This window comes from Spirosoma harenae, from assembly GCF_054776975.1.
Genome location: NZ_BAAHBD010000002.1, coordinates 1 through 57,671 on the forward strand (window position 1 = coordinate 1; position 57,671 = coordinate 57,671).

The window sequence follows — 57,671 nt, forward strand, 5'->3', positions numbered from 1 at the left end:
TTTGGCTAATATAACATCGGACTTACCCAGGCTGGTGGCTCAAATCACAGAGGAATAACTGTTTTTTTGAGTATTTTTCAAACCTGTTCAAACGTACTATATAAGAGATTATACAACAGCTTTCAATGAGAAAATTGGTCTTTTGTTGCTTGGTTTTCTTTGCTGCTTCTTGCGGAGCAGGCGTGTCGGATTATTCGCAGACCGTAGAAGAAGGTTATGTATGGGTCAATGAAGGCGATGGAGCCAACGCGCTACTCTCCGATATCAAAGGGGTAAATTCGCTCTTTAGTCTAAGGAAATATTACAGCAACGGTAAATTCATCTGTGCTTGGCAAGCCGATAGTGCTCGGCTGTCTGATCCTGATTTTAGATTAATCGATTTGAAAAAGAATACCTATCACTCAACTGATCGATTCTACATCATCGATGTTAGTCAGAAGGAGTTATACGGTCCATACCAGAAAGATGAGTTCTTTACCAAAGCAAAATCATTAAATATTCATGTGTCTTGGGGACCAGTAACTCTTTAATTAAACTGCTCAAAATCAAGTAGTCAATTGCTCTTGGCTAACATAAACGCACTTATACAGCAGAATTAGGCATCATTTTCTATGTAATCCATGAAGCGTTCAGCAATGCTCAAGGTGGTAGGAAACTGAGGTAACTTTTTAGCTTCTTCAACAAGTTCAAGGAACATATCAAATGGGCAGAGATTTACATAGTTGACCCCATCTAATTGAAAGTTTATCCTGTCAGAAATTAAATCTGAATCGAACAGTTTAACTTCTGAGTCTAGTGACATCGAATCTTTCATACAGAGATCGATCGACTCAAAAATATCAGTGCCTAATTCCCTTTGAATCAAGGCCGCTGCATCGTTACTTTCTTTAATTTCGTCAACTAGATTAATCAGCTTCATTGTACTTTAGAGTTATACTGACATTCGCAGGGTGTGGTTGTTTCTAGCTTTTATCGACTAACATATTCGTAGTTATAAAACAGGTCTAGGAGAAGTACAATATAAACCTTGTGGCGACAGATAATTATAATTGTGTTTCTTTAAGAAAGCATATGGAGTTTAAGAAACAATACGGTAGTACCAGTCGCGACGATATCCACAATCTTGAAGAGAAGATAAACTCTAAACTACCTGCTGACTATGAATCGTTTTTGCTTACATACAATGGGGGTATACCCATGAAAAACAGGTTCTTAATTAACAGTTCGCAAGGATTTGACTCCATCAGTGTTTTCTTCGGTCTGTCTTTCGAAAAGAGTCATCTTAATATCGACTATCTACTAGATTACTACGCTGAGCGGTTTCCTTTAGGTATCATCCCTGTTGGAGAAGATCCAGGTGGAAACTATATCTGCCTAGATGCGAACCAAGGAGAAAGCTACGGCAAAGTTTATTTTTATGATCATGAGATAGATAACGAGGATGCACAAGGAAATCCAACTCGTGATAATTTATTTTTAGTCGCAGATAGCTTCACTGAATATTTAAAAAGTCTTCATTAAATTGTTTATGAATTGTACTTCTCCTAGACCTGTTTTATAACTACGAATTATGTAAAGAGATTTAACTAAGTTCAATCATCTAATAGCTCTTAGCATAATCTAATTTATGCGTAGAAAGATATTTGTGCCACTGCTCAATTATTTTGGTTAATAATGTTCCGAAATTTATCCTTTAAATCAATTAGAAATCTTTCATTATTGCTATAGATTATACCTAAAGAGTAACTAACGTAACTAGTAAAGAGGTAAACACCTTTATAATTATCTTCTATTTCTTTCCAAATTTCAAGCCCTAAGTATTCAAATGAAAGCTCCTCGTATGCTGATTTAAAGCTTGATTTTGGAGGATATTCTTGGTTTAGCGTTTCATTAAACTTTCTAGCATAAGCATTAATCTTTTGTTTCAAAGAATTATTAAAAGGCAAACTCTCAACACTTGCATTATAGTATAACTCTCCGTCTTCACTTAACCATATAGGGCAGCAATCATATTCTGGGCTAATTTTCATATACTTCATGATAGGTACGTCTGTGAAGTTTCTAAGACTAAGAGGTTTACAATTTCATTCTTGTTGTATAAGTGGCATTATGTTAGTCTAAACTCTTTTCATAACAGGTGGGGTCTGCCTGCCAGCCATTCCAAAATACATATAATCGTCCGCAAACTGGACACTTTAAAACAACTTTCATTTTTGAATAGAGCTGTTCTGAGTCGATTGAGCCTGCGAATGAATCATACTCTATATCCGATATCATGTTCCATTGATCAGGAGTAGGGATCTCTCCAATAGGTATGATATGGCTGCATTTACATGAAAATTTCGGCATTAGAGAGCTGTTGTATAATCTCTTTTATGTTAGCTAGAGTCTAATTATCAGCAGTTACTATGAAGTTTATTTCTCGTTGGAACTCCTCCTCAGTATGCGCCCTCCATTCTTTGTAAAGGACAATTACGTTGCCCTCTGACAGATCCATTTCAAATCGGATAGGCGCTCTGTAAAATTCATTTAAAGGCACGTCCACTGATTCAACCGGCTTGTAAATAATAATCTCCGGGACATAGTGTATGTCTATCAAGCTTATCAATTCAGTAAGATCTTTTGGGGCCTTTTTTAACACCCTTCTATTGCTGATAAGGTCCAGATGTAAATAGACTCCGACTCCTGTGGTTTCGTAGTTCCTAATTGATTTCGCTACTAAATTTACGATTTGACAAACCGTTTGAAAGATCCCCTTCTGGTCAGCAGCAGGGTAGATAGTAAATTGATCGATGTGAGCGTCCCTTACCAAACCATCTGAACGGATATCCTCTATAGACTTGACAAGCCACCCTATGATTCCGGTCGATTCTGGTGTCAAGGCTTGTAAAACTGTTTTATAATCTGCTTTGTGTAAAGCTAGCCACTTTATGCATTCATTCGTAAGTGTTCGGTTTGTCCGCTTGTTACAATATAAACGGACGTATATAGTGTAACAAGAAGATAAGGTGGGATGAAATTTGTTCTAAAACAGAGGTAAGATGGCTTTAGAACTGTCAGTGACCTAGGGTTTCAAGACAAATGGATCTTCTTTCTGACTTTGGGGGCGTATTGGTGCCAACACGACCCAAGGAGACATTTAAGCACTCTTGCCAAATTCGGGATGGCTCCTGTTTACTTACTTGATCTTATTCTCGAATAGGAACACGCCGTTTTTATTGGCTATGACGATGTCGATTTTCTTATCGCCGTTCATGTCCTGTGCAACGATGTTAAGGCCGGAGCCGGAATCGTTGTCGATGATGTGCTCTTTGTAGTAAGGCTCCTTGCCGGGCGTAAACTCGAACCACATAAGAATACCTGGATCAGCGTCGCCGGGATCGCGGCCGTGGTGGGCCAGAAACCGCTTGCCAGTAATATAATCCTTGCGACCGTCGCCATTCAGATCCGCCATGATGGAGGAGTGCGTTTGAGCGGTGGTGTTGCTCATCAGGTGCGTTTTGAAATTGATTTTTCCCTGCTCATCCACAATCTGTTCATGCCACCAGATGCCCAGCGCGTGGGCTGACGCACTGACGACGTCGTTTTTGCCATCGCCATTTACGTCTATTATCTGCATGTGCGAACAGGGCTCGCCCAGATTGGCCGGGTGAAATACCCAATTGCCACTTTTTTTGTCGGCGGTTCCTTTGAACCAGCCTTCCCGAACGACTACATCATTCAGACCATCTTTGTCGATGTCGCCATAGCCAATACCGTGAGAGAAAATTTCGGTTCCAGGCACATTCTCCTGACTGAGCGGAAATCGTTTCCACTCCGTTTCTCCCGGTTTGGAAGGTGCTTTTAACCAGACAATCTGCTTCTTCGCTTTGTCTCCACACAGAATATCGAGCCGACCGTCGCCATCAATATCGATAAACCCCGGCGACTCATTGGCAATTCCCATCGAATCGGCAAGAATGTGTTTTTTCCAAACTCCAGATGCATTGTTTTTCGGATTCTCGAACCAGAAACCAGGTAAACCGGGAAAATCGACAATCACGACATCCTGCCAACCATCCTGATTAACATCCATTCCCATGTCCAGAAACGAATTGCTGTATTCCTTACGTGGGTCGAAGGTGCGGGAGGGAGCCATTTCGTGACGAGTCCAGTTGGGGGCTTCGAACCAGTAATAACCAGCAACAACGTCCAGCTTCCCATCTTTATTAAGATCGGCAACGGCGACACCTTCCGAGATGAAATCGCCCGTGATTTTAGTCTTTTTAAATTCTCCCGACGGAACAACCGGTTTAGCAGGTGCTTTAGTATCCGTAGCCTGCTGTTTACGCACCTCAAACAAGGATTTATCCTGTTGACTATACCCATTTGTTAGCCAGCAGGAGAGGAGTAAACCCGTCAGTATATAGCGACTCTTTCTATTTTTTCCTGTGTTCATAGCTAATATTCCCTTTTATTCTCCCAACACTTTCGCAATCAGTGTCTGGATCTCGTGATTTTCGTGAGAGTGCTCCAGCTTACCCACGCGGTCATTAAATTCTTTCAGCAACTTTTTAGCGTCGTCGGTTCCGATGGCACCGATTCGTTGAATCGTATAAGGCAATTGCTTCGGCATTTTCGACTTCTGCGCCATGGCCAGCGCCCGTTTCATATCGATAGCAGCCAACGGTTCGGAAGCATACCATAGCATAAGCGGTTGGTTGTGATCGTCTTTGTCCTCCGAACGTTGAACGAGCGCATCTAAAACGTCCCAGCGTTGGGTTGGATCGATGCGAGTCATGGCCGAAGCCAGGTACATCCGTACCAGGGCTGAATTATCTTTTTGGGCTAACTCAACCAATCGTTTCAGGGTTTCTGGTGTAACGGTTTTGTCTTCGGCCAATAACTGAATCGCCCAGCTTCGGACGTATTCACTTTCGTTGCTCAGCAAATCGGTCAATTCTTTTTCCGTAATTCCCTTCGTTACATGGAGTGCCCAAAGTGCGCGCAGTTTGCGGGTTTCATCCGGGTTTTTTGCCAGTATTTCTTTTAGCGCTTTGTGTACTTTCTTGTTTGGGCCACGCTCCTGTAAAAGCGTTCGGGCCTGCCGCACGTACCAGTCGTTGCCGTTGAGCTGATAATTCACCAGGTCCATATCCGACGCTTTGGAAAGGTCAGCCTGTACCCATTTATCATTCTCGTGGGTAATTTTAAAAATCCGGCCCATCGTTTTGTCGTGAACGTCTGGATTTGAGCTATGACACTGGTTTTTGTCGTACCAGTCGATGGCCCAAACTGAACCGCTCGGATCATATTTCATATTCAACCACTGCGACCACGAGTCGTTCATCGCCATAAAATCCGGGCGGTGCGAGACAATGTATCCTGAGCCCGCCCGAGCAGGGTGGTCATTGTTCAGCTTGGCGCCGTTGATATTGTTCATGAAAATATCATTGCGGTACTGAGCTGGCCAGCTATTACCGAGGTAAATCATTGCTCCGGAATGTGCATGACCACCACCTGCCGAACCCGATCGAAAATTACCTGCATGCGGCCCTCGTTCCCCCAGCCAGTGTACGTGATCCGCATGGGTCTTGATGTCGTCGTACGTATATGGATTGAAATGTTTACCGCCCTGACGCTGGTAGCGCCCGCCCTGAATCATGTGATACATGTGTGGAATCACGCAGGCGGTAATGAACGCGTGGCCGTAATCGTTGAAATCGAGTCCCCAGGGGTTACTGGTTCCTTCGGCAAATAGCTCAAACTGATGCGTGGTTGGATGATACCGCCAGACACCAGCATTCAATTTCGTCCGTTCTGAATCGGGCGCGCCCGGTTTCCCTACGTTTGAATGCGTAAATACGCCGTGCGTGCCATAGAGCCAACCGTCAGGCCCCCATCGTAAGCTATTGAGCGTTTCGTGCGTATCCTGCGTGCCCCAGCCATCGAGCAGTTTTTGCGGTGGACCCGTTGGCTTATCCGTTTTGAAATCGGCAGGAATGAATAGTAAGTAAGGAGCAGCCCCAACCCAAACACCACCCATACCCACTTCCATACCACTGACCAGATTGAGTCCTTCCGTAAATAACTTCTTGCTGTCTAACGTACCGTCGCCATTGGTATCTTCAAAAATGAAAATCTTGTCGCGTCCCTGACCTTCAGGCGCGGGAACTGGATACGTATGCGATTCAACGACCCAAAGTCGACCTTTCCAGTCGATAGTGAAGCAGATGGGTTTGACGATGTCTGGCTCGGCAGCCGCGAGCGTAATTTTAAATCCTTTCGGGGGCGTCATGGCCTGAGCGGCTTTGATACCTGACAGACCAGCATTAAGGACAGGATCGAGTGGAGGGAGAATGATGATGTCCTTCTGTTTCAGCTCGTTGGGGAATATGGGGCGAGTTGTATAAAACTGAAAATCATCAAAATTGATGTGCGCCCACTTGTCGTTCGGAATGTATGGAATCTGCGAAATGCCCGTTTCGTTATCAATAATTCGAATGAAAATGTCCTGATTCAGATAGGGTTGTAACTCTACAATAACCGGCTGAAGCGTAGCACGGCCCTGGCCAGTACTATGAAAAATGACTTTATTGGTACTAGCCTGTACAAGTTCGACACGCGTATCCTGCAAGGCACCACCCGATACCATGAACGACGCATAGGGTTGGGTAACTTTAAAAGGAACTGAGGTAAGCGTACCGATCTGTTTGTAGTTTGTCGTGCCGCCACTGCTCAGAAAATGCTTTCCGGTGAAGCCAATATGCATGTCTTTCTCATGAACCGGCGATGGATCATCCTGCGCAAAAATCGGAGACGTGAACGCATCTCCCGTGGCTGTCCAATCTTTCAAGGTTCCTGTTTCGAAGTTCAGGTTGAGCGGTTGACCATCTTTCATTGGAACTTGCCCGGCAACGGTCGCATCCGAAATAGCCCCTTCGATCACCTCAAAATTTCCAACCATACCAGCCGCTTTGTGACCGGGAACCGTGCAGTAATACGTATCGCTTTTATCGGCAGTAAACGTAATGCTCGCCTTTGATCCTTTTTCCTGAAGCGTTTTACTTTTCATTCCTAGTTTTTCCAGCGCAATGTCGTGCGTCATCACTTCGCCATTGGTAATGGTAATCCGAACACGATCGCCCTTATTGGCTTTCAGTGTAGGGTTTCGGGCACCATCTTTCGCAAAAAAACCGAGCATGGTTGCTTCCAGTGCGTAGTCACGATCCACTTTTTCCTGATCAGGAGCTGGTTGGGCTGGCTTGGTTTTGGGAGCTTGTGCCTGACAATCTACGTGCGAGAGCAGGCTGGCAAGGAAAATCGAAAGAACGATTAAACGAGCGTTAAGCATGGGAATAGGATGTCAGTTGGTTAACGTAATTATAATTCAGTGATGGTCAGATCGCGGAACTCGACCTGGGCCACTCCGCCACTGTGAATCTGAACGGCAATAACTCCTTTCTGGGGAATTTTACTGTCCTGCTCTATATAGTCGGCAGTTTTAACCCCATTGATGTACAATTCGTGGTGTTTGCCTTTGCAACGGATGATGTAGCTATTCCAGCCATCTTCTTTTAAAATGTGTTTTAGAACGCTCAAATCGCCACCGACTAGTTTTTCCCGACGGTGTTCGTCGTAAATATCACCCCAATACCCGTTGCCAATATCAGCCTGATAGCCAACGATTTTGCCACCTTCCAGCAGAGAACGGTATTGAATGCCACTATTAATCATGCCGGTTTTCGAATCGCCGGACAATCGAAAAAGACACCGAAATTCAAAATCCCCGTATTCCTTTATGGTATGCAGATACGTGTTTTCGGGTATCTTTTTTACGCCGTCGCCACTTCGGAGAACACTGTCTTTGACGAACCAGAGGGATGTGTGTTTGGGATCAACAGTTTTCCAGCCAGTCAAGGTTTTACCGTCGAATAAAGACACTGATTTAACCGTCGATTGGGCATAGAGTGATAGCCCAAACCCTACCCCAAACAAGGTGGCAAGAACGAGTTTAGATAGGTTTGGTAGGTGAAAAAAATAAGACCAGTTCGAGCGCATCGTTCAGAGTTTAGGTAAAACCCAATATATAATATATAAAGTCCTACCTATTGCTCCTATTACTCATTTCAGATATAGGTAAATAAAGAAACACGGCTTTTCAGAAACGGACGGATAATGTCGATTTATGAAAAGCCGTGTAGAAACAAGAGCGTTGACCGCCTACGAGATGTTAACTCCTATCGTCGGCGACCGAATAAACGCAGCAGGTAAAGAAACATATTGATGAAATCCAGATAAAGTCGTAAAGCACCCATAATAGCTTCTTTGCGATCTTCGTCCGTACCCGCATTGCCGATTATGTTCATTTCTTTGATCTTCTGGGTATCATAAGCCGTCAATCCAACAAAAATCAGAACGCCGGCATAGGTAGCGACCCAATAAAGCGTCTCGTTTTGCCAGAATATGTTTACGATTGAAGCAATGATCAATCCGACTACTGCCATCATCAGAAAACCACCTAGTGAAGTCAGGTCGCGTTTGGTGAAATAGCCATAAGCGCTCATTGCCCCGAAGGTTCCCGCTGTAACGAAAAACGTCGACGCGATTGAACCGCCCGTATAGAGGATAAAAATCGATGCCAGCGTGAGGCCATTCATAACCGCATAGCCCAGAAACATGGCCGTGGCCGTTTGCGCAGATACTCGCTGGACCGTTGCCGAGAGCGACATGACGAGTAGGATTTCGCCAAGTAATAGTGCGTAGAAAACGATACGATTGCCAAAAATTATTTCCAGTACGGCTGGTGTACTGGCCACCCAAACCGAAACGGAGGCAGTAATGAGCAGGGCGACGGTCATCCAGCCGTAGACTTGTGTCATGAAAGCAGCCTGTTCGCGTTTGACTTCATCGGCTGTTAGAAACGGATGTTGTTGTTCAGGGTAGGATTGAGATTCCATTGGAGTTTGTTAAGAGTTCACACCCGCAAGAAAACTAAATGCCTGATTAGATGCAACTAAGCTTGTGAACGAACGTGATTTCGAAATCAAACATGTTCCGAAATCACGTCAACTAATTTAGGAAATAGCACCAATTTGTTGTAGAACGCCCAGCCGATCACTTTGCAGCCAGGAATGGGTAATCTTACCGTTTCGGAATTGGTAAATAACATTGGCATCGTTCTGAATGACTTTGCCACTGGCAGGAAATCCTCTAAACATCCCAGTCTGAGTGCCTTTCCAAGTCCATCGTGCTGCCACCTTGTCGCCCTCCGCAAATACATCGTGAACGGTCCATACAAGATCGGAGAATGCCAGTTGAAGCTGCCTTATGGCGTCGGCGAAGGCAGAGGGGCCGTTCCCTATGCCGACGCCCGTATAATTTTCGTCGAAAATCTCGTCCAGCAGGTCGAGGTTCTCTAAATAGACGATCTGTTCGTACAGTCGTCGTACAGTTGCTTTGTTGTGTTCCGTAGTGTCCATTTATTGGCTTGTTTATAGGCCAAAAGTAGACGGGTTTGCACGCACAGAATTGTAAAAAATCAGTGATTTACCAGTACAGTGACGACTTGAAGAAATCGTGCGGAGCCTGGCCGGTGAATGAGCGGAAATCTTTGATAAAATGGGCCTGATCGAAGTAACCCGATTCGTAGGCGAGTTCCGTCAGTCGCTGTTCGGACGTCTGCGTACTGAGTAGATGTCGAAATCGGACCAAGGCGGCAAATTGTTTTGGAGTTGTGCCAATTATTCGTCGAAACCGTTTTTCAAAGGCATCCTGGCTGATATGCAGAGAATCGGCCAGGGATTTCATACCTGTGTGTCCATGAGCCGTTTTGATCTGACGAATAGCCTGAGTGATCAGCGGTTCGGTAGTGGGTTTAATCAATCTGGATAGTAGAAATTGTTCGACAAGATTAACCCGTTGGTAATTTGTCTGACTTTCAGCTAGTTGCTCTTCAATGGTGAGTGCGATTCGGTGCGGAATCAGATCGTCTAACGCCATACTTTGCCCAAACAATTCGTGAAGCGGTTCTGAAAAAAAAGCCGCTGCCCCGCCTTCCTGAAAGAGAATAAGTAAGGTAGCTGTGTTCGGCGCATAGACCAATATGCGCCCTGATTTTCGGAGCCCTGAAACGGCCGAGGAAGGCATACTCTGAAACTGATTTTCAGAAACGCTGGTCACCGTTCCTTTGTAGCGAAAGGCCATTACAATCGACGTATCCGGCACCACACGATTCCTCAGTTCTGTATCGCTTTCAATAATCAGGAACGCTTTAATGAACGGTTTTAGATAGTCCGTTGGTGTATACCGTTGCATAATCATAACAGGCCTGTGTTGAAAGCGATTTTATGTTCACTGCTGATAATCAAACTTTTCACTGGATTGGAAAAGTTCAGTGATGCTTCATAACAAGGTTGGCGGAGAAACGGTTAACCCTAACCAGGGAATGTAAATGGCTGAAAGTGATGAGTGAACCACCAAAATACTGGGTAGTTGTCGCTTCGAAAGATCATGTGATGCGGGGTGTTTCCGGCGGATTTATGCAGGTGAATCACGGAAAGGAAGCCCCTTTGAAACGTCTGAAACCCCACGATTGGGTTGTCTTTTATTCGCCTAAAAAGGTGTTGGAAGAAGATGAAAAACTTCAGGCATTTACGGCAATTGGTCAGGTCAGCGACGATAACATTTATCAGCAAGCCATGACCGAAACTTTCACCCCCTTTCGGCGAAACGTAACGTTTTACGATGCAAAAGATATACCCATTCAGCCACTGATTCCCAAGCTTGATTTTATTCAGAACAAGAAATCCTGGGGGTATACATTCCGTTTTGGCTTTTTTGAAATCGACAAAAAGGATTTTGATTTGATCCATAACCTGATGCTCAGCCATGACAAGTCCAGCTAATTCGAACACAACCGTTCAGTCCGATTTTCAGCATCAACAAATCTCTGTTGAAGATATTTCGTTACATGTTGTTACGACTGGTTCGGCCGATAAACCGGCTGTCCTGTTTCTGCACGGTTTTCCCGAAAACTGGCAGGCATTCGAGACAGTAATGGCTGGACTAAGCTCTGATTTCTATGCCGTTTCCATCGATTTGCCCGGTATTGGACAGTCTGAGAAAATTGCTGACAATGACAAAAAAACTATTGCCCGTTATGTAAACGGACTTATCAAGTCTATGGGACTACACGATGTAACGCTTGTGGGGCATGATGCAGGTGGGATGATCACCTATGCGTATCTTCACGCATATGCTGACTCGTTGGCTAAAGCGGTAATCATGAATGTAGTAGTGCCAGCCGTAGATCCCTGGGAGCAGGTAAAACAAAACCCAAGAATCTGGCATTTCGCGTTCAACGCCATTCCCGATTTGCCCGAAACACTGGTAATTGATCGACAACGTCCATTCTTCGATTACTTCTTCGATACCATTTCCGCCCAGCCGGAAAAAATTAGTGAACAGGCACGCACTATTTACGCCCAAGCTTATGCCAGTTACGATGCACTCCACACGGCTTTCGAATGGTATCGAACGTTTCCAAAGGATGAAAAAGATAATGAGCAGACCAAAGGAAAGCCAGTTCAGACGCCTGTACTTTATCTGAGAGGAGAAAAAGAATACGGTGATCTGGATGAATACCTGAACAGTTTCAAAGAAAGCGGCCTGGTTACTATTCAGGGGCAACTCATTTCCGGCAGTGGTCATTATGCACCGGAAGAATCGCCGGACGAAGTGATTAAGGCACTAAAAGCGTTTTTGTAATAGACTGAATCTACTTCACATAATAGCCGCTGTTGACAAATTTGGCTTCCAATTCATGCGGCTATTCCTCCTGTTGACTACAGGTTATTTCCATTTCAGACATTCCCTACTTTTTAAGAGAGGTTGATCGCCAGAGCTTTGTTGCGTCGACTTGACCTTAAGGCATCCTGCTGGTTACTATTTTAGATCAGTTTCAGATTGGCGCGTGGGGGGAAATCGACGTTGAATGGTCATAGCCATCAGTAAACAACATGAACGTGAAAAATTTACTTCCTCTTAAGCATGAATATCCACATCAAAGGCATCAACTGATTCCGAATTGGCCAAAATGGATGTGGTTCGTAGGGCAATGTGCCATTGTTACGCTGTTGAGTTTGTCAACAGTAATAGGGCAGGTCCCGGCCAATTCGGGTTTCATTTCGGGAGAAATCACTGATAAAGCGACGGGGCAGGGCGTGCCTTTTGCGTCGGTCGCTGTAAAAGGAAAAGCAATTGGTACACAGGCCGATGTCGATGGTCATTTTCAACTACCCGTACGACAGGCTGTTGATTCTCTCCTGGTATCGGCGTTGGGTTATCAAACGACTTCGATTGCTGCGACGACAACAGCTATGAAGATTGTCTTAGCCCCATCCGCTGCTCAGTTGCAGGAAATCGTTGTACGCGCGGGCGAAAATCCAGCATTCCGTATTTTACGAGGAATCCACTCGCATCGTAAACAAAACGATTTCAGTCAGTTAAGTGGCTATGAATACGAATCGTATAACCAGCTGGCTATTCGTATTAATCAACTGGATGAACGCTTTCGGCAACGGAAACCTGTTCGGGCTATTCTGCGGGCGCTTGAAGAAAAGCAAGGTGGTAAAAAGGCCTCTGAATTGCCTGTGTTTTTGTCAGAAACCGTATCGCGCATGTACGCCCGGCAGCATCCGCAGCACACGAAAGAGCAGATTCAGAAGACAAACATCAGCAGCGTTGGCATTACCGACGATAGCTACGTGGCTCAGTTTACGGGTGCGGGGTTCAATACACTGAATTTCTATAAAAATCAGGTCGCTTTATTTCAGAAAGAATTCATCTCGCCATTGGCTGATGGAGGTCGTGCTGCCTATACTTATTATCTGGCCGATACAACCCGAGTCGGAAATCATATATGTTACGGTATTGACTTTGATCCAAAAAATGAGCGGGATCTGGCGTTTCGTGGCAAAATGTGGATCGATACAGTTTCGTACGCCCTTGTGAGTATCGAAGCCCGTACGGGAACGGCAACGAACATCAACTTTATCAACCAGATCGATATCGATCAGACGTATGAACTCGCCGATGAATTAGGTAAAGCCTGGCTCCCTGAAAAAACTCATCTGACCATTCAGGTCAGTGAACTTGTTCCGCATACGTTTGGCGCGACGGTCGATTACCGCTCATCGGTTCACCAGCCATTAGTCGGACAGCCCAAACCTACGGATTTCTTTACCACAGAAGTTGAGTTGGCCGAGGATCGCGCGCAGGCTCCGGCAGATTACTGGCCAGCTAAACGGGAGCAATCGCAGCCGTCGCAAACGTTCGATCAGACCCGCGCTATGCTGGATACCGTTCGGAATTTGCCGATTGTGAAAACCTACACGAAAGTTGGCCAATTTTTGCTGAATGGGGGCTATTTGCCACTCGTGCGCGGCCTGGATTTGGGCTCGATTTATTCGATGTGGGCGTATAATCCTATTGAAGGTAATCGACTGCGTATGGGCGTACAAACAAATAATGCCTTTAGCCGCACCTGGCAATTGTCGGCGTACGGTGCTTATGGTACACGGGATAAGATATGGAAAACAGGTTGGGAGGTTAATTTCATTCCGGCTCGGCAACCCTTAACGCTGATTACCTTACGACATAGCTACGAACTGGAACGGCTGGGATTTCGGCAGGAAGATGTAGCCGACAACTCGTTTTTTAAAATCACCAGCCGGTTCGGTGCTTATCGGCAAGCCTATTACCAACGTGAAACAGCCCTGACCGCCCAACGTGATCTAGGCACCGATTTTACGCAGACGATTGGCGCGCGAGTTCGAACGATGAGCCTGCTGTTCCCATTTGCGATCAACCAAACAGGAGAACCACAATCGATTGGTTCCTCTGGCTCCGACCTGTTGAGTCGGGAAATTTTTCTGGAAACACGGTATGCGCCAGGACGGCTGCCAAATCGTCGGGTTACGGGCCGTCGTGTTCGTCGTCGCCCTACAGAATCCGCACCCATTGTCACACTTCGATATACGTTGGGAGCCTCATCGTATCAGGGAAGTCGTATTGGGACTTACCACAAGTGGCAACTTCAACTGGATCAGACACTTCGCTGGGGGCTGTTTGGGCGCACACAATATACCGTCCGGGCAGGCTATAGTCCATCGACGTTACCGTATCCACTATTGGAAATGCATTTAGGGAATCAGACTCCTTTTTATAACCGAAACGCCTTCAACCTGATGAACTACGCTGAATTTGTTAGCGACCGATATGTTTCGGTATCAGCAGAACACAAATTTGATGGGTTACTCACCAACCGAATTCCGCTGATTCGTCGCTGGGGGTGGCGATCGTTTGTAACGGGTAAGGTATTGTGGGGTCATTTGAGTGAGGAAAACCGTACCCTAATTGCTACGCATGATGCCAGCGGAAAACCAATTCCACCTGTGCGATCATTGAGCAGCACACCTTACGCTGAAGTGGGGTATGGCGTTGAAAATGTCTTTAAAGTATTGCGTATTGAAGCCATGCATCGACTAACCTACCGGCAAAATCCAGCCGTAACTCCGTTTGCGGTAAAGGTGTCGTTTCAGTTGAGTCTATAGACAATTACGGAAAAATGAATTAATCAAATTAATTGATTATCAACGGTAAATTTGATTAATAATGTCATGTGTTGACCTAGAATTTGGCTAGTAAATCCTTACAATGGCTGTCGACGGTGAGCGGACTGATAAAGAGTTTTTCGGCTGGGGCGGTAAGCAGCAGAGTCGCTTTTGTCGTTGATTCGATATTAATACCTATAATATTCTCATAATCAGGCGACTTCGATCCGAAAAATACTTCCTTGATCGCTTCGATAAGCTCATTGGGCGAAACGCTTAGAAGAGAATTGGCTAGAATTTAGATTAGTTTACAATAGATGACGACCTTTTAATAAGATAGTGATAAACGTAAGTCATTTTATATTTGATTTGCTGGTTATCGTGCTCTATTAATTAAACTCCTCTAATTTTTAACCAAGTTACTTATGAAAAAAGTTTTAAAATGGGTCGGCATTGTGCTGGGCGTTATCGCTGTTGTTGTCGTTGGAGCCATGGCGTATGTTAAAATCGCGCTTCCGAATGTGGGCGATGCACCAGACCTCAAGGTAGAACGAACCCCAGCCCGTGTTGCACGCGGTGAATACCTGGCCAATCATGTGACCGTCTGCATCGACTGCCACAGCACCCGCGACTATAGTTTATTTTCGGGACCTCTGGTGCCTGGCACGCATGGGAAAGGCGGTGAGTTATTCTCTCAGCAAATGGGATTTCCGGGTTCGTTTACTGCGAAAAACATCACCCCAACTGGCCTCGGAGACTGGACTGACGGCGAAATATACCGGGCTATAACCACCGGAGTAAGCCGCGATGGACACGCTTTTTTCCCGGTTATGCCTTACCCATATTATGGCAAAATGAACGAAGAAGACGTAAAGAGCATTGTCGCGTATTTACGTACGCTCAAACCAATCGAGAACAAACCAGCCGAGTCGAAAGCGGATTTTCCGTTCAATTTTATTCTGAACACTATTCCCAAAAAAGCTGAACCTGTACCTATGCCTGACTCTACCGACGAATTGGCTACAGGACAATATTTGGTGATGATCGCTGGTTGCGTAGAGTGCCACACGCAGGTTGATCAAGGTCAGATTATCAAAGAAAAGTCGTTTGCCGGCGGACGAGAGTTCAAAATGCCAAGCGGAACATTGTATACGCCCAATATTACACCCGATAAGGAAACAGGTATCGGGAATTGGACGAAAGAAGCATTTATTACTCGATTCAGGTCGTATGCTGACAGCACTTATAAAGCACACAAAGTAGGCCCGAATGATTTCCAGACCATCATGCCCTGGACAATGTATGGAGGTATGAAAGAAAAGGATTTAGGGGCTATCTACACCTATCTGAAGTCGCTGAAGCCCATTCAAAACAAAGTGGCTGAGAAATTCAAGCCGAATGTAGCCATGCGTTAATATACCGGGCATGCCGGTTTGATTCGAATGAAAGCCTTCTGGTATAAACTGGAAGGCTTTTGCTTGGATCAATGACTGGATTACAAAGTGAGTCGAATAGTTAAAAAAGCCAATAAATGGCGTATCACAATACGCGGTGAATCGTAACTTCGCGACCCGTTACTGCTCATCAAAATCATGGCGCTCAAAACACTCGTTAAAATCTCCAATGTGACTAACCTCAGCGATGCCCGATACTGCGCAGGTATGGGTGTCGACATGCTCGGCTTTTCGATGGATGTCGATTCGCTGGATTATATAGAGCCGAAAAAATTTGAGGAAATCAGAGGTTGGGTGGCAGGGATTCAGATTGTAGGCGAAACGACAGCCTCTGATCCTGAAGTGATTGAGCAACTATTAGAAACCTACCAGCCTGATGTTTTGCAGGTAGCCGAAGCCGCTTTATTGCCCTATCTGGGCACGTTTGGTAAACCGCTAATCCTCCAGGTCGATTTATCGCAAATAACGCTCGATCAACTCGATACGCTTTTTCATACCGGAGTTGCCGGAGCTGATTATGTCCTGATTGAAAGCAATGGCCCGCTTCATCTGGACGACGAATTAAAAGCTACTCTCCAACGGCTCGCATCCCGTTATCCGATTTTGTTAGGAACGGGCATCTCAGCCCAAAATGTTCACAACCTGTTAGCAGACCTACCCGTTCGCGGAATCGCCCTAAGCGGTGGCGACGAGGAGCAACCCGGCAACAAAGAGTTCGGCGAACTGATGGACATTCTCGAAGCAATTGAAGAGGAATAGCAGAGGGCAAATGAGTATTTTATTAATAATCCCAACGACCTAATCCCTCTGCTACATCACTACTATGTATTACCTACTATCATTGAAAACATACTTCCATCCATAACCGCGTCCATTCTTCCAATTCTGCTTTTACTGCGTTTGATTACCAGCTAGGTTTACATCGTTTTCAAACACATAAAAGCCATGAACAAGCGATTAGAACGTATTGCCGACCAGGCCCAGTTAGGGGGCGTATGCGCTGGTTTGGCTGATTATTTTGGTATTGACCGTGCTTTAGTACGTGTACTTTTTGTAATCGGAATTTTTTTACCGCATTTTCCGGCTATAATTATTTACATTATTTTGTGGATTGCGTTACCAGAACGTCGTTCGGCTAGTGCAACCACGCAATCAACAGCTTATTCTAATCCCTATTTCGCAATGAATCCCTACAATCCCAACAAACCTGCTAATCCCGACCGTAGCATTATTGGCGGTGCTGTCCTGATTATTCTGGGCGTATTGTTCCTGATTGATCGGTATTTCGATATTGACTTCGGCGACCTGTGGCCTTTTATGTTGATCGCTATTGGCTTGTGGCTGATTTTTAAGGATCGGATCAAACCTCCTTATGATAACACAACCAATTACGGTAGTTCAACTACCGACAATGACCCAAACGGAACGCTGTAAATAGATGTAGGATGTATGCTATATGACGTATGCGGACTATACCCTACTTCATATAGCATACATCCTATATCAGACATAAAAAGATCATGCAACGTAGAAACGGATTATTCTGGGGAATTTTCTTTCTAACATTAGGTGTGCTGTTTTTGGCTCGTCGGGCAGGTTGGCTCGACGTCGACTGGCATTCACTAGTGAATTTGTGGCCATTGTTATTGATTCTGGCCGGTGTACATCTGATTCTGGAACGTCGGGTACATTCAGCTTCGGCAACATTTATTACAACGGTAATGTTAGCCGTAGCCGTACCAACTACCTTGTTCGGGTTCCTGTCTCATCGCCGACATCACGACGAAAATTCTCATTGGCGCTGGGATCATGATGACGATGACGATAATCATGATAGTGATGATGACGACGACGATGATGATTATCGGGCAGAACGTAAACGACGATTTTCGGATAATGGCGAAGTCCATAACAGTACGTTTGCCGAGAATATGGATAGTGACACGCGTGAGGCTGTATTTAAACTTGCCGGTGGTGCTGGCCGATTTACGATCAGTGATCCGACTACGGAACTGATTAAAGCAGATGCCAAACAAACGGTTGGCACGTATACAATGTCAGTCGATCGGGATGAAACCACACACGTTCCGACCATCGAATTGAAGCCGACTGAAGAGCAGCAGAATTTTGATCTGAAAGATGGTAAATTCGAGAATCGTGTGGATGTCCATCTGAACGAAAAACCCATCTGGTCGATGGATATCGCTCTTGGCGCTGGTACCGGCGAACTGGATTTAAGTGCTTATGCCGTAAAGAATCTGAAACTAGCCGCTGGCGCTGCTGACCTTAATTTGAAGCTAGGCGCTAAGGCAGATCAGGCTGATGTAAAATTAGATGTCGGAGCCGCATCAGTTACGGTACGCGTTCCCAAAGAAGTCGGCTGCCGGATCAAGAAAGATGGCGCGCTGAATATCGAAGATCTGGATGACTTTACAAGCGTGGGCGGGGGAGAGTTTGTCAGCCTTGGCTATGATGCCAGCTCGAAAAAGATGATGATCCGTTTCGACGGCGGCATCTCTCACTTTAAAGTAGTCCGCTATTAAAACCGGGATTTATTGGATTTAACTGATTAAGCTGATTTTGTAGAAGAATGCTTATTCGAAGCAAAAAAACAAAATCAGCTTAATCAGTTAAATCCAATAAATCCCGGTTCAAAATCTGATTAATCCCCCAATCCGTTAAATCCCGGTTCAATTACCCTGATTTAATCGTTTGATGAGCGTCTGATTAAACATCTGCTCGGTTTTATATAACTCCCGCAACTGCCCTGGGCTGATTACTTTTAGAAACCGTTCCATATACTCGTCGTCTAGATCGGCGAGTTTTTGTTTAGTAGCATTGGTTTCCCGAAGCCCATTTCGTAGCTGGTCGTCGTTGAGGCTCATCCGCCCTGGCTCATTGTTCAACTGCCGAATCCGGCGGTTCAATTCTTGTTTTTTTGCGTTGTATTCGTTGTAGATCACCCAGAATTGCGGAGCCTGGTCGGTGGTTAGATTCAACCGATTGGTAATCATACCGATTTTGGCCGCTTCAATTTTCTGGCGCCCACTGAGGTCATCCTGTGCGTTGACTGCCTGTGTCGTCAGCAGCAGGCTAACCAGCCAACCAATCCATAAGTATCTCATTGTCGTAAAGTTGCCCATTCTTACAATCATGAACCCATCTTGGGGATGTCTAGAATGGTTTGGTCCTTAATATGCTGTTGAATGTCAGCAGGCTGTACATTTAGAAATTCAATCGCCGTCGTATCACTTCCTAAAGATGATTGAAGTTGCTGATTATCAATTAATTCATCCGCATTTACGCCTTGATCATTCAGATAGGCCATAATTACGTCGTTACTAACACCAGCCAATGCTTCGTTGCCCAGGGATTCCTGACGCTGAGGTAACGTTTGCCAAACTAGCACAGCTATCAGACTGGCTCCTGCTAGCGAAGCCGCCGTACGTTGCCACGACCAGCTGATCCGAAAAGCTGACTTCGGTTTATGGGCAACGCGAGCCTGAACTCGTGAGGGTAGATCGTCAAAGTAGCCATCGGGAGCAACAAAAGGATGCTGCCTGAGTGGATGCTCAGGGGGGAGTTCGTCGAGCCGGAAATTCTTAAAGTCGTTCATTGCACTGGTGTGTATCTCACACAATTCAGGTATCTTAAATTTTTTTAAGATTTGACAGCGTCAACCGCTTGAGGTTTAATCGAATGTCTCCGAGTTATGAAAAAAATCTTCTATTTTTTTCACGGCAAGGTGGTAAGACGCTTTCAACGCACCAACGGAAGTACCCGTAATTTCCGAAATATCTTCGTATTTCATATCATCGAAGTATTTCATGTTGAATACCAGCCGCTGTTTGTCAGGTAATTTCAGTAAAGCCTTCTGTAATTTCAACTGTACGTCTTCACCACTGGGATCGTTGCCTGACGTAACATAGTCCGCATTCGATTCGAGTTTTTCCATTAGCTCGCCCTCTACATCGCCAATCGGCAGGAAAAAACGGCGACGCTTTTTGTTCAGGAAATTCAGACACTCGTTGGTTGCAATGCGATAAATCCAGGTATATAACTGACTATCACCCCGAAAGTGTTCCAGGCTATTCCAGACTTTTATGAATGTTTCCTGCACCAGATCGTCGGCATCATCGTGGTCGATGACCATCTTTCGGATATGCCAATAAATTTTCTGCTGATACTTGCGCACCATCAGATTAAAGGCATAATTCCGGCTCGACGGGTCGCGATATTTAGCGAGAAGTTCTTCGTCAGTCATTCTATTGTTCCAGGTTTCGATTTTCAGGTGTCAAGTTCCAGGTTATAAACAACGTAGAACTTGACACCTGAAAATCGAAACAACTAAGCTTTACGGGCAATCGCCTTTTTCACCTGCTCAACGATTTTGTCGGCAGTGAGGCCATATTTTTGCATCAATTGATCGGGTGTACCGCTTTCGCCGAACGTGTCGTGAACGCCTACGTATTCGAGTGGAGCCGGGAAATTGCGAGCCAATACTTGAGCCACGCTGTCGCCCAGACCCCCATTGATCATGTGTTCTTCAGCCGAAACCGCACAACCCGTTTTCTTCACCGATTTCAAAATAGCCTCTTCATCTAACGGCTTAATTGTGTGAATATTGATAATATCGGCTTCAATTCCCTGTTCAGACAAAATTTCACCGGCTTTGATTGCTTCCCAAACGAGGTGACCTGTGCAGAAAATCGACACATCTTTCCCTTCGTTTACGGTCCACGCTTTACCGATTTCAAACTTCTGATCAGCAGCTGTAAATACTGGAATTACCGGGCGGCCAAAACGCAGATAAACCGGCCCTTCGTGATCGGCGATGGCAATGGTTGCCGCTTTGGTCTGGTTATAATCGCAGGGATTGATAACGGTCATATTGGGCAGCATTTTCATCATACCCAAATCTTCCAGAATCTGGTGCGTAGCGCCATCTTCCCCTAACGTCAAACCAGCGTGCGATGCGCATATTTTAACGTTTTTATTCGAATAAGCCACCGACTGCCGAATTTGGTCATAAACACGGCCCGTCGCGAAATTGGCAAACGTCGTTGCATACGGAATTTTACCGCCGATGGTCAGGCCAGCCGATACACCAATCATGTTGGCTTCGGCAATACCGCACTGAATGAAACGGTCAGGATTATCTTTAATAAACGCTTCCAGTTTGAGCGATCCCGCCAGATCGGCAGTCAACGCGATAACATCTGGGTGCGTTTTCCCCAGTTCAGCGATACCCGCGCCGAAACCCGAACGCGTATCTTTCTTTTCCGTGTATTCGAACTTTTTCATGGTCTATATTAATTCGCCGAAGCGAGGGTATGCAATTTAATTAGAATACAACTGGTACTTAGGGCAATTCGTACATTGAACAACCTATAAGCCAGAGTTGATTTTGTGCTAACACTTCTACTACTGAAGAGCGACTCATTTTAATAATCTGTTACGCCGATGGTTAGCGGTAACTCGTTGAGGGCTTGAGCCAATTGCTCGGCGTTCGGCGCAGTACCATGCCATTTGTAATTGCCCACCATATAATCGACGCCGAAGCCCATTTCGGTGTGCATCAGAATTAAGGTTGGTACGTCAGGATCTTCCTGAGCTTTCTTGAGCGTACGGATTACATCTTCAATATCGTTTCCTTCCATTTCCTCCACATACCAACCGAAAGCGCGGTATTTGGCCGCCAGATCGCGGTTGCTGTTGACGTTATCGGTAGTGCCGTCAATCTGGGCGTGGTTCAGATCGATGATGGCGGTTAGGTTACCGAGTTTTTTGTTGGGGGCAAATTGAGCGGCTTCCCAAATCTGGCCTTCCTGTTGCTCACCATCACCCATCAGAACATACACATGGTGTTTGTCGCCGTTGAGTTTTTTGGCGTAAGCAGCACCCGAAGCAACGGATAATCCTTGTCCTAATGAACCAGAGGCAATCCGAATGCCCGGTAAGTGTTCTGCCGTGGTTGGGTGGCCCTGCAATCGACTGTCTAATTTGCGGAAGGTGGCTAATTCACTAACTGGGAAATAACCAGCTCGCGCTAGAACCGAATAAAACACGGGCGAGATGTGGCCATTCGATAGAAAGAAAATATCCTCATCGCGACCATCCATATCAAAAATAGGTTTGCCTTGAGCGTCTTTTTTTCGGTCCATCACCTCGAAATAGAGAGCGACGAAAAAATCAGTGCAGCCTAATGAACCGCCTGGGTGACCAGAATTAACAGCCGCAACCATCCGCAGAATGTCGCGCCGAACGGCCGTAGCCGTGCTTTTGAGTTGTTCGATTTCCATAGTTTTTCAATTGCTTTCCATTAACGGAAAACTATTTTAAAATTTGATCAGCGTGGTGTTGGGTATCTACTTTACTGATAATGTCGGTAATGATGCCCGCTTCGTCAATCAGGAAAGTCGTTCGGACAATGCCCATAAATTGACGACCATACATCGATTTCTCTTTCCATACGCCATACGATTCGACAATCTTTTGATCTGTATCGGCGATAAGTGGAAAATTTAAACTGTATTTTTTTATGAATTTCTGATGTGACTTCTCATCGTCAACACTTACGCCAAGAACCTGATAGCCAGCGGCACGAAGTCGATCTTCATTGTCGCGAAGGCTACACGCCTGAGCTGTGCAACCGGGTGTGTCGTCTTTAGGATAAAAATAGAGGACCACTTTTTTGCCACGATAATCGGACAATTTAATAGGCTTTCCATTTTGATCGGTACTCGTAAAATCGGGAGCGGGATCACCAACTTTTAACTCCATACGCTGTCTAGTTTATGGTTTAAAATGTAGAGTTTAGGGTTTGATGTTGAATAGCGTAAGAATAAAGGCTGCATCAGCCAACGTCAAACTGTAAACTCTAAACTGGTATTATCGTCTTTTTCGATGGTTTTTTTGTGCTGCTTTTCGAGGAACAACCCGTCGGGGCTGTTCGATAATGGTACTGTCGGAACCAATATTCCCCGAACGATCTTTCACCTGAACCAATACTTCGGCTCCTGTTTCGAAAGGTTCGTCTGGAGTTAACTTATCAGACCAGACGAGCGCTCGTTTGTAATCGTACTGCAAGAGTACCCATTCTCCGTTGACCAGTGCCCGAAACTCGGAAATACCCGACAGATCGTCCGAAATTTTGGCTGTGATCCCGTTCGGCGTCGCACTTAGAATTTGAACTCTCGGAGGATTGATGTCAGTCATCAACTGAAAACGACCCAGCACACGAGTTTTAAACTCAATCCGGCCTTTAGTCCACGTACCGCCCAGGAAACTCTCACGTCCACCGCTTGTCCAATATGCTTTTGTTCGTGCCGTATCAATCGCAATTGGATAGTTTGGTGTATACTGAATAGTCAGAAAATCGTTCAGTGGAATAGTGGGTTGATTTATCTCCAATCCACCGCCGGGTAACGACCGCATCGCCAGATGCAACGTGTCAAAAAGCGTTCTCGGACCAAAATCCAGCCGGACGTTGCCGTCAACGAAAAACTCGGCCCGATTCGGTACAATCCGTTTTTTTAAGTTCGTCCGTATCACACTTCGGCCAAACTGAACCGAGTCCGGTAAAGACTGCTGCAAATCTATAAGATAAACCGCTTGATTGTTACGGACATAGCTTGCAGGTTGTTCATTCGTTGTTCGACCTGTAATTAGTTTCGCCCAGGGAGGATTAGTCGTGGGTACATTTTTTACCGTCAATTTCAGTATGTTTTCGTCGGTTGTGATGGTTGCAGAAGGTTCTCCACGATACGGTTCCGGTAAAATTCCGGACGATTGCGTAACCAAAGAATCCGCAAGCGCCGACCGGGTAGGGGTGAGGTCTGGCTGGATCGTAAAACTGAGTTGGGTCGAATGATCATGCGCATCGTAGAGCGTAAGCGTCACTTCGTGCGGCTGACCATCCAGCAAAGGCAAACGACCTCGGTAATTTGCGTTGCTTGGCAGTTTGTAGAGATTCAGGATGTTACCATCAGCAATGTAGCCCCGATGGTACCGTTGGCCGCTCATCTGCTCGACTTCGTAGTTTTCGTGAACGTTCATGAATCGCGTTTGTTCGTTCGGAAAACTATTCATGTTATAGGCAAACACTTCCTGCCCATCTAGCCTGATTTCCAGACAGCTAATACCATTACGATAAGGCGACCCACTAGTTTTGTCATAGGCCAGCACTTCCATACCAATCAATCCGGATGCTGTAATAGGTTGATTGATCGTAAATGTTCCGTCGGCACGGCGAGTTGGTACGTAGCTGACTCGCTGATATTCGCCATTAATACGCGATGTAGCCGTCATCGTTTTCAGGGCAACACGCTCAAAATAAGGCGGAACATTGTCCTGGATTTCGGAGAAACCGTAGAGCAGCGGGTTGATCAGATTATCTTTGGCATCTCGAATTTCGAAGTGGAGGTGCGGTCCGCCAGAACCACCTGTATTTCCCGAAGCCGCGATTACGTCACCTTTTTTGACCGGAAACTGACCCGGCTGCGGGCGCAAATCGATCTCGAACGTTTTCTTTTCGTACTGCTGCTCACGCAGATAGGTGCCGAGTGTATCTTTTAATGAACGCAAATGGCCATAAACCGTTGTCAGTCCATTGGGATGTTTGATGAAAATAACGTTACCATAGCCAGACGTGAAAACGGCAATTCGGGATACATACCCATCGGCGGCAGCATGCACATCTAGTCCCTCGCGTCCACCCGTACGAATGTCCAGACCGGCATGAAAATGATTAGCCCGTAAATCGCCCAGACCACCAGACAAGGAATTGGCGGAGCCAGGCTGAATGGGGAAGAGAAAGTAGTTCTCGACAAGTGTGCCCGGTTGAATATACCCCGTTTGTGTCTGGATTGCGGGTGTTGCCGAAACAGGTTTGGTTGATTGGCCGAAAACCAGTTTTGAGCAAGCCAGAACTGCTATGTATGTATAAAATAAAGTGCGTGTCAAAAGCAAAATGATGGACAGTTTTAGCGAATTAGATTCAGTATCGATTCGCCATTACTTCACGTCAAATGTTAGCATGGGTTTATCCTCGATATAGGCGGTCAGTCGATCTCCAATCTGGACAGGGCCAACACCGTGTGGCGTTCCAGTAAACAGAATATCGCCCTGCTGCAACAGGAAGTATCGGGAAACAAACGAAATCAGGTAGTCTATTTTATAGAGCATCAGACTTGTATTGCCCTGTTGACGAATCTCGCCGTTGATGTCTAATTTGAAATTTAGATTCTGTAAATCAGGATAATCCGTTTTCGGTACAAACGATGAGATTGGGGCCGAGCCGTTGAATCCTTTTGCCAGCTCCCAGGGCAATCCTTTAGCCTTCAATTTGCTTTGCACATCACGGGCGGTGAAATCAATGCCGACACCGATTTCATCGTAATATTTATGGGCAAATTTCTCATCGATATTTTTCCCGACCCGATTGATTTTTACCAGAATCTCAACCTCATGATGTACATCAGAAGAAAAATCTGGGTAGAAAAACGGCTCATTTTTCAGCGGAATAGCCGTTTCGGGTTTCATAAAAATAACGGGATCTTCAGGACGTTCGTTATTGAGTTCTTTGATATGTTCGGCGTAATTTCGGCCAACGCAGATAATTTTCATAAGAAAGGCAGACTGTAACTGTTGCGGCAGAAATTCACATCAACGAATAAATGAGGAAGAATTTCTGCTCATTCTGCAGTAAACTATTTAGACGGCTACAAATCTAACGACTAAAGAGGGGCTGACCACACGCAATTTGAAAAATTTGAACAAATCAAGTACTTTTTGGGTCATTATACGTCAGAACCATTCAATTAGATATAAACCAGTTAACTAATGAAAAATGCACTTATTGCGATGCTGATTGTCGGCTTTGCTGTTGGTTGCCAGAAAGTGCCTATTACCGGCCGAACCCAATTGAAATTAGTTCCTAACGATCAGCTCTTGCCGCTCAGTTTTACGAACTATAAAGGCGTATTGGATACGAGTACAGTAGTAAGGGGAACGAATGATGCTGAAATGATTCGGCGGGTTGGTAATCGATTACGCCAGGCTATGGAGCAGTACCTGAACGCTAATGGTCTGGGAAAACGGCTTGAAGGTTTTCAGTGGGAGTTTAATCTCATTCAAAGTCCGCAGGTGAATGCCTGGTGTATGCCAGGAGGAAAGGTTGCTTTCTATACGGGTATTTTGCCTTATACACAAAATGAAGCGGGCGCTGCCGCCGTTATGGGCCACGAAATTTCGCACGCCATTGCCGAGCACGGTAATGAGCGGATGAGCGAAGGTTTGCTGGCTAATGGACTGATTCAGGGCGGACAAATTGTGGCTGGTACAGCCGCTCGTAGTACGAATAATCAGGTAAACTCAATTTTGCTACAAGCTGTTGGGGCAGCACTTCCGATTGGCTATCAGGTAGGGCGGGCTTTGCCACACAGCCGTAAGCAGGAGTCGGAGGCCGATCATCTGGGCGTTATTTTCATGGCTATGGCGGGTTATAATCCGCAGGAAGCCGTTACGTTCTGGGGCCGGATGGCGAAAGCTGGAGGTGGGCAAAAGCCACCAGAATTCCTATCAACTCACCCATCCGATGAACGTCGAATTAAGGATTTACAGGCACTAATGCCTGAGGCAATGAAATACTACAAACGATAAAAAAGAAAAGCCGGAGTTTTTGCTCCGGCTTTTTTTATTGAGTTAGTTAGAAAGTGGGTACTTCTTACAGATTCTGAACGACTTGCTTTACTTTCTCAGCCGCTTCTTTCAGTTCGACAGCCGATTGGACTTTCAAGCCAGATTCGTCGATGATTTTGGCACCTTCTGCCGCGTTCGTTCCCTGAAGTCGAACAATAATTGGAACAGGAATATCGCCAATCGCTTTGTAAGCTTCTACAACGCCCGTAGCTACACGGTCGCAGCGGACGATACCACCGAAAATATTGATCAGAATCGCTTTTACGTTCGGATCTTTCAGGATGATTCGGAAACCAGCTTCAACCGTTTTTGCATTTGCACCACCCCCTACGTCAAGGAAGTTAGCTGGTTCACCGCCCGATAGCTTGATGATGTCCATCGTTGCCATTGCCAGCCCGGCTCCGTTTACCATGCAACCTACGTTTCCGTCAAGTTTAACATAGTTCAGGTCATTCGCCGATGCTTCAACTTCGAGAGGATCTTCTTCCGAAATATCGCGGAGATTCGCTAGATCGGGGTGACGATACAAAGCATTATCGTCCAGATTTACCTTCGCATCGACTGCCAAAATCTTGTTATCCGACGTTTTCAGAACCGGGTTGATTTCAAACATTGATGCGTCGGTGTCCACGTATGCTTTATACAACGAGGTCACGAACTTCACCATTTCTTTGAACGCTTCGCCCGACAGGCCAAGACCAAACGCTACTTTGCGAGCCTGGAAAGGTTGTAGACCAACGGCAGGATCGATCCACTCTTTCACGATTTTCTCCGGCGTTTTTTCGGCTACTTCTTCAATGTCCATACCCCCTTCGGTGCTGGCCATGATGACATTACAGGCTTTACTCCGGTCGAGCAGGATACTGATGTACATCTCTTTCGGCTCCGAAGCACCGGGATAGAATACATCCTGAGCGACTAATACCTTATTAACTTTTTTACCCTCAGGGCCAGTCTGATGCGTAACGAGCACATTGCCAATCAGGTTTTTAGCGATGTCACGTACATCATCAACTGATTTGGCTAAAGCTACACCCCGTTGTTCGCTGCCAACAATTTTACCCTTGCCGCGTCCACCCGCATGGATTTGTGATTTAACGACCACAAACTTGGAGTTTGTTTGCGCCATAATTTGTTTGGCGGCTTCTACTGCTTTCTCTGGCGACTCGGCCACGATGCCTTCCTGAATTCGGACACCGTATTTTTTGAGAATTTCTTTACCCTGATACTCGTGTATATTCATGACAACTGCAACAAGGAGGATTGGAAATCGTATTTTTGCGCGGCAAGTTAACACTAAGTGATGAGTGATGAGTGATAAGTGGTGAGTTTTTAAACAACTCGTTGAACTTATCACTTATCATTCATCACGCATCACTATAAAATGTCGCTTCTACAAACCACTGATATTCGCCGGAATTACGGCAACCTCCCCGTTTTAAAAGGAATTAATCTAAGCATCGGAGCCAGTGAGGTGGTTTCCATTGTTGGTGCATCTGGTGCGGGCAAAACAACGCTGCTGCAAATTTTAGGAACATTAGATCGACCCGATTCGGGGGAGCTGTTAATTGATGGCCAAAATGTATTCACGCTGAATGACCGTCAATTAGCTAAATTCCGTAATGAACGTATCGGCTTTGTTTTTCAGTTTAACAATTTGTTACCTGAGTTTACAGCGCTGGAAAATGTGTCTCTACCTGGTTTTATTGCGGGAACGGCTGAGAATCAGGTCCGAAAACGAGCTGCTGAGTTATTAGAAATTTTGGGCTTACGTGACCGTATTTCTCACTTACCGTCTCAATTATCAGGCGGTGAGCAACAACGAGTTGCCGTAGCACGGGCTTTGATTAATCAACCAGCGATTGTTTTCGCTGATGAACCTAGCGGTAATCTCGACTCACGGAATGCAGAGGAGCTTCACCAGCTGTTCTTCAAACTACGAGATGAATTTGGTCAAACGCTCGTTATTGTAACCCATAATGATCATCTGGCCGACCTTGCTGATCGAAAGCTAACGATCCGTGATGGGATGATGTTTAGTTAACTTTCTCATAATTTTCTGAGTTGAGTGGCTCCTTTCAAAAAGGACAGGAGTTGTATTGCCCTATATTTCTTATAACCCATATGAGCAAAATCTACATCGCAAGTAATTTGAAGGCCTTATTATGTAATGTATTCGCCTTATGGCTGCTGAGTAACGTTAGCGGTTTTGCCCAACTACCTACGGGTTTTAATAACAGTTTAGTTCAGAATGGCTATACAACGCCAATGGGCACGGTTTTCTCCGCAGATTCGCGGCAGCTTTTTGTGTGGGATAAGGCTGGTCGAATTTGGGTGTCTAACTGGAATGGAGCTCAGTACATTAAGCAAGCTACTCCTGTTTTGGACATTAGTGAAGAAGTAGGAAACTGGCGCGACTTTGGCCTGGCGAGTATGTGTCTTGATCCAAATTTTGCCTCTAATGGGCTAGTGTATTTATATTATGTCGTAGACCGGCATCATCTTCTTTATTTTGGTACGTCAACGTATAGTGCGACTAAGGACGAATATTACAATGCGACGATCAGCCGGGTAACTCGCTACAAAATCAACACGGCCAATAATGTATTATCAGCTGATCTAAGCAGCCGTAAAATTCTATTGGGCGAAACAAAATCAACAGGAGTGCCACTTACTCACGAATCACATGCCGGTGGAACCATTCTGTTCGGCACCGATGGTACGCTGTTGGTTTCAACGGGTGATAATGCCAGCTATAATACGACTGATAAAGGAAGTTCGAGCGATACCTATTGGCAAACAGCTATCAACGATGGGATCATGCGAACGAATGAGAACGTGGGCGCTTTTCGGTCGCAAATGATTACCTCGCTTTGTGGGAAAATCCTCCGCTTAGATCCGAATACGGGTGACGGCATTAGTAGTAATCCGTTTTATGCGTCGGCAAGCCCCCGTTCGGCGGCTTCTCGAGTGTGGGCGCTGGGTTTTCGGAATCCCTACCGAATGACGCTTCAGCCGGGTACAGGAACGACAAATCCCGCGAGTGGAAATCCGGGTACTCTTTTGGTTGGGGATGTGGGTATGAATACCTGGGAAGATATGCACAGCATCCGGCAATCGGGCGAAAACGCTGGATGGCCTATTTATGAAGGAATACTGGAAAATAGTGCCTATAATACAGCTGCCCAGACGTTGGAAAATAAGGACGAGCCCAATCCAACCAATACCTGTAATAAGCCCTATCTGACGTTTGCTAATTTGCTTAAGCAAGCTTCGAGTAGTACAACGACTGTCACGAACCCGTGTAGTGGACAAGCTTTACCGGGGCTGCAACGGCGATATATACACAGTGTACCAGCGCTGGATTGGCATCATACCCAGAATATAGCTCGGGTGCCAAGATTAACCTCTACAACCGCTACGACAGTCTTGATTGGTTCATCTGGAGCGCCTGCAACTGGAACGCCTTTTAAAGGCAACTGCTCAACAGCGGGAGCTTATTATCCAGGCACTATTTTTCCCGCTGCTTACCGAAATCTCTATTATTTCGCTGATTATGGTGCTAACTGGATCAAGGCCGCTACGTTAGGCTCGAATGGGAACATTACTGCTGTACAGGAATTTGTGCCAGCCGGTGGAACGAATGGCGTAGTTGATATTGAATACAATCCGCTTGATGGCGCTCTGTATTTTACGAACATCAATAATGGTGAAATCAGAAAGATTGGTTATGGCACAAGTCAGCCACCAGTGGCAGTTATCACGGCTGATAAAACGCAGGGAACGAGTCCGTTGACTGTCCAATTCAAGGGCGATGGGTCCAGCGATCCTGATGGCGATGCGCTTACGTATTTCTGGGATTTTGGCGATGGTACAACGGCCAATATCGCTAACCCGAGTCATGTGTTTTCGGGAACGGGTACGCAAGGATTTACGGTAACGCTTACTATAAAAGATACGAAGAATTTAACAGCTAGTAAACAGATTCTGATCTCGCTGAACAATGCCGCTCCAACGGTTAAAATAACAAATCCAGTAAATGGAGGATTGTATCCACTGGATCGTGAAAGTGTTTATCAGCTAAAAGCCAACGTTACTGACGAATCTGTCAGCACACTAACCTATAGTTGGCAGGTTACGCTTCGACATAATAATCACCAGCACGTTGAACCGGCCATCGTTGCGGAATCCCCTAATGTAAATATTTCGCCAGTAGGATGCGACGGGAATACGTACTATTATATGATTACGGTTCTGGTAACGGATAAGGGGGGCTTGACGGCCATGGATTCCGTGAAAATTTACCCAGATTGTGCGTCTGCAAACGTAGCCATACGAAATCTGAATGCAACTCTGTCTGGAACCTCGAATGCGAATTTAAGCTGGAATTATCCGACCGCAGCCTTTGATGAGGTACTTGTTGCGGCTAAGGCAGGGACTGGGTTTTTAGATCGACCGTCAGGAACGAATTATACGGCTAATGCTGATTTTCAGGGCAATGGAACGGCTATTGAAGGCGGAAAAGTAGTTTATCGGGGATTGGCGACATCGATGACTGTTACAAATTTGAGCCCGCAAACGACCTATTATTTCCGAGTATATACACGCGTAGGTAATGCTTGGTCGGGTGGGGTAGAGGTTAGTTTGTCAACAGGTACTACTCCTACACCCGGCCAGTTCGATCCGGCTTTATGCTACAAGATAACCAACCGATCGAGTGGTAAGTCGTTAGGTGTAGAAGGCGCTTTGACGACGGATGGGGCTTCGGTGAAGCAGCGAACTTTTACGGAACAGACCTGGCAAAAGTGGAAATTTCAATCGTTAGGCTCAAATACATACCAGCTAACCGCATCGCATAGCAATAAAGTTTTAGCCGTAGAAAATGCATCGACCCAAGGGTGGGCAAGCGTAATCCAAACGACGAATACAAATGCCAATAACCAGAAATGGATTGTGCAAACGGATGGTGATGGCTATTCAACGGTAAAAGCCGTTCATTCCAATTTGCTGTTGGATATTGCCGGGCAGGACGAAGGCAGTCAGGTGATTCAATGGTCGGCTAGTGGTGCATATGCACAGTACTGGAAGATTGAAACAACAGGTTGTACGAGCACAACCACGACGACTCCGCCCACATCGGCTACGACCTGCTACAAAGTCACAAATCGTTCAAGTGGTCGAGTTTTAGGGATAGATGGAGCCGTAACGACCGATGGCGCTTCTGTTAAACAACAGACTTATTCCAATCAGCCCTGGCAAAAATGGGAACTTCGCCCAACGGGTACGGCAAATACCTATCAATTAGCCGCCATTCACAGCGGAAAAGTACTGTCAGTACAAGGCGCTTCTACCCAAGGATGGGCTAGTGTTATTCAATCGACAAATACGAATGCCAACAACCAGAAGTGGGTTATTCAGACGGGTGCCGATGGGTTTTCGACATTGAAAGCTGTCCATTCCAATCTGATGCTGGACATCGCCAATCAGGATGAAGGAGGGCAGGTGATTCAATGGGCAGCCAGTGGCGCGTATGCTCAATACTGGAAACTCGAAACGGTAGGTTGTACCTCAGGTGGACGATTGGCCGCTGAAGTTGATCCAGCCCTAAAAGTCTATCCGAATCCAGCACAGGATTATGTAGATATAGACATTCTAATTAGTGAGCCTACTGATGTACAACTCAAACTGTTGAATATAACCGGGAAACAGGTGCATACTGAACTACTGAAGCTAAATAGCTCGACGATTCATCGCTTATCCTTGATAAATTTCCCAACTGGACTATACTTAATTCAGTTACAGGCGGGTGATCAGTGGAGTCGGCAGCAACGACTTTTAATCAGTCGTTAAAAAGTTAGGTAACGGGACTGTTTAATTAATTCTACTAATCATCTATTGTTTATAGATTAGTGTTCTTGTTGATGAAAATACTCCCTTATTTATACTCATATGCATTTTTAGGCCTCTGAATTTCAATGAGTTATCCATTTTGAAAGTTTTTTTTTGTGAAAGCGATATTTTTTTTGTTAATTTTGTTTTATAATTGTGTCGAAAAGAAAAGTTTTTCATAACGTTGAGTAAATCAGAAAGCCAAGAGAGTGTCTCGCTTGGCTTTTTTGTTTATATAAAGGTTTGATTTGTCAACAAGTTTTTAACCTCGATTGAGTACAGCGACATACTCACGTAAGGCCAAAGATCAGTCGATCGACACTCCATTTCCCTCCACCAGTAAAAACGAAAGTTAAGCCCAGTAAGGCGAATAAGAACGGATGCTGGTCTTCGTACCAAAACTTTCCATGCCCTACAAAAAAGGTAATGTAGAGCATTGTCCCTATTGTAAGTAGTGCGCCCAATCGTGTTAGTAAGCCAACTGCCAGCAAAATACCTGCTATCAATTCAGACCCCTTTCCTAGATAAACCAGAAATGAAGGAGAGGATGCTTCTTTAAACGTATCCCAGGTTGTATACGTCTGCATTTGAGCAGGATCAAATACTTCCCATCCATGATAGGCAAGTAACAAACCGACCGCAATTCGGATAAAGGCAAGACCGCCTTCCTGAAACATACCACCTGCTGAAAAGAATTTTCGCATAGAAATTAGTCTTATAGTTTGAATTGGCTGGGACGTAGGATTCATCTATAAAGTCACTCGAATGTACCACAGGTTTTACAGATTGAACCAATCTGATTCATATTCTTCGTCGGTAGTAGATATATGTCCCTGATACATAGGAATATTATGCAACAAAAAAGCCGCTTATAAAGCGACTTTCTAATAGGAGACTTTCATGATGCTATCAGCAACTAATTAATCTACCATGATTGCTTCCTGCTTGAGTGCCATAAGACTGTCAACGTAGTCAGTAACCAATTCATTCGGTCGATACTGGCTAAACTCTGCGCTTAATTGCGTTGCTAGTTGACGATATAGAGGATTGGTTAATACTTCATGTACAGCCCGACGAATTTGGTTTGATGTAGGCGTTTCTGTTCTGAGATCAATACCGACTTGATTGAATTGGACACGGGCTGCAATATCGTCTTTCCCTTCGTGAATACCGGCCGCTACTATAGGAAGCTTATATTGTAAAGCCAGCATCACTCCGCCATAACCACCATTAGTCACATAAACGCTCAGGTAAGGCATTACGGCATTGTAATCGATAAAATCCTCAATCAGAAAGTGAGTTTGTGGAAATCGCTGACGTAGCTCAGCTGTACCTGAACCACCTGTTGTAACAATCACCATTGTATCAGGTTCGTTTTTGTAGGCTTCGAGGGTAGGTACGAGAATCTTCTCCACATTGCGCTCAACGGTGCCTTGTGTTACTAATATAACTCGTTTGTAATCAAGCGTACGTTCAGCCTGGGCAAATGGAATCTTCTTACCCGATCGATGAGGCAACAGTGGACCAACAAATCGAACGTTGGGATGAAGTTGACGGTGCGGATAGTCGAAGCCGGGCACACCACTTTGTAAATAAAGATGGGCATTTCGAAATACAGATTCAAACATAAAGCCTGGCTCCGATGACAAACCGTATCGTTCACGCATCTCGTTGTGCAGATCTGTACAGGGCTTCATGATCACCTTGAACGAGAGATATAGCTTAGCGCGATTAGCCAAACGAACCAGTAACCGTTTGAGCAGAAACTGATCCGGATCGTCGGAAGGTAAATTAGACTCACTCTCAAATAGGGGCAATACGCCAACAGCTAATCCTTTAATGGAAAGTAACTGCTGAGTGAAGAGAGCGCCTAAACAAGCTAGATCATAAACGATCAGGTCGAAAGGCCAGTCGGTGTGAACAGCCATGAGATCCTCTACGTAACCCGGAACAGGATTCAGGAACGTCTCTTTAACGTCGAATCGAGCGCGTTTGATTGGGTTTTTAATCGTTTTCCGTTCAGGAAAGAGTTCATCCATATTTTCCTGATTGATTACCTGTGCTTTCAGGGCTGGATAATGAATCAGGCCTAATTTTTTGACGCGTTCTCCGTAATGACCACCGACATACCAGCGTACGTCGTGACCGAGATTATGGAGATGAACAGCAAGACCAGTTAAGGGGCTGAAATGCCCGTCGAAAGGAACAGTTGCAAAGAGGATACGCCGGGTTGTCATGAGTATTGTTGTTGTCTGTTTCTGAATAGTATTCAAAATTGATGGCATTCAGAGACCAACCCAAGCAGCGATTCTGTGAAGTGGAAGAATAAGGATGTGAAGTGACTTTTATGTATTTTCGTTTTGAACAAAATCGTTCAAATCCATGGCCATACGTTTACCTTCCTACGATCAATGGTTGCTACTTTACACCGGAGCTGCCGCTGTAATGCTAGTGGCTAATCTGATTCAGTGGGTTACTCGTCGGAAGCGAATCTATCCCCTCTACAGCTTGTATATCTTTTTATGGTTGATCTCGTTCAGCGTAGAATTACTACGTCCGGCTCCTGATGTACTGGCATTTTCGCGGACTGTTCCATTCAACCTGTTTTCGGTATTATACTTGGAATTAGCCCTTGCATTCATCAATCTGAATGATTATCCGAAGCTGCTGCGTTGGTATCGAACCATGCAATGCGCTTGGTTGATAATGATTCTGCCCGAAATATATTTCAACTTATTTTCGTCTCTATGGCAAACGGAATGGCATGAAATTCAATTAAATATCGGCCGGGCAATTATCATGCTGGCTACGAATCTGACCATTCTGTATACCTTTATAGCCCACTTAAAACGGACAGATATTTCCGCTCGCTTTTATTTTGTAGGGACGTTAGCGTTGTGGTCGGGCCAAATAGGAGCATCCATCGGACTGAGCACCTACATTGGCCTGGGCGTTGAGAAAATAAATCGTCTGCCGTTGCCTATCCATCCCAGTTTCATTATGCAGGTGGGGATATTGATCGATTTGGCCTGTGTATCGTTGGGGTTGTCGTATCGGCAACGGCAGCAGACCATGCGGCAGATTATGGCTGAACAGGAACTCCTTCGCGAACGTGAACAGCATCTGCGCCGTCAACTTCAGGCCGATCTGGCGTTGCAACAGCTTAAACAACAACACACTGAAGCGAAAATGAAAGCGCTGCAAAGCCAGGTAAATCCGCACTTTTTATTCAATGCGCTAAATACCCTTTCCTCGCTTATTGATGAGAACCCCCAGCAGGCAACGGAATATGTAGATGAACTATCTAGTGTATATAGATACCTTTTGCGGGCCGCTGATCAGGAACTCACCACACTGAGTCTTGAGCTGGCCTTTATCCGATCCTATTTTCATTTGCTGAAAACCCGTTTCGGTACTAGTATCCAGACGGACCTAGCTATATCTGATGTGTTAGCAGAAACGCTAATTCCGCCATTGACATTGCAACTGCTGGTTGAAAATGCGGTCAAGCACAACCGCGCCTTACCTGATGAACCATTAACTATCCGCATCTACACAACGGAAGAAGGAAAATTAGTTGTTGAAAATAATATGCAGCGACGCAATGTACGTGTCGAATCGAATGGGGTAGGACTGAGTAACATCGCCGATAAATATCGTTTACTGAATTACGCAGGACCAAGAATCGAAGAAACGGAAGGCTGTTTTCGAGTGACTTTATCTCTATTGGCAGCCGATGTGAATAAGCACATATCAAAAGTTTAACCCTTTACTACGTTAAATTCTATCGAATCTATTTAACCTTTTGTATAGAAACGAATTTTGTCATTCTGACGAAGGAAGAATCTTAACGCATCCCGACTTGCAAACAAGGACACATTGAGATTCTTCCTTCGTCAGAATGACAAAATTCGTTAAAAGGCTCACTATAAAAAACGCTCCTGACCTTTCGATCAGGAGCGTTTAACAAAATCAGGAAAATCTATAAATCAGATAAATCCCCCCGGGCCGCCGAAGCGGTCTTACATCATACCGCCCATGCCACCTGGGTGACCGTGACCACCGCCACCAGCTGGAGCTTCTTCTGGCTCATCAGCGATAACACATTCAGTGGTCAACAACAGACCAGCAATCGACGCAGCATTTTCAAGTGCCAGGCGTGATACTTTCTTAGGATCAATGATACCAGCTGCGAACAGATCTTCGAACGTATCGTTCTTCGCGTTGTAGCCGAAACCACCTTCGCCGTCTTTCACTTTGTTCACAACAACTGAACCTTCGCCACCAGCGTTAGCAACAATTGTACGGAGCGGAGATTCCAGTGCCTGACGGATGATATTGATACCCGTTTTTTCGTCTTCATTGATAGAATTTACACCATCAAGAGCAGGGATAGCACGGATCAGGGCAATGCCACCACCCGTTACGATACCTTCTTCAACGGCAGCACGAGTTGCGTGCAATGCATCGTCAACGCGGTCTTTCTTCTCTTTCATTTCAACTTCGGTAGCTGCACCGATGTAGAGAATAGCCACCCCACCTGACAACTTAGCCAGACGCTCCTGCAGTTTCTCCCGATCGTAATCCGACGTTGTATTTTCGATTTGCGCTTTGATTTGGTTAACGCGGCCTGTGATATCATCCTTATAACCAACACCATTCACAACAGTCGTGTTGTCTTTGTCGATCAGGATTTTTTCGGCTTGACCTAAGTATTCGATCGATGCGTTTTCCAGTTTGAAACCACGCTCTTCGCTGATAACCTGACCACCTGTCAGGATCGCGATATCTTCCAGCATGGCTTTCCGACGGTCACCAAAACCAGGAGCTTTAACAGCTGCTACTTTCAGAGCACCACGAATTTTGTTGACAACCAGCGTAGCAAGTGCCTCGCCGTCAACATCTTCAGCGATGATCAGCAAAGGCCGGCCGGTTTGCGCAACTTGCTCCAGAACTGGAAGCAATTCTTTCATCGACGAAACTTTCTTCTCCGAAATCAGGATGAACGGACGCTCCAGTTCAACTTCCATTTTCTCGGTGTTCGTCACGAAGTAAGGCGACAGGTAACCGCGGTCGAACTGCATACCTTCTACGGTTTTAACTTCCGTTTCGGTACCACGAGCTTCTTCAACCGTGATTACACCTTCTTTACCTACTTTCTTCATGGCTTCGGCAATCATCTTACCGATTTCTTCGTCGTGGTTAGCCGAGATGGTAGCTACCTGCTCGATTTTACCGAAGTCGTCGCCAATGGTTTGCGCTTGTTCAGCCAGATTAGCTGTAACAGCCTGAACCGCTTTGTCGATACCACGCTTCAGATCCATTGGGTTTGCTCCAGCTGCTACGTTTTTCGCACCGATCGAGTAGATGGCTTGAGCCAGAACGGTAGCAGTCGTCGTACCGTCACCAGCTGAATCAGCCGTTTTCGAAGCAACTTCTTTTACTAACTGAGCGCCCATGTTTTCCATGGCGTCTTTCAGTTCAATTTCTTTCGCTACCGTTACACCGTCTTTGGTGATAGCAGGTGAGCCGAATTTTTTATCCAGAATAACATTCCGGCCTTTAGGACCTAGAGTAACTTTTACCGCGTCGGCGAGGGTATCAACGCCCTTCTTAATGCGTTCGCGAGCTTCGGTATCAAAAAAGATTTTCTTAGCCATTTTTTTAAAGTGATGAGTTATGAGTGATAAGTGATGAGTGGCTTACTGGTGCACTTACTCATCGTTTATCGTTCAATTAAAGGATTGCGAAAATGTCGGATTCACGCATGATGAGGTACTCTTTGCCATCGACGGTGATTTCTGTACCAGCATATTTACCGTACAACACCGTATCGCCCACCTGAACCGTCAGCGGCTCATCTTTCTTACCTGCGCCAACGGCAACGACCGTACCACGCTGGGGTTTTTCCTTTGCCGTGTCGGGAATGATGATCCCGAACGAGGTTTTTTCTTCAGCCGGTGCTGCTTCGATTAGCACTCGGTCGGCCAGCGGTTTCACGTTCACTTTAACGCTTTCCGTTTCTGCTACCATGATAGTAATGAGTTGATTAAGGTTATTAACTATTGTGTACTACTTGTTTTACACGACGTTGTGGACTCGCCAATTACTGTGCCAACCCAGTCAAGTCTGTCAAATTTTCAGACTTTCGACTGACATACTGCCATTCATCAAATTCACTCAACTTCCTTCTTGAGAGAAGCATTTTAAGCAAACAGAATTTGGTTATTTGGTAATGATTAGTTAAATTAACCTAGTCGTTTCCCCGCCAAATGACGATTGCTGAGTTATGAAAAAATTACAACCTGACTGGTTTACACAAAATTGGCTCGACGCCGAATACCAGAAATATGTCGTAATGGCATACTTGCAAGCTGTCCAACAGAACTTTGCCGAACATAAACTCTGTCCAGATTTACCTGAACTGCGCAGCCATTATGACGCCGGTGTTCGATTTTCGAGGGGCAAAGGTACGTTAAATGCTGCGTTCCCCAAGCGGATTACTAGAATAAGTGGACCACCCCCACGGATTGAATACAAATCCGAGGTGACGCCCCCGGCTTTTATGGACGAAGTCGATGCCATTATGGAGTTCGCGCTACCCCGTTTTCAGACAATGATGAATGAAGGGCATCAACGCTGGGCAGACATCGCACAATCATTAAAACTGGTTCCTGTGGGCCTTTTACCGCTGCGTCCAGAGGAAGGTTATTTACTCTTACATGCTACGAATCGGGCTGAAACTCAGATCTATTATTTTGCCGTAACGCTCTATTCTGAGCAGGAGCCGGGTGGGCGATTGGTGCAACTGCGTTTTGTAGAAGCTGTGCAAAAGAGCTTCGTCAATACGTTCGAAAATATTAAACTTGATTTGATCCGAAGACACCGAGACTTACCCAATCCGGCAACGTATATGCTGGAGAGTAAGAAGACGTACCCTGTTCAGGAGACACTATTACCAATTGCTAGGCAACTATTGGCGCAGGCAGTCGCCTAGAAAATTAAAAAGCCATTCCCTGCAGGGAATGGCTTTTTAATTTTTGATTTCAAGCTGATTACTTCTGCGGAGTCAACGCTGAAGTTGACGCACCCGGCGACTGAGCGCCTGGAACGGCTTGACTTGGCGCGGCTCCATTAGCAGCACTTGGGGCAGCAGCACCTGGCAGCGTTTGGGTTTGTGCTCTGTCTACGTTGGCACTGTTAATCGTAGCGGCCTGATTACGGTCGACCATAATATAAGAAGCCAGTGTAAGGACCATAACGCCTATGCCAAGGCCCCAGGTGATTTGCTCGAGCAGATCAGTAGTTTTCTTTACGCCCATAAATTGATTCGACCCCAGACCACCGAATTCACCCGCTAATCCTCCACCTTTTGAGTTCTGAATCAGTACGATAAGAATTAACAATACCGTAAGGATACAAATAAGAACAATAAGTACGGTTACCATGAAAAAAGTTGCTTAATAGTTTCGTTAATGCGTTCTAGCGTTGGAGAGCAAAAATTATTCCTCTGCTGTATTGGACCGATTGGCTAGTTCGCTAATTTTTGCCGCAAAGTACGCCTTTTTTTCCGGATTTTTTGCCATCAACTTTTTATAGATGTCACGAGCCTTGTCAATTTTGCCTTGTTTCTCCAGAATTTTCGCAAAACTCTCGGTCACCAGTGTTCCTGAAGGAATTTTACTTCGCTTGGTTAAATCTTCCTGATCACCTGAATCGGCCGATTTGGCTTTGGTGGGGGGCGGTGTGATGCGAGAAATGCTGGGTTCATTTTTGATAAAACTCTCAATCAGGTCAAACTGACGTTTTCGTTCAAGGTCAGCTGCAGAAAGTTTGGAGGCATCCAATGCAGACTCTTCTATCTGCGCTAAATCCTGTTGGAGATTGGTTTCGGCCAGCGTTTGATCTTCTGGGAGAGGTCTCGTTTGGTCCCAATTGATCTCATTCGTAACCGGAAGTTGAAGGAGCGATAATTTCGGGAAGCCATCGGTTGCACCTGATCTAGCCTTAAAAAGCGCGTAGCTTTCCTGTTGGTAATCTTCAGGAATAGGAACGTGTTTGGCCGCTAATTCATTGAGCTTTGTCAATAAATTATCCGACCAATAGAACTCGTTTTCAATCAGTTTGCGCAGCGCGTTTCGGCTCAAAGCGTGAGCGGCTGCCTGACGGATATAAGAAATGGCATGGCCACGCTGATGGATAGAAGCCGCCTTGGCGGTAAGCGTATGGATTGTTTGGCAATAGGGATACTCAGACAGACTTTTCTGTAGCTGGACTAAATCTGTTGCGGATAAATCGTTGGGATGGGTGACCCAGTAAGAAAAAGTTTCTTTATCGAGCGTTGGCAAAGGAATGTATGATTTACAAGATATGATTCACGAAAGTACTTTTTTCAACGGTAAATCGTATCTCGTTAACCGTAATTTTTTTACCAGTCAGCGGCTGTTTTATTGAATATATCGAGAACGATCTGGTCCAGAATTTTCGGTACCAGACGGCTTTCATTCTGACTGAGTGTCTGCCCTTGTGGGAAATCCTGATAGAATGAAAATGACTGCTCGAAATTTTTGCTTTCGTCTTTATTGTTGTAAAAACGAGCCAAAACCGTGATTTGCAACCGGTTTACCCCAGCCTGATCTTGGGCAGTTGGGGCAACCGCTACCAACTCATAACCTGTAATATTTCCCTCCAGCACCATATCACCGTTGGCTGGCACAACTTTCAAATTTGTATATCGCTGATAATATTCTTTCAACTTCTCGTTAAACGTTAACGGTAAATTAGCAGGACCGCCTGCGGTTGCCAATACGAAATTGTTAACGGTTACAGTTTTGATATCCGGCGACAGAGTCGTGCCAGTAAATGAGTAGACGCCACAGGACTGAGTGATGAGTGATGAACTTAGAACGGTGAAAGCTAAAATGATGCGAAACATATTGATACTCATCGCTCTTAACTCATCACTCATCACTCTCAACTTATTCTTCATCAATTTCATACTGCTTAATTTTCCGGTACAACGTCCGTTCGGAGATGCCGAGTGCCTGGGCCGCGTATTTTCGTTTGTTATTGTTCCGTCGGAGCGCTTTTAGAATCATCTCTTTCTCCTGACGTTCAAGCGAAAGCGAATCATCTTCTTCCGTTTCGTGCGTGACATCTTCTACTTCCGTCAAATCATTGATATCACCATCCACATCGTCGAAAATCTGTACGGGTGGATGACTGCCGTAAGTTTCAGAAGGTGGAGTTTCTGGTCGGGTGGCTCCGTTCGTTGCTGGTAAGAAGCGAGTTACGCCTACATCATTTGATGGACGGAGGTCGCTATCCGGTGTGATCGAATCGAAGAGGTCTTTGTGATTATGCAAAATTTGTCGGCCATCCTGCTCATTCCCAAGCACATCACGAACAAGCTTTTTGAGGTCATTCACATCCCGACGCATGTCGAACAACACTTTATAGAGCAATTCGCGTTCTGAAAAATTTTCAGGATTACTGCCGTTAGCCTGGGGAAATAAGGCTAAAGTGCGACTTGGCTGTTGAGTAGTTGGCAGGTATTTGGCAAGGGTTTCAGCTTCTATCGGCTTGTTTTCTTCCGATTCAAGAATCGATATCTGCTCAGCAATATTTTTCAGTTGACGAATATTTCCCGGAAACGGAAAACCCATCAGGGTTTGTTTAGCTCCTTCTGTTAATTGAAGCGGTCTAATGCGATAACGCTCAGCGAAGTCAGTGGTGAATTTGCGAAACAGCAGTTCAATATCTGTACCTCGTTCGCGCAATGGCGGCACAAAAATGGGAACTGTATTGAGTCGGTAATATAAATCCTCGCGAAACTTTCCCTTTTCGACGGCGTCCATCAGATTAACGTTTGTAGCCGCCACAACGCGTACATCGGTTTTTTGGGTTTTCGAAGAACCGACGCGGATGAACTCGCCATTTTCCAGTACGCGCAACAAGCGGGCCTGTGTTCCGAGCGGCATTTCGCCAATTTCATCCAGGAAAATAGTCCCGCCATTTGTCGTCTCGAAATAGCCTTTGCGGGAATCGACTGCACCGGTGAATGAGCCTTTTTCGTGGCCAAATAATTCTGAGTCAATGGTGCCTTCGGGGATGGCGCCACAGTTGATGGCAATAAACTGACCGTGTTTACGAGCACTTAAGCTGTGGATAATTTTTGAAAATGACTCCTTACCACTACCGCTCTCGCCCGTAATCAATACGGTCAGATCAGTAGCGGCCACCTGCATCGCTACATTGATGGCGTAGTTCAGCGCGGGCGCATTTCCGATTATACCGAAGCGTTGTTTAACGCTCTGAATTTCCTGATTATTCATTCCTACAGTGGTGTCGGTTTTAAGAAACCGGCACAGTTGAAGTAAGTGTGTCGGTTTCTTAAAACCGACACTACGTTCAGACTACTTCTCCCAATAGAGTAGCCGACGTACATTCATTTACTAATACGTTGACGTACTGGCCTTTCTGGAAATTTCCTTTTGGGAAAACGACCATTTTGTTTTGGTCATTTCGACCGCATAAGAAATCATCGGATCGTTTGGATGGACCTTCGATCAATACACGTTGTACTTGCCCGATGTGGCGTTGATTACGTTCCGCTGAATGGGTCAGTTGCTTGGCGATGATTTCGTTTAAACGGCGTTTCTTAACGTCTTCAGGAATATCATCTGCATATTTTTTAGCTGCCAGTGTTCCAGGCCGTTCTGAATAAGCGAACATGTAGGCGTAATCGTAATGGACGTAATCCATTAACGATAGCGATTCCTGGTGCTCTTCTTCGGTTTCTGTGCAAAACCCTGAAATCATGTCAGTTGAAATACCACAATCCTCGCCCAGAATCTCACGAATACGATCAATTTTACCGATGTACCAAGGCCGGTCATACGTCCGATTCATCAGCTTCAACACTCGGCTATTACCACTTTGGGCAGGTAGATGAATGTAGTTGCAAATGTTATCGTACTTCGCCATGGTATACAGAACATCATCCGTAATATCCTTCGGATGCGAAGTCGAGAAGCGAACCCGAAGATCAGGATGAATCAGAGCTACCATTTCGAGGAGGTGCGCAAACGTGGTGGGAGCAGAGGGCAGAGAGCTTTGGGCATTAGGTAAAAGGTTCTCCGCAGATACTTCCTTCTGCCATTTATAACTATCCACATTCTGCCCGAGCAGCGTTACTTCGCGGTAGCCCTGGTCGAATAGGTCCTGCGCTTCGCGGACAATACTGTGCGGATCGCGGCTACGTTCCCGGCCACGGGTGAAAGGCACTACGCAGAAACTGCACATGTTATCGCAGCCACGCATGATCGAAACGAAGGCTGTTACACCGTTGGAATTCAGGCGAATTGGCGAAATATCCGCGTACGTCTCTTCGCGCGACAGAAATACGTTAACAGCCTTTTGTCCTGATTCGGCCTCTTCAACAAGCTTGGGAATATCGCGATAGGCATCGGGGCCTGCCACAATATCAACGACTTTTTCTTCTTCCAGTAACTTGGTTTTCAATCGTTCGGCCATGCAACCCAACATCCCGACCAGCAACTCGGGTTTTTGCCGTTTCAGACCTGTCAGGTGTTTGAGCCGATTGCGGACTTTTTGCTCAGCGTTATCACGAATAGCGCAGGTATTCAGAAAAATCAAATCCGCTTCTTCGGCCGACGAAGTTGTGGCAAACCCGGCATTACGCATCACGGCGGCCACGATTTCACTGTCGGCGAAGTTCATCTGACAACCATAGCTTTCAATATACAGCCGTTTTTTACCCACCGCCAATTCATCTTCCGACGTACGTGGCAGATCAATTGGTTCTTTATCGGTTGGCTGGAGTATAGTTAGTTCTGAAATAAGAGTCATAGCAATCGATAGGCAATGGTCAATAGACGTTTGTTACGAATGGGATAGGTCATTCATAACTGTCAACTGACGGCTTTTTTTACAAAAATACAAAGAATGCCCCGATTATGCTGTCATTTTGGCAGAAAACGCCGTTAAAATATCCTAAGAAACAAGTTGCTGAGCGAGGAGTACAACAGAACAAGCTAGTTGAATTGAGCGGGAAGTACAATGGTTTTATCTGCGTAGGCCCAGCAGGCTGTACGGTTTCCAACGTAGTCATTTAGCTGAAGATCAGCCGTAATAACTAACCCGAAGCTGCCATCCCATCGACCGATTGGACTGTTTGGCGGTAAGATAGGCAGACCTGATTCGGTTGAACCATAATAGACAAGTCGACCATCGTCAGGGTCATTGTCTTTAAAAAAAGTAGCGTTCATGGGTTAGATTACAAAGAGCGGAACCGCTAAAATAGCGGATTCAACCCATTCGAAATAACCTGTCGGCCTGGTCAGAACGGATAGCCTACGCCGAAGTTGATAATCAGTGGATTAGGGCCACTTGATAACTTGCTAAGCGAGAATTTCGGTAGGATAAAACGTTCATCGACCATCTCACCTTTTGTTGGGCTGAAGTATCGCCGGGAAGGGTCCCATACTTTGATACCCCCGTCGAAGCGAATTACGAAGAAAGAAAAATCAAAGCGTATGCCCACACCTGTGCCAACTGCAATTTGTGGAATGAATGTATCGAATGAGAAGGTAGTGCCGGGCCGATTGACATTGTTACTTAAGGTCCACACGTTGCCTGCATCAACAAATATAGCGCCATTGACGTCAGCTCCCAGGTGGAACAAGCGCCCGCGTAGTTCCGCAGATCCTTCGATAATCATATCCCCTGGTTTTTCGATGTTATACAGAAACTGCTCTTGTCCGGGATAGTCTGGATTAAATATAGGCTGTTTGTTTAGTGTTTGTGGCCATTCGGAACCGGGACCTAATCGGCGGGGCAACCAGGCTCGAATGCTATTGCTTCCTCCTGCAAAAAATAGTTTTTCGTAGGGAGCCGTTTTGTTCGATCCGTACCCATATACCAGCCCCGTGTTGAATCGAAATGCTAATGTTGTGCGTGGTCGTAATGGGATATAATGGCGATAATCGACACTCAAACGTAGGAATTTATAGTATTGCAAACCCGTTGAATCGGTGGTTTTAAAAAACTGACGTAACTGGGGTTCTGAAAAGAAGTTCAAGGTCGTTCCGCCCGATTCAATAACCGTCCGTAGAAAATTCGCGCGACGATTTTCTCCCTGTACATTTGTGTTGTAAGTATAAGCAAAGCTGAAACTGGAACTGAGTGATCGACGAAAGCTTAGATAAACAGTGCTTCCTTGTTTCTGCAGTGTATCTAGCTGACGTTTAAATGCATCACTAATTACGGGTTCATTGCCATCACCAGCATTGATCAGATTAATATCCGCAATCAGGAAGCTAAACTGTTTAGCCGGAGTCGTCTGCCAATTATAGGCCATAGTCGCCCGCAATAGGGATCGACGAAAATCAGGCCTGAAGGTGTTATTAAAGCTAAGGCTAACTTGCGTTCGGGGGGCATAGGGAGTAAAGCGGAACCGAAACCGACTCGGAAACAGAATCTGTGGGAAAATTAACGAACTACTTATGCCCAGTTCCTGAGATGAATAAACGACTTTACTAGGATTGTTAGGATCACTCACAAAACCTGTTTGGGCTTCTAACCCAAAGCGGACAGAAGTTTCGAAAGTCTCTAACCCGCCAAGCATATTTCGGACTCGAAAAATCAGACTCCCAAATCCACCCGGATAGCCCTGACCTTGATATAATAAACCTGTAGCCCCACCTTCGGCAGTTGCCTCGTATTTGTCTAGAGGAGGGGCCGTAATAAGCGTTCGAAGCTGTCGGTTAGTGCTGTCAATAAAATTGAGATTGATGTACTTAAATTGGTTCAGCAGAAAAAGTTGACGCTGAGTTTCGCGGTAATTGGTCTGACTATAGAGTTGATTGGGGCGAAGCAGAATTTTGGATTCCAGTAGGCGTAATGAGATATCACGGCCATTTAGCAGATACGTAATTCCATTTCGCTTGACCGTATCCAGATTTGTTTGGGCAAAGGCTGGCTGACCATTGGTAGCTAAATCTGCATCAGGACTGATTTGCACTGTGACATCTCCGATGTGGTAAATCGGATGGGCAGATCTACCCGGTGGATTGGCGATCTGAATAGCGATATCAACCGTTCGTCGACTTGAATCGCCGGGTTCAAGTCCATCAAGAAACCGACGATCGTTGCCGCGCCGAATTGTATCAACATCGGTGGCTCGAACGTATTGACGAGAAAAGGTATAGTAGCCCTGATCGCGCAGGAGCGATTCGACTCGAAGCCGTTCGCCCGACATATTCTCGAAATCAAAACGCTCACCCACTTTAAGTTTTGCCTGATCGAACGATTGCCGAACAATCGAATCGACTCGCGGATCGGCAATTTGATAGGTAATATTTCGCAGGTAAAAGGCTTCATTTTCGCGAATTCTGTAATTGACCCGAATTTGCGCCCGACGAAGTGTATCGAGTTTATAACTCGTTTTTGCATTGAAAAAACCCTTGTCCGACAGATACTTCTGCATCTTGGTAGTATTGGCTTTGGCATCGCTTTCGGAAAAATAAGAAGGCGGTTCCCCCAGGCTCCTCATCAGCCAGTTGCCTTCTTCCGCTTTCAACCGTAAATGCTTCAGCTTGCGCCCATAACGCCGATTCAGTTTTTTTAATGCCTTCGGCTGATCGGCCAATTGCTGGCTTTGCTGCTCAAATTCATTAGTTTTGGCCTGCAGCTCTTCTACCGCTTTCTCCCGATTATATCGACGTTGGCCCAGTTGATAAAACCAAAGAGGAGGGGTAATCGGCAAAGCAAGTACCCGGCGATTCGGTTTTTGGGGAATTAAACTTTCCAGTTCCTCAGTAGAAATAGTACGATTTCCTTTTACCGTTTGTGCCGTCAGAATATACCCATTGTCGCGGAGTTGCTTTGTACTCAGACAACCGGATAGAGAGATTAGTACCAGAAATAAGCTTAGCCGCGATGTATGATGTATGCTGTAGGATATATAGCTGGTTAGCTTCTCATACATCATACATCCTATATCATACATCTTTTCCATGCTGTCAAAAAATAGCCTTAAATACATTCAGTCGTTACACCAGAAAAAATACCGGCAGCAGCACGGCGCTTTTCTGGTCGAAGGTGCCAAGAGCGTTCAGGAGGTGCTTCAATCAAACTTCCAGACGGAGTTTGTTGTTGCCACAGAAGCCTTTTACAAAGAAAACGATCACCTGACAGACCACCAACGAATACCAGTCGAAATCGCATCGGTTGCCGATCTGACTCGTGCCGGAACGCTCGAAAGCAATAATGCGGCTCTTGCTGTGGTCAGAACGAAAGAAAACCGTCCTCTATTGGCTGAGCCGGATGAGATTGCTCTGATTTTAGATGATATCCGCGATCCGGGTAATCTGGGCACCATTCTTCGAATTGCCGACTGGTATGGTGTTCGGAAAATACTTTGTTCCGAAACCACGGCCGATGTCTACAATCCTAAAGTTATTTCGGCCAGCAAAGGATCATTTACTCGAGTAAACTGGTGGTATGGCGATGTGGTTCAGGTACTTAAACAATCAGGTCGTTCGATTAATGTTTACGGTGCCTTTTTAGATGGATCTGATGTGCATACATTGTCGTTTACGAAATCGGGCTACTTAGTAATGGGTAATGAATCGAATGGGATTCGTCCGGAAGTAGCTCAATACGTGACGCAGCGGGTAACAATTCCGCGCTATGGTGACGCTGAATCGCTGAATGTTGGAATTGCTACGGCTGTATTATTAGATAATATCCGACGGACAACTACCCAAAGTTGATTGGTTCGTCAAGAGTCAATTTCGTAAAGTTTGTTTCATGTATCAGCCACTCCGTCTGCTTTTCCTGGTTATAGCCTTACTAGCTTTTTTACCAAAAGAGCAGTCAATTGATCATGATGTAAAGACCATTTATAACCAATTCCTAACCGACAAGGCTCAATTTCATCAACAGGTAAAACAATTGACGGAGTATGTTCAGACAGGTGCGTCTGTCGATACAATGCGGGCGGCATTTAAGCGAAGTCGGCTGGCTTACAAGCGGATTGAGTGGCTCCTGGAATATTACCAACCCGCATTAGCCACTCGTGTCAATGGACCACCAATCGTCGAGGTTGAAGATGACGATCCGACGCAAACGCCTATTTTACCAAGAGGACTCCAAGTGGTAGAGCCGTATCTGTTTCCGGAATATGACAGTACACAAAAAGATAGCCTGGTCCATGAATTAACGGTGTTGATCTCGTATGCATCGCGTTTGGAGCAGGGAATTCCTGCTAATCGGATAACTGATTCGGAAATATTCGATGCTGTCCGCCAGCAACTGTTTAGGATTCAGACATTAGGCATAACGGGCTATGATGCGCCCGAGGCCCGAACGGGATTAGCTGAAGCCGCTACCTCGTTTCGAGCGCTTCAGCGGGCATTGCAGACTTATGAAAATCGACTTCCAGAATCAGTATCGGTTAAACTGGAATCGTGTTGGTTGGCTGCCATTCGAGCCTTGGAGCAATCGCCGGATTTCGAGAATTTTGACCGCGTTCTTTTTATTCGGAATCAATTGTATCCGCTTTGCCGAACCTTGCAGAAAGCCCGTCAGGCATTAGATATTGTTCCTGCGACTGGCGGCCGATTTTTGTCGCCCCAAGCTGCTACGTTATCTGATTCAGGCGTTTTCCGAACGAATTACCTGATCAATTTTGGCGATTTTACCAGTACTCCTCAAAAAGTAGCGTTAGGTCGTACACTCTTTTTCGACCCGTTATTGTCGGGTAACAACGCTCGAAGTTGTGCATCCTGTCACCAACCCGAGCGAGCCTTTACCGACGGACGAACTAAAAGTCGGGCGTTTGGTAGCATGAGAAAACGTGTGAAACGGAATGCGCCAACGTTATTGAACGCGGGTTTACAAAACGCCCAGTTTTACGATTCACGCGTAATCTATCTGGAAGATCAGGCGCATGATGTACTGAAAAATGCAGAGGAAATGCACGCTTCGTCGGACGAAGTTGCTCAAAAACTGACGGCCAGCAATATGTATCGAAAGCTATTTTCGGATGCGTTTCCAAATGGACTGACTCCGCATAATGTTCGTAATGCTCTGGCGAGTTATGTGCGTAGTTTAACCAGCCTAAATGCTCGGCCAGATCGCTATCTGCGTGGTGAATTGGTGGCTTTATCGGCTGATGAACTGGCCGGATTTAATTTATTCCTCGGGAAAGCCCGTTGCGCAACCTGCCACTTCTTTCCAATCTATAATGGGTTTACCCCACCTCATTACGAAAAGACTGAGAGTGAAATCATTGGTGTACCGGGTAAGGCAAAAATCCGCAAGGCTCGGCTGGATACTGACTTGGGAAAATTTACAACCTTTCAGAAAAATATTCACCGATTTGCGTTTAAAACACCAACTGTTCGGAATGTAGCGTTGACGGCTCCTTATATGCATAATGGCGTTTATCGAACATTGGATCAGGTAGTTGACTTCTATAATCGGGGAGGAGGTAAAGGAATCGGGATTGACCTCGATAGTCAAACGCTGGCAGAAGATAATCTTAAATTGAGTATTCCCGAGCAGAAAGCATTGGTTGCCTTTATGAACGCTTTAACCGATACGACGGGGCTTACGAAGCGTCCTGCTCAACTGCCATTAGTAGATGGTAATCCGGAACTAAATAAGCGGAAGATTGGCGGAAGATATTAATGGCTCAGATTCTATTTTGTCATTCAAACGCCAGCAGGAATCTCAAAAATGAGGTCATTACTGATTTACCCAAAGCTTGGATTGATTCCCTAACTCGACTTTGATACCTGGATCGTAGGTTAATTTTTTTGCGTGTACTTCCGTGTTGTCCGAAACGGTCACGAAATGTTTCAGCAACAATTCATCGGAAGCAGTTGGTATCCGATTGCCTGACCAAACGCTTGGATCGTTCCAGTTACCTGCCTTAACTGTGAGCATTGGGCCTGAGCCAACGACTGTAAATACATCCTGTATACACTGCTTACTGTCGCGTACATAATATGTATTGATGGAGCCGGGCGCTGGCGTTACAGTTACCGAACGATTATTCGAGGAGAAAGCACCATTGGCGGGGTTACTCCATTGATAATCACTTATAAAGGATGCCGTAAGCGTCGCCGATTGTCCAGTGGCAACGGTTAACGATTTTGCCTGATCAACGTCTTTCATTACCGTGAATTGATCGCTGATCGTATACGGTGAACCCGGTTGGATAAACTTGGCATCCAGTCGATTATCTTCTACTTCAAAATAAAATGATCCTCCATTTTGTCGTTGGGTAGAAACCATTACAGGATGAGGGTTGAGCGCTGGATTATAGCCTAAAGCGCCTGCCGAACCTGCAACAACATAAACGGTTCCCTGCTTCTTTTTTGCGGATGTGCTTTTATACGCACACGAATTGGTGGAGCCATCGTAGCGCCCGGTTCCATTATCTTCAGGATAGCGGTAAGCCGATGGGTTAGCTACGAAATCGCTCATGGGTCCATATTGATCGTGAAGTGGGTACGATCGTTCATAATTATGGCAATGACCCAATACGACCATATCGACGCCAGAGCGTTCGAGAATGGGATTGATACGTTCGCGGATAGCAATAAGAGCTGGATCGGTTTCCGAATTATGAGCACCCTGGCTATAAGGTGGGAAATGCAGATAAACGACTTTCCATTTTTTCGTCGTAGCGGCTAAATCCTGTTTTAACCAAATTGACTGCGGGTGATTAAGCGTATCAGCGTAAAATCGCCAATCGGCGCCATTTACATTTCGGGTTCCAAAGCCGTCGAGCATCACAAAATGAATCGGGCCATAATCAAATGAATACCATTCTTTGGTTCCTGAAGCAACACCACCCGCTTCGGCATTGGTTGGCAAGCTGAAGATTGAGAAGTAGGGAATGTTATGCGATGCAGCCAGGGCGTTGTTATTGCTATAATCGTGATTGCCCGGTACCGCAAATAGCATGGAATTCTTCATCAGAGTGGTCTGATAAGGTGCAAAGAAATTCACCTGAAAAGCCGGGTCATCACCATCGTATGAGTTGTCACCGATGAGCATCCAGAGATCAGTCGGAGTTGATCCGCGAAAATTCAGAAAAGCATTCCGAACATTGGTTTGATTATTACCTGGATTCATACCACAGTCGCCGAAGGAAATAACCCGAATTTTTCGTTTGGAGTCGGCGGGCGGAGCGGTTAGGAAATAATTATCGGGTCCTTGTTGCAAAACCTGGCTGTTTGTGCCAACGCTATAAAAATACTGCGTATCTGGCGTTAAGCCTGTTAGGCGAATCTCATGCTCCATAGTCACATCAGTTTCACTAACACTGCTGGTAAGGTTACCGGCCGAGAGCCCATACGTAACTTTTCCGAACGTTGGGAAGTCGGTTCGCCATCGAATCGTAACAGCCGTTTGGGTGCCCAACTGTAAATAAGGACCTCTGGTTATGGTTTGCGCGCTAACTGATAAACTGATAAGTCCAAGCCATATCCATGCTAAACGTTTTCTCATAAACCAGTATAAATCAGAAATGTAATTACATAAACGAACTCATCGCTGATTCATTCGCCAGTTCCTCAGCGTGTTCTTTTCCCAGGTATTTATCAATAAAATAATGCGCGATATAGAGGAGAGGAGTGAAGGCAACCGCCGAAGCCGCTTTATACATGTAGTTCATAATCCCTACCGCCAGCACCTGCGTCAGCGACCAATTTCCGAACACATAAAAGGCAATTCCCAATACGACGAACGAATCGACCAACTGCGAAACCAGGGTTGATCCCGTTGCCCGTAGCCATATTTTCCGGCTTCCGGTAATTTTTCGAAGGGAGTGAAATACCGATACATCCAGAATTTGACCGATCAGAAAAGCCGTCAGCGAACCGATAATAATTCCCAATCCCTGCCGAAAAATCATTTGAAACGCATTGTTAATATTAATCGGATTTCCGGCTCCGTCTTTGGCATTGACATCCAGCCAGAACTGGGCCGGTGGAAGTGCTGTGACGGCGTAAATAATCAGGAAACTGAATCCGACGAACCCGGCCGTTAGAAACGAAATCCGACGGACACCCGCTTTGCCAAAATATTCGTTGATGACATCGGAGGTAATAAAAACGAACGGCCAGATTACGACGCCCGCTGTCAGATTAAAATCGAGGACAAAATCGCTGAAAAGATGAATTTGGGCTGGTTTCGTACCCAGCAGGGTTTCGACGGAAAAGATTTTAACACCAATGATTTCGGCTACCAGCGCATTGGTCAGGAAGACAGCGCTTAGAAAGATGTATAGATTGGTTCGTTTATTGGTAAAAGAGTAGGCAGGCATATCGATTTAAGAATTACGGATTACGATTTACAATTTTTTTCTACGTCAGCAACCCTACGTCAGCCATGAACCGAGTACGGCAAATGGGTTTTTATTTTCGTTTATACACATTGTTGACAGTCGTAGGCTCGTACTGTGTGGCCAGTGCAGGGGCTCGCTGGAATAATTTCTCAACTACATTCTCGCGGTCAATAATGTAGTCGGGAGGATCTTTTCGAAAGTGGTCAAATACGTTGATAACCGATTCGTAATTATCAAGATTTTTTAAGTCATATTTCGCTAGATCCCAGTTGAGATAAGGCGTTGCCAGTCGATTCTGCCGGTAAGCACTCAAGTCTTCTCCAATAATTAAAATGCGCTGGTTCTCAATGCCATTTGGCAATGGCGAAGGCTGTACCTGCAGGCTACTCAGACGCCCTAATTCCACACCCGGAATGATGCCTAACGCGCCTTGATAGAATACGAATAAAACCAGCAAAAAGGCGACCAGAAACGTGATCTCTGCCAGCCAGCGTCGCCGAATGCCATCGAAATAAAAATGCGCAAAATAGGCCATCGGCGGAACGAAACTCAGAAACGACATAGGGGCCAGAAAAGGCATTAAGCCAATGGTTAACACGGCAATGACAAACCATATCGCTACAATCTGTTGAATTCGCTGTTGAAAATTGATATATCGGCTTCCTCGATTGAGTAAGGTTAAAAACCCCAGTACGCCCAATCCTAGCGGAATCAATAACGATACCAAAAGCGACTGAAAATCAGACAGGGAATACTGGCGAACGCGGAATACGGAAGCCAACAGATTTCGATTGAAATCGTCCAGGCTATCGCAGAGGTAATAGAACAAAACTGTAGCGGCAAAAGGAAACAAAAAGCCGAAAAATGATAAAGAGTATTGCCGGAATGTAGCCCCCGTGTAGAACAGTAGCGACAGCATGGCCCAGAGGATAAATAAAGCCGATGGTAAATAGAACAGAGCCGCAATTCCGATATAAAAGCCAACTTCAAATACTTCATCCGTTGCCCCCCGCCGATCCATTTGCCGGGTCAGTGTCCCGAAAGCCAGCAATAAAAAACTGGTAGACATCAGCACGGGTGACAGCGTCAGGCAATCGAACGAAATATGCATGAACAGCATATAAATCAACCCCGGCCAGAACGTTCTATCTGGGTAGAAATCGCGACTATTGGTAAGGTAATTGAAATAGACAATTTGAAAAACCGAAACCAGCAGAGCCGCTCCGTGTAAGGCCAAGGTTGAGCGACCAAACAAACTATTGATGCCCCAATAAACTAACGCAGACAATGGACTAATACTATCCCAGATATCGCGGTATAGAAGGTCGCCCTGATTGATCTGCTCCCCAACAATCATCCAGTTCAGTTCGGGAATCAGGAGCGGGAACGGATGAAGCAGCAAGGGCAATCGGATTAGCACCAGCAACCCAAGTAAACTGACGTATTGGTATGAAAAATACGGTTGGAAAAAACGAAGCAAGACAGATGATAGTTTATAGTCTGTAGTTTGAGATTTGAGGTTGTCTAATGCACGATAAACGAACAGGCCAGCCAACTTCAAACCTCAAACTACAGACCCTAAATTGACTACTACCTGTAAAATTACGGGCAATTTCGGCAGAATGGAAAAATGGATGGATATTTGCAAAATAGATTAAGCCCCAATTTGTATGGAATCGAAACGACAGCAGAAAGTGGCCCGGCAGCTGCAAAAAGATTTGAGTGAAATTTTTCAGCGCGAAGTGCCACATTTGTTCAACGGGGCGTTTATCACTGTCACAAATGTGCGTGTTTCGCCCGATCTCAGCGTGGCTCGTGTGTACCTGAGTTTTCTGGCTACCAAGAATAAACAGTTATTGCTGGAAACGATTCAAGAGAAGGGTAAAGTGATCCGTCAGCACCTCGGCGATCGGGTCCGGCACCAACTTCGAATCGTTCCCGAACTTAGTTTCTTCTTAGATGACACGGCTGAGTACGCCGATAAAATGGACAAACTCTTCGCCGGTCTGGAGATCCCTCCAGCGCCGGAAGAGGAATGAGCGAATTGTGAATGAGTGAATGAGCGAATAGCAGTCGTGATGAATAAAACATGCGTCAGCTATTCACTTATTCACTCATTCACTCATTCACAATTAAATATGAATCTCCCTGCCTGGATTGCCCGTCGGTATTTTTTCTCTCGAAAGAAACGCAGTTTCATTAGCTGGTTATCTATTATGTCGATGCTTGGTGTAGGCGTTGGCACAATGGCACTAGTTGTGGTATTGTCGGTTTTCAACGGAATGGAAGAATTGAATCGGCAAATTTTTAAGTCGTTCGAAGCCGACATGACCGTTTCGCCGAAACAGGGCAAGCGGTTTTTGGCTTCACCAGATTTGCTAAAGCAGCTTCGTCAGGTTCCTGGCGTACACCTGCTTACTTCAGTCGCACAGGATAATGCGCTGGCCCGGTATGCCAATGCACAGACAGTAATTAAGCTAAAAGGTGTCGATGAAAATTACCTCCAGCGGCAGCAACTCGACTCGGCATTACTCGAAGGGCGTTTATTACTCCATAAAGACGGGGCCAATTATGCAATTGTTGCAGAAGGCGTTCGACATGATCTGAGCATTTCACCGATGGATATACTGACGCCGTTGGAAATTCTATATCCACAAAGCGGAGAAACGTTTAGTGTCTTAAATCCAAACGCCTTTAATCGAGAGCGACTGACGGTATCAGGCATTTTTTTTATTGAATCCCGTTACCAAAATTTCGTGCTTACGCCCCTGACCGTAGCGCGCGACTTGTTTGGCTACAAATCGGATGAAGTAACAAGTCTTGAGATACAGCTACAGCCCGGTACAAATGAGCGGAAAGTAAAACAGGCTTTACAGGATGTCGTTGACAAATCAGGAGGAGGGAATTTGATCGTACAAAGTCGTGATGACTTAAATATTGATCTTTACCGGGCGATTTACGTCGAAAAACTGTTTGTGGCGATCACGCTTTCCTTTATTATTCTCATTGCCTCGATCAACATTTTCTTCTCGCTCTCTATGCTGGTGATTGAGAAGAAAGCCGATATCCAAATTTTGTTTGCGTTAGGCGCTACCCGAAATATGGTTCGTCGGATTTTCCTGACCGAAGGCGCGATCATTGCCTTGAGTGGAGCTTTAAGTGGCTTAATCTTAGGCGTTTTGCTTTGTCTGGCTCAGGAGCGCTATGGATTTGTTGGCATGGGCCTGGTCGACTCTATTATTGACGCCTACCCAGTCCGACTTCAATGGGGTGATATTCTGCTGACGGGTATTCTCGTTATTCTAATTACTGTTTTGACATCCTGGTTCCCTGCCCAGCGCGCAGCTAAGACGTAAGTTAACGCGATGGTGATCTTATGAAGTGTCAAAGACACGTAATGTGTATAGAAAAAGCCCCGCTGAATCAGCGGGGCTTTTTCTATACACATTATAATACTATGCGGTCAAACTAATTTACCAACTCGTTTTCTTATACCCTATCGTAGCATAGTAGAGAATAAAGGCGAACAGGGGAAGCAGTAATCCATAAGCCATTTTGGGGCTAATGTTGTCGAATAAATAGCCGTGTAAAGGAGGAAGTATAGCACCACCAGCAATAGCCATAATCAATAAGGCCGAACCAATTTTGGTGAATTTTCCCAGTCGATTCAGCGCTAACGGCCAGATGGCAGGCCAGGTTGGGGCAATGGCGAAGCCAAGTAATGCGATGCAAAGGATTGAGGTAAAACCGTCTGTTGCTAAGGCACCAATGGTTAGAATGATCGCTAGAATCATACCATACCGAAGTGCATTTTGCTGTGAAATAAACTTTGGAATAGCGAGAATTCCCAGTATGTAACCTGCTAATAATCCGTAGAGTGTGTATTCTGTAAAATACTTGGCTTCGTCATTTCCGAAACCAATGGCTTTGCCATAATTGATAATCGTGTCACCCGAAATCACCTCTGCGCCAACGTAACAGAATAGCGCAATTACACCGAGTACAAGATTTGGGAACTGCCATACACTCGTATGAGCCGTTGCATCGGCAGGCGAATCTTCCTGTTCCTCAGAAACTTCAGGTAAATTGGATAGTCGGACTAAGCCAGCCAATAGAATCAGAATTCCCGTTAGCACCAAATAAGGAGTAACTACTTTTTCTAAACTTTGCGGACCTACAGCAACGCTTGTACCTGTCAGTAATAAGCTACCAAAGACACGCTGACTAATAATACCAGCCAGTTTATTAGCAACTCCCATAAAACTGATGCGCTGAGCAGCACTTTCGCGTGGGCCGAGGATCGTAGCATAAGGATTTGAAGCTGTCTGTAATACAGTCAGACCAACGCCAATTAAAAATAATCCAACCAGGAATAACGGATAAGAAAAGGAACGAGCTGCTGGCACGAAAACTAGAGTCCCCACTGCCATAATCAGCAATCCCAGCGACATACCATTCTTGAAACCAGTTCGTTTCAACACGGCCGACGATGGAATAGCCATCAAGGTATAGGAAATAAAAAACGCAGAAGCCACCAAACTCGACCCGACCGTACTGAGGTTAAATGCCTGTTTAAAAAAGGCCATCAACACGCTGTTGGTCCAGGTTACGAAGCCAAAAACGAAAAAAAGAGCACCGATAATGAGT

General features: G+C 45.5%; 51 protein-coding genes (1 of these 51 running past the window's edge). 18 read left to right on the top strand and 33 right to left on the bottom strand.

Features of this window, described 5'->3' with window-relative positions; translation table 11 throughout:
- Positions 1–125: 125 nt before the first annotated feature.
- The gene (locus ACYVE4_RS00400) at positions 126–530 is read left to right on the top strand and encodes a DUF3997 domain-containing protein (protein WP_460994792.1); all 405 of its coding nucleotides are present in this window, start codon (positions 126–128) and stop codon (positions 528–530) included.
- A 65-nt stretch (positions 531–595) separates the two neighbouring features.
- Here ACYVE4_RS00400 and ACYVE4_RS00405 read toward each other — a convergent pair whose 3' ends face one another.
- Complete coding sequence (locus ACYVE4_RS00405; RefSeq protein WP_460994793.1) at positions 596–919, bottom strand: hypothetical protein; 324 nt, start codon at positions 917–919, stop codon at positions 596–598.
- Between the two features lie 152 nt (positions 920–1,071).
- On the opposite strand from ACYVE4_RS00405, the gene ACYVE4_RS00410 reads away from it, so the two are divergent.
- Positions 1,072–1,521 (top strand): SMI1/KNR4 family protein, encoded by a 450-nt coding sequence (locus ACYVE4_RS00410; protein ID WP_460994794.1) that lies wholly within the window; start codon positions 1,072–1,074, stop codon positions 1,519–1,521.
- 134 nt (positions 1,522–1,655) lie between these two features.
- Here ACYVE4_RS00410 and ACYVE4_RS00415 read toward each other — a convergent pair whose 3' ends face one another.
- From ACYVE4_RS00415 to ACYVE4_RS00450, 8 genes are all read right to left on the bottom strand, one after another.
- Complete coding sequence (locus tag ACYVE4_RS00415; RefSeq protein WP_460994795.1) at positions 1,656–2,039, bottom strand: hypothetical protein; 384 nt, start codon at positions 2,037–2,039, stop codon at positions 1,656–1,658.
- Between the two features lie 350 nt (positions 2,040–2,389).
- Positions 2,390–2,881 carry a hypothetical protein gene (locus tag ACYVE4_RS00420; RefSeq protein ID WP_460994796.1) on the bottom strand — a complete coding sequence of 164 codons (492 nt, stop codon included), beginning with the start codon at positions 2,879–2,881 and terminating at the stop codon, positions 2,390–2,392.
- Between the two features lie 297 nt (positions 2,882–3,178).
- The gene (locus ACYVE4_RS00425; protein WP_460994797.1) at positions 3,179–4,438 is read right to left on the bottom strand and encodes an FG-GAP repeat domain-containing protein; all 1,260 of its coding nucleotides are present in this window, start codon (positions 4,436–4,438) and stop codon (positions 3,179–3,181) included.
- Positions 4,439–4,453: 15 nt separating this feature from the next.
- Positions 4,454–7,333, bottom strand: a complete 2,880-nt coding sequence (locus ACYVE4_RS00430) for a PVC-type heme-binding CxxCH protein (protein WP_460994798.1) — start codon at positions 7,331–7,333, stop codon at positions 4,454–4,456.
- Between the two features lie 29 nt (positions 7,334–7,362).
- Positions 7,363–8,040: a 3-keto-disaccharide hydrolase gene (locus ACYVE4_RS00435; RefSeq protein ID WP_460994799.1), complete on the bottom strand. Its 678-nt coding sequence runs from the start codon at positions 8,038–8,040 to the stop codon at positions 7,363–7,365.
- 179 nt (positions 8,041–8,219) lie between these two features.
- Positions 8,220–8,939, bottom strand: a complete 720-nt coding sequence (locus ACYVE4_RS00440) for a Bax inhibitor-1/YccA family protein (protein ID WP_460994800.1) — start codon at positions 8,937–8,939, stop codon at positions 8,220–8,222.
- Positions 8,940–9,056: 117 nt separating this feature from the next.
- Positions 9,057–9,461 (bottom strand): ester cyclase, encoded by a 405-nt coding sequence (locus tag ACYVE4_RS00445; RefSeq protein ID WP_460994801.1) that lies wholly within the window; start codon positions 9,459–9,461, stop codon positions 9,057–9,059.
- 67 nt (positions 9,462–9,528) lie between these two features.
- Positions 9,529–10,302: a helix-turn-helix domain-containing protein gene (locus ACYVE4_RS00450; protein ID WP_460994802.1), complete on the bottom strand. Its 774-nt coding sequence runs from the start codon at positions 10,300–10,302 to the stop codon at positions 9,529–9,531.
- 143 nt (positions 10,303–10,445) lie between these two features.
- On the opposite strand from ACYVE4_RS00450, the gene ACYVE4_RS00455 reads away from it, so the two are divergent.
- The 7 genes from ACYVE4_RS00455 (at position 10,446) to ACYVE4_RS00485 (ending at position 18,591) form a co-directional block, all read left to right on the top strand.
- Positions 10,446–10,886 carry an EVE domain-containing protein gene (locus tag ACYVE4_RS00455; RefSeq protein WP_460994803.1) on the top strand — a complete coding sequence of 147 codons (441 nt, stop codon included), beginning with the start codon at positions 10,446–10,448 and terminating at the stop codon, positions 10,884–10,886.
- Positions 10,870–11,748 (top strand): alpha/beta fold hydrolase, encoded by an 879-nt coding sequence (locus ACYVE4_RS00460; RefSeq protein WP_460994804.1) that lies wholly within the window; start codon positions 10,870–10,872, stop codon positions 11,746–11,748. The genes ACYVE4_RS00455 and ACYVE4_RS00460 overlap by 17 nt, the downstream gene beginning before the upstream one ends.
- A gap of 257 nt (positions 11,749–12,005) precedes the next feature.
- Positions 12,006–14,594: a DUF5686 and carboxypeptidase-like regulatory domain-containing protein gene (locus ACYVE4_RS00465; RefSeq protein ID WP_460994805.1), complete on the top strand. Its 2,589-nt coding sequence runs from the start codon at positions 12,006–12,008 to the stop codon at positions 14,592–14,594.
- Between the two features lie 425 nt (positions 14,595–15,019).
- Positions 15,020–16,009, top strand: a complete 990-nt coding sequence (locus tag ACYVE4_RS00470; RefSeq protein ID WP_460994806.1) for a c-type cytochrome — start codon at positions 15,020–15,022, stop codon at positions 16,007–16,009.
- 177 nt (positions 16,010–16,186) lie between these two features.
- Positions 16,187–16,807, top strand: coding sequence for a beta/alpha barrel domain-containing protein (locus ACYVE4_RS00475; RefSeq protein ID WP_460994807.1), 621 nt, complete (start codon positions 16,187–16,189; stop codon positions 16,805–16,807).
- A gap of 186 nt (positions 16,808–16,993) precedes the next feature.
- Positions 16,994–17,482 carry a PspC domain-containing protein gene (locus ACYVE4_RS00480; RefSeq protein ID WP_460994808.1) on the top strand — a complete coding sequence of 163 codons (489 nt, stop codon included), beginning with the start codon at positions 16,994–16,996 and terminating at the stop codon, positions 17,480–17,482.
- Positions 17,483–17,568: 86 nt separating this feature from the next.
- The gene (locus tag ACYVE4_RS00485; RefSeq protein ID WP_460994809.1) at positions 17,569–18,591 is read left to right on the top strand and encodes a LiaI-LiaF-like domain-containing protein; all 1,023 of its coding nucleotides are present in this window, start codon (positions 17,569–17,571) and stop codon (positions 18,589–18,591) included.
- A 147-nt stretch (positions 18,592–18,738) separates the two neighbouring features.
- On the opposite strand, the gene ACYVE4_RS00490 is transcribed toward ACYVE4_RS00485, so the two are convergent.
- From ACYVE4_RS00490 to ACYVE4_RS00525, 8 genes are all read right to left on the bottom strand, one after another.
- Positions 18,739–19,173, bottom strand: coding sequence for a hypothetical protein (locus tag ACYVE4_RS00490; protein ID WP_460994810.1), 435 nt, complete (start codon positions 19,171–19,173; stop codon positions 18,739–18,741).
- Positions 19,174–19,199: 26 nt separating this feature from the next.
- Positions 19,200–19,664: a hypothetical protein gene (locus tag ACYVE4_RS00495; protein ID WP_460994811.1), complete on the bottom strand. Its 465-nt coding sequence runs from the start codon at positions 19,662–19,664 to the stop codon at positions 19,200–19,202.
- Between the two features lie 75 nt (positions 19,665–19,739).
- Positions 19,740–20,312 (bottom strand): RNA polymerase sigma factor, encoded by a 573-nt coding sequence (locus ACYVE4_RS00500; RefSeq protein WP_460994812.1) that lies wholly within the window; start codon positions 20,310–20,312, stop codon positions 19,740–19,742.
- 83 nt (positions 20,313–20,395) lie between these two features.
- Positions 20,396–21,352 carry a transketolase family protein gene (locus ACYVE4_RS00505; protein WP_460994813.1) on the bottom strand — a complete coding sequence of 319 codons (957 nt, stop codon included), beginning with the start codon at positions 21,350–21,352 and terminating at the stop codon, positions 20,396–20,398.
- Between the two features lie 140 nt (positions 21,353–21,492).
- Positions 21,493–22,350 carry a transketolase gene (locus ACYVE4_RS00510; RefSeq protein ID WP_460994814.1) on the bottom strand — a complete coding sequence of 286 codons (858 nt, stop codon included), beginning with the start codon at positions 22,348–22,350 and terminating at the stop codon, positions 21,493–21,495.
- Positions 22,351–22,381: 31 nt separating this feature from the next.
- Entirely contained in the window at positions 22,382–22,831 is a 450-nt protein-coding gene (gene bcp / locus ACYVE4_RS00515) for a thioredoxin-dependent thiol peroxidase (protein ID WP_460994815.1), read from the bottom strand.
- 108 nt (positions 22,832–22,939) lie between these two features.
- A complete protein-coding gene (locus ACYVE4_RS00520) occupies positions 22,940–25,012 on the bottom strand; it encodes a M23 family metallopeptidase (RefSeq protein WP_460994816.1) in 2,073 nt (690 codons plus the stop codon).
- Between the two features lie 51 nt (positions 25,013–25,063).
- Complete coding sequence (locus ACYVE4_RS00525; protein ID WP_460994817.1) at positions 25,064–25,675, bottom strand: fumarylacetoacetate hydrolase family protein; 612 nt, start codon at positions 25,673–25,675, stop codon at positions 25,064–25,066.
- Between the two features lie 216 nt (positions 25,676–25,891).
- On the opposite strand from ACYVE4_RS00525, the gene ACYVE4_RS00530 reads away from it, so the two are divergent.
- Positions 25,892–26,710 carry a M48 family metallopeptidase gene (locus ACYVE4_RS00530; RefSeq protein ID WP_460994818.1) on the top strand — a complete coding sequence of 273 codons (819 nt, stop codon included), beginning with the start codon at positions 25,892–25,894 and terminating at the stop codon, positions 26,708–26,710.
- A gap of 64 nt (positions 26,711–26,774) precedes the next feature.
- Here ACYVE4_RS00530 and sucC read toward each other — a convergent pair whose 3' ends face one another.
- On the bottom strand, positions 26,775–27,992 hold the full coding sequence (gene sucC / locus ACYVE4_RS00535; protein ID WP_460994819.1) for an ADP-forming succinate--CoA ligase subunit beta: 1,218 nt from the start codon (positions 27,990–27,992) through the stop codon (positions 26,775–26,777).
- Between the two features lie 141 nt (positions 27,993–28,133).
- Here sucC and ACYVE4_RS00540 point away from each other — a divergent pair, with 141 nt between their 5' ends.
- Both ACYVE4_RS00540 and ACYVE4_RS00545 read left to right on the top strand, forming a co-directional pair.
- Entirely contained in the window at positions 28,134–28,793 is a 660-nt protein-coding gene (locus ACYVE4_RS00540) for an ABC transporter ATP-binding protein (protein WP_460994820.1), read from the top strand.
- A gap of 80 nt (positions 28,794–28,873) precedes the next feature.
- Positions 28,874–32,599: an RICIN domain-containing protein gene (locus ACYVE4_RS00545; RefSeq protein WP_460994821.1), complete on the top strand. Its 3,726-nt coding sequence runs from the start codon at positions 28,874–28,876 to the stop codon at positions 32,597–32,599.
- Between the two features lie 329 nt (positions 32,600–32,928).
- On the opposite strand, the gene ACYVE4_RS00550 is transcribed toward ACYVE4_RS00545, so the two are convergent.
- Both ACYVE4_RS00550 and ACYVE4_RS00555 read right to left on the bottom strand, forming a co-directional pair.
- Positions 32,929–33,342 (bottom strand): DoxX family protein, encoded by a 414-nt coding sequence (locus ACYVE4_RS00550; protein ID WP_460994822.1) that lies wholly within the window; start codon positions 33,340–33,342, stop codon positions 32,929–32,931.
- 216 nt (positions 33,343–33,558) lie between these two features.
- Positions 33,559–34,875 carry a glycosyltransferase gene (locus ACYVE4_RS00555; RefSeq protein WP_460994823.1) on the bottom strand — a complete coding sequence of 439 codons (1,317 nt, stop codon included), beginning with the start codon at positions 34,873–34,875 and terminating at the stop codon, positions 33,559–33,561.
- Positions 34,876–35,020: 145 nt separating this feature from the next.
- On the opposite strand from ACYVE4_RS00555, the gene ACYVE4_RS00560 reads away from it, so the two are divergent.
- Positions 35,021–36,403 (top strand): sensor histidine kinase, encoded by a 1,383-nt coding sequence (locus ACYVE4_RS00560; protein WP_460994824.1) that lies wholly within the window; start codon positions 35,021–35,023, stop codon positions 36,401–36,403.
- Between the two features lie 257 nt (positions 36,404–36,660).
- Here ACYVE4_RS00560 and groL read toward each other — a convergent pair whose 3' ends face one another.
- Both groL and ACYVE4_RS00570 read right to left on the bottom strand, forming a co-directional pair.
- Positions 36,661–38,298: a chaperonin GroEL gene (gene groL, locus ACYVE4_RS00565; protein WP_460994825.1), complete on the bottom strand. Its 1,638-nt coding sequence runs from the start codon at positions 38,296–38,298 to the stop codon at positions 36,661–36,663.
- 76 nt (positions 38,299–38,374) lie between these two features.
- The gene (locus ACYVE4_RS00570; RefSeq protein WP_020600117.1) at positions 38,375–38,671 is read right to left on the bottom strand and encodes a co-chaperone GroES; all 297 of its coding nucleotides are present in this window, start codon (positions 38,669–38,671) and stop codon (positions 38,375–38,377) included.
- Positions 38,672–38,927: 256 nt separating this feature from the next.
- On the opposite strand from ACYVE4_RS00570, the gene ACYVE4_RS00575 reads away from it, so the two are divergent.
- Complete coding sequence (locus ACYVE4_RS00575) at positions 38,928–39,635, top strand: hypothetical protein (RefSeq protein WP_460994826.1); 708 nt, start codon at positions 38,928–38,930, stop codon at positions 39,633–39,635.
- A 58-nt stretch (positions 39,636–39,693) separates the two neighbouring features.
- Here ACYVE4_RS00575 and secG read toward each other — a convergent pair whose 3' ends face one another.
- The 7 genes from secG to tamL form a co-directional block, all read right to left on the bottom strand.
- Complete coding sequence (gene secG / locus ACYVE4_RS00580) at positions 39,694–40,086, bottom strand: preprotein translocase subunit SecG (RefSeq protein ID WP_460994827.1); 393 nt, start codon at positions 40,084–40,086, stop codon at positions 39,694–39,696.
- 54 nt (positions 40,087–40,140) lie between these two features.
- Entirely contained in the window at positions 40,141–40,986 is an 846-nt protein-coding gene (locus ACYVE4_RS00585; protein ID WP_460994828.1) for a hypothetical protein, read from the bottom strand.
- Positions 40,987–41,066: 80 nt separating this feature from the next.
- The gene (gene lptE / locus ACYVE4_RS00590; protein WP_460994829.1) at positions 41,067–41,573 is read right to left on the bottom strand and encodes an LPS assembly lipoprotein LptE; all 507 of its coding nucleotides are present in this window, start codon (positions 41,571–41,573) and stop codon (positions 41,067–41,069) included.
- A 43-nt stretch (positions 41,574–41,616) separates the two neighbouring features.
- The gene (locus ACYVE4_RS00595; protein WP_460994830.1) at positions 41,617–42,972 is read right to left on the bottom strand and encodes a sigma-54 interaction domain-containing protein; all 1,356 of its coding nucleotides are present in this window, start codon (positions 42,970–42,972) and stop codon (positions 41,617–41,619) included.
- 76 nt (positions 42,973–43,048) lie between these two features.
- A complete protein-coding gene (gene miaB, locus ACYVE4_RS00600) occupies positions 43,049–44,509 on the bottom strand; it encodes a tRNA (N6-isopentenyl adenosine(37)-C2)-methylthiotransferase MiaB (RefSeq protein ID WP_460994831.1) in 1,461 nt (486 codons plus the stop codon).
- 185 nt (positions 44,510–44,694) lie between these two features.
- Positions 44,695–44,928: a hypothetical protein gene (locus ACYVE4_RS00605; RefSeq protein ID WP_460994832.1), complete on the bottom strand. Its 234-nt coding sequence runs from the start codon at positions 44,926–44,928 to the stop codon at positions 44,695–44,697.
- Positions 44,929–44,999: 71 nt separating this feature from the next.
- Entirely contained in the window at positions 45,000–47,678 is a 2,679-nt protein-coding gene (gene tamL, locus ACYVE4_RS00610; RefSeq protein ID WP_460994833.1) for a translocation and assembly module lipoprotein TamL, read from the bottom strand.
- On the opposite strand from tamL, the gene ACYVE4_RS00615 reads away from it, so the two are divergent.
- Both ACYVE4_RS00615 and ACYVE4_RS00620 read left to right on the top strand, forming a co-directional pair.
- Positions 47,677–48,435 (top strand): TrmH family RNA methyltransferase, encoded by a 759-nt coding sequence (locus ACYVE4_RS00615; RefSeq protein ID WP_460994834.1) that lies wholly within the window; start codon positions 47,677–47,679, stop codon positions 48,433–48,435. The genes tamL and ACYVE4_RS00615 overlap by 2 nt on opposite strands.
- Positions 48,436–48,472: 37 nt before the next feature.
- The gene (locus ACYVE4_RS00620) at positions 48,473–50,356 is read left to right on the top strand and encodes a cytochrome-c peroxidase (RefSeq protein WP_460994835.1); all 1,884 of its coding nucleotides are present in this window, start codon (positions 48,473–48,475) and stop codon (positions 50,354–50,356) included.
- 57 nt (positions 50,357–50,413) lie between these two features.
- On the opposite strand, the gene ACYVE4_RS00625 is transcribed toward ACYVE4_RS00620, so the two are convergent.
- From ACYVE4_RS00625 to ACYVE4_RS00635, 3 genes are all read right to left on the bottom strand, one after another.
- Positions 50,414–52,186 carry a purple acid phosphatase family protein gene (locus ACYVE4_RS00625; RefSeq protein WP_460994836.1) on the bottom strand — a complete coding sequence of 591 codons (1,773 nt, stop codon included), beginning with the start codon at positions 52,184–52,186 and terminating at the stop codon, positions 50,414–50,416.
- Positions 52,187–52,211: 25 nt separating this feature from the next.
- Positions 52,212–53,003, bottom strand: coding sequence for a queuosine precursor transporter (locus ACYVE4_RS00630; RefSeq protein ID WP_460994837.1), 792 nt, complete (start codon positions 53,001–53,003; stop codon positions 52,212–52,214).
- Between the two features lie 91 nt (positions 53,004–53,094).
- Positions 53,095–54,504, bottom strand: coding sequence for a hypothetical protein (locus ACYVE4_RS00635; RefSeq protein WP_460994838.1), 1,410 nt, complete (start codon positions 54,502–54,504; stop codon positions 53,095–53,097).
- Between the two features lie 190 nt (positions 54,505–54,694).
- Between ACYVE4_RS00635 and rbfA the strand changes: the two genes are divergently transcribed.
- Positions 54,695–55,063, top strand: a complete 369-nt coding sequence (rbfA, locus tag ACYVE4_RS00640) for a 30S ribosome-binding factor RbfA (protein ID WP_460994839.1) — start codon at positions 54,695–54,697, stop codon at positions 55,061–55,063.
- A 99-nt stretch (positions 55,064–55,162) separates the two neighbouring features.
- Positions 55,163–56,380, top strand: a complete 1,218-nt coding sequence (locus ACYVE4_RS00645) for an ABC transporter permease (protein WP_460994840.1) — start codon at positions 55,163–55,165, stop codon at positions 56,378–56,380.
- Positions 56,381–56,497: 117 nt separating this feature from the next.
- Here the strand turns inward: ACYVE4_RS00645 and ACYVE4_RS00650 are convergent, their stop codons facing one another.
- Positions 56,498–57,671, bottom strand: partial view of a sugar MFS transporter gene (locus tag ACYVE4_RS00650; RefSeq protein ID WP_460994841.1) — the 3' portion only. 44 nt of this gene lie beyond the right edge of the window; only the last 1,174 of its 1,218 coding nucleotides appear in the window; its start codon lies beyond the right edge, outside the window; it ends in the stop codon at positions 56,498–56,500.

Bases quoted from the DNA above. Each gene is read 5' to 3' on its own strand.
- sucC (WP_460994819.1), bottom strand. From the start codon at position 27,992: ATGAATATACACGAGTATCAGGGTAAAGAAATTCTCAAAAAATACGGT.
- ACYVE4_RS00530 (WP_460994818.1), top strand. From the start codon at position 25,892: ATGAAAAATGCACTTATTGCGATGCTGATTGTCGGCTTTGCTGTTGGT.
- ACYVE4_RS00450 (WP_460994802.1), bottom strand. From the start codon at position 10,302: ATGATTATGCAACGGTATACACCAACGGACTATCTAAAACCGTTCATT.
- ACYVE4_RS00620 (WP_460994835.1), top strand. From the start codon at position 48,473: ATGTATCAGCCACTCCGTCTGCTTTTCCTGGTTATAGCCTTACTAGCT.
- ACYVE4_RS00475 (WP_460994807.1), top strand. From the start codon at position 16,187: ATGGCGCTCAAAACACTCGTTAAAATCTCCAATGTGACTAACCTCAGC.
- ACYVE4_RS00500 (WP_460994812.1), bottom strand. From the start codon at position 20,312: ATGACTGACGAAGAACTTCTCGCTAAATATCGCGACCCGTCGAGCCGG.
- ACYVE4_RS00550 (WP_460994822.1), bottom strand. From the start codon at position 33,342: ATGCGAAAATTCTTTTCAGCAGGTGGTATGTTTCAGGAAGGCGGTCTT.
- ACYVE4_RS00645 (WP_460994840.1), top strand. From the start codon at position 55,163: ATGAATCTCCCTGCCTGGATTGCCCGTCGGTATTTTTTCTCTCGAAAG.
- ACYVE4_RS00440 (WP_460994800.1), bottom strand. From the start codon at position 8,939: ATGGAATCTCAATCCTACCCTGAACAACAACATCCGTTTCTAACAGCC.
- ACYVE4_RS00430 (WP_460994798.1), bottom strand. From the start codon at position 7,333: ATGCTTAACGCTCGTTTAATCGTTCTTTCGATTTTCCTTGCCAGCCTG.
- ACYVE4_RS00505 (WP_460994813.1), bottom strand. From the start codon at position 21,352: ATGAAAAAGTTCGAATACACGGAAAAGAAAGATACGCGTTCGGGTTTC.
- ACYVE4_RS00630 (WP_460994837.1), bottom strand. From the start codon at position 53,003: ATGCCTGCCTACTCTTTTACCAATAAACGAACCAATCTATACATCTTT.
- ACYVE4_RS00545 (WP_460994821.1), top strand. From the start codon at position 28,874: ATGAGCAAAATCTACATCGCAAGTAATTTGAAGGCCTTATTATGTAAT.
- ACYVE4_RS00470 (WP_460994806.1), top strand. From the start codon at position 15,020: ATGAAAAAAGTTTTAAAATGGGTCGGCATTGTGCTGGGCGTTATCGCT.
- ACYVE4_RS00435 (WP_460994799.1), bottom strand. From the start codon at position 8,040: ATGCGCTCGAACTGGTCTTATTTTTTTCACCTACCAAACCTATCTAAA.
- ACYVE4_RS00400 (WP_460994792.1), top strand. From the start codon at position 126: ATGAGAAAATTGGTCTTTTGTTGCTTGGTTTTCTTTGCTGCTTCTTGC.
- ACYVE4_RS00460 (WP_460994804.1), top strand. From the start codon at position 10,870: ATGACAAGTCCAGCTAATTCGAACACAACCGTTCAGTCCGATTTTCAG.
- ACYVE4_RS00605 (WP_460994832.1), bottom strand. From the start codon at position 44,928: ATGAACGCTACTTTTTTTAAAGACAATGACCCTGACGATGGTCGACTT.
- ACYVE4_RS00455 (WP_460994803.1), top strand. From the start codon at position 10,446: ATGAGTGAACCACCAAAATACTGGGTAGTTGTCGCTTCGAAAGATCAT.
- ACYVE4_RS00555 (WP_460994823.1), bottom strand. From the start codon at position 34,875: ATGACAACCCGGCGTATCCTCTTTGCAACTGTTCCTTTCGACGGGCAT.
- ACYVE4_RS00445 (WP_460994801.1), bottom strand. From the start codon at position 9,461: ATGGACACTACGGAACACAACAAAGCAACTGTACGACGACTGTACGAA.
- ACYVE4_RS00410 (WP_460994794.1), top strand. From the start codon at position 1,072: ATGGAGTTTAAGAAACAATACGGTAGTACCAGTCGCGACGATATCCAC.
- ACYVE4_RS00560 (WP_460994824.1), top strand. From the start codon at position 35,021: ATGGCCATACGTTTACCTTCCTACGATCAATGGTTGCTACTTTACACC.
- ACYVE4_RS00495 (WP_460994811.1), bottom strand. From the start codon at position 19,664: ATGAACGACTTTAAGAATTTCCGGCTCGACGAACTCCCCCCTGAGCAT.
- ACYVE4_RS00540 (WP_460994820.1), top strand. From the start codon at position 28,134: ATGTCGCTTCTACAAACCACTGATATTCGCCGGAATTACGGCAACCTC.
- ACYVE4_RS00415 (WP_460994795.1), bottom strand. From the start codon at position 2,039: ATGAAGTATATGAAAATTAGCCCAGAATATGATTGCTGCCCTATATGG.
- secG (WP_460994827.1), bottom strand. From the start codon at position 40,086: ATGGTAACCGTACTTATTGTTCTTATTTGTATCCTTACGGTATTGTTA.
- bcp (WP_460994815.1), bottom strand. From the start codon at position 22,831: ATGGAGTTAAAAGTTGGTGATCCCGCTCCCGATTTTACGAGTACCGAT.
- ACYVE4_RS00615 (WP_460994834.1), top strand. From the start codon at position 47,677: ATGCTGTCAAAAAATAGCCTTAAATACATTCAGTCGTTACACCAGAAA.
- ACYVE4_RS00595 (WP_460994830.1), bottom strand. From the start codon at position 42,972: ATGAATAATCAGGAAATTCAGAGCGTTAAACAACGCTTCGGTATAATC.
- miaB (WP_460994831.1), bottom strand. From the start codon at position 44,509: ATGACTCTTATTTCAGAACTAACTATACTCCAGCCAACCGATAAAGAA.
- rbfA (WP_460994839.1), top strand. From the start codon at position 54,695: ATGGAATCGAAACGACAGCAGAAAGTGGCCCGGCAGCTGCAAAAAGAT.
- groL (WP_460994825.1), bottom strand. From the start codon at position 38,298: ATGGCTAAGAAAATCTTTTTTGATACCGAAGCTCGCGAACGCATTAAG.
- ACYVE4_RS00570 (WP_020600117.1), bottom strand. From the start codon at position 38,671: ATGGTAGCAGAAACGGAAAGCGTTAAAGTGAACGTGAAACCGCTGGCC.
- ACYVE4_RS00510 (WP_460994814.1), bottom strand. From the start codon at position 22,350: ATGGAAATCGAACAACTCAAAAGCACGGCTACGGCCGTTCGGCGCGAC.
- ACYVE4_RS00425 (WP_460994797.1), bottom strand. From the start codon at position 4,438: ATGAACACAGGAAAAAATAGAAAGAGTCGCTATATACTGACGGGTTTA.
- ACYVE4_RS00625 (WP_460994836.1), bottom strand. From the start codon at position 52,186: ATGAGAAAACGTTTAGCATGGATATGGCTTGGACTTATCAGTTTATCA.
- ACYVE4_RS00480 (WP_460994808.1), top strand. From the start codon at position 16,994: ATGAACAAGCGATTAGAACGTATTGCCGACCAGGCCCAGTTAGGGGGC.
- ACYVE4_RS00525 (WP_460994817.1), bottom strand. From the start codon at position 25,675: ATGAAAATTATCTGCGTTGGCCGAAATTACGCCGAACATATCAAAGAA.
- lptE (WP_460994829.1), bottom strand. From the start codon at position 41,573: ATGTTTCGCATCATTTTAGCTTTCACCGTTCTAAGTTCATCACTCATC.
- ACYVE4_RS00485 (WP_460994809.1), top strand. From the start codon at position 17,569: ATGCAACGTAGAAACGGATTATTCTGGGGAATTTTCTTTCTAACATTA.
- ACYVE4_RS00575 (WP_460994826.1), top strand. From the start codon at position 38,928: ATGAAAAAATTACAACCTGACTGGTTTACACAAAATTGGCTCGACGCC.
- tamL (WP_460994833.1), bottom strand. From the start codon at position 47,678: ATGGAAAAGATGTATGATATAGGATGTATGATGTATGAGAAGCTAACC.
- ACYVE4_RS00405 (WP_460994793.1), bottom strand. From the start codon at position 919: ATGAAGCTGATTAATCTAGTTGACGAAATTAAAGAAAGTAACGATGCA.
- ACYVE4_RS00490 (WP_460994810.1), bottom strand. From the start codon at position 19,173: ATGAGATACTTATGGATTGGTTGGCTGGTTAGCCTGCTGCTGACGACA.